Raw genomic sequence first — 48,501 nt, forward strand, 5'->3', positions numbered from 1 at the left:
TTTTATTAAGTTCCCGTTTAAGGGGGTCAGTACCATAATCATCTGTGTTTTTATTTAAAATTGATTTTGAATGTTGTGAATTTATTAAGTTCACTATCTACAGAAATGTAACCTCCATATTGACTCACAATCTTTTCGGCAATTGAAAGCCCTAAGCCATTACCACCTTGGCTTCTTGCTCTAGATTTATCTACTCTATAGAAACGATCGAAAATAAATTCTTGATCTTCTTTTGGTATGCCTAAGCCATGATCGGTAATTTCAATACTTATTTGTTTATTACGCAATTGTGTTTTAATACATATATGCTTTCTCTCTTTATCATATTTCATAGCATTGTCTATAAAAATTAAGATTAATTGTTCAAATTGATGACGATTAATTTGTAAAACTAAAGGTTTTTGTTCTAATTCAATCTCAAATAGATAATCTGGATGCAATTGTTGAAGTGCCTTAATTCGTGATTGAATTTCTTCATTGATATCAACGTCCTCTTTTTCTAAGGATTGCATATTTACTTTATCTTTGGTTAATAATAATAATTCTTCTACTAGCTTTGTAATTCGATTCATTTCTTCTAGTGAAATATTTAAAGACTCTTCTAAAATAGCAGGATCTTTCTTACCCCAGCGTTTAATTAAATTTAAATGGCCTTGAATGATTTGAAGTGGTGTTCTTAACTCATGAGAAGCATCTTCAACAAATTGTCTTTGTTGATTAAAAGAGGCTTCAATTTGATACATCATTTCGTTGAAAGTTTCTATTAAATTGTCTGTTTCTTCATAACTTGTATCAAGTTCTAATTTATTTTGAAAACCATCGCGTCGTATTTGATTCATTTTATTAGACATTGTTACTAGCGGTTTTGTAATATTTTTAGAAATGAAATAGCTAATACATGCAGTAATCACTGTAGCAAGTAGACCAAAAACAACAGCAATAATATAAAGTGATTTTACTAAGTTGTTATAATGCTCAAGAGAATGAATGAGTACGCTATAACCTTTAAAGTTTGGACTATGAAGTGGTTCAGTAATAACTAAATACTCTTTTCCATTATTTCGCATTACTTGAATTCGATCGGTCTTTTGTAAATTATTATTAGGTATAAACTGAATCGTACTTTCATTAGATGATTTCATTATTCTTTGACCTGTATGATTGTAAATAATGACTTCTTCATAATTTTCTAATGAAGCACTTAAATCTAATATCGATATATTATTAATCGGACGCGTTTGAATTAAATTGACAATATCACTTAAACTATGTTCTGCTTCATCCACTTCTCCTTCTCTTAAAGTATCTTTTAAGAAGAATATAATAATAAGACAAAATAAAATAATTGTCGTAAACATAATCAATGTAGTGATAGTCATCCATTTATATTGTAATGTATGATTTTTCATTATCGAATCACGTATCCTACACCACGAACAGTTTCAATGACTTTTTCTTTATTGAAAGGTTTCAATTTATTTCTTAAATATCTGATGTATACATCAACCACATTCGTTTCTACTTCACTATTATATCCCCATACATGATTTAAAATTTGTTCACGTTGTAGTACGTGATTGCGATTCGTTGCTAATAGATACAATAAATCATATTCAGTTTTAGTAAAATCTAATTGCTTACCATCAACAGTTACTTTAAATGCATCAATATCTATTCTGATACCATTAATATCGATAATATCCTTATGAGGCTGACGACGTAATACAGCACGAATTCTTGCAAAAAGCTCCTCAATTTCAAAGGGCTTTACTATATAGTCATCTGCACCATAATCTAATCCAGTCACTTTATCGTAAGTATCACTTTTAGCAGTGATGATAATAATTGGTGTTGATTGCACTTGGCGTACACGTCTACAAATTTCTAGGCCATTTATATTTGGTAACATTAAATCTAAAATAATCAAATCAAAATCGTTATTTAATGCTTTTTCTAAACCAGGTTCCCCATCATATTCGATGTCCACCTTATAACCCTCATGTGTTAATTCTAATTCAAGAAATCTGGCTAAATTTTGTTCATCTTCGACGATTAAAATATTAGTCATTTTTTCAGACACCTCTTTTTTAATAAACGTATGACTTCTCATAACATAACCAATATTCTATCACAAAAATTATTTGTTAATAGAATGAATAAAATAAAAGTAAGATTTTAATTGACAATCGTTATCAATAAGTTATAATATTAATTGAAAATGATTATCAATTAAATCTAAGTTTCCCCCATAATTTAAAATACTTAGAATTATAATCATTTTCAAGCCATTCCCCCTTTAATTTATATGTCCGTAAATACTAATAAACGTTCGTTTTAAAACGAGACGTAAATAATAAATAAGTGCGCCAAATAAGGCGCACTTATTTATTATTTATAAGGTTGTAGGCTCATGTAATCCTTTTAATACTAAAGTTGAAAGAACGATACAGAAAGCACCTCCAATGATTCCTGCAATAATATCAGTTGGATAATGCACGCCTAAATAAACTCTTGAAATAGAAATGAGTAAAATAAGTGCCGCACATAGTCCAATAATGACGCCTTTTGTACTTCCTGATGCTCTACGCTGAGCAATATACATTGCACTTCCAAAAAATGAAGTCGAACCCATTGCATGTCCACTAGGAAAACTAAATCCAGAAATATCAATTAAACGTAGTAATGTTGGACGTTCACGATCAAAAATATTTTTTAGTAAGGGATTTAATATACTTGATAGTGACATTGTGATAACAAAAAATAAAGCTTCAATTTTGTAACGTTTAAGCATTAAATAAGCAACAAGCATTAATGACAAACAAACCATTGCCCATACTTCTCCAATTTTTGTTGCACCTAATAAAATAGATGTAGTAATAAAACTCTCCGATGCATAAATAAATTCATATACTTCATTATCAATCCATTTGCCTAAACGTGATTCATGGAAAAATGCAATGATGCCAAAGATTAATGTAAAAACAATGAGCAATGTAATGCGTTTCGTTCTATTCATCAATTGGTCCTCCTATATTAAAGCGCGTCGTTCAAGATTTTATTAAATAAGTCTTCTTTAGTATAACTTTCTTTATAAGATTCCATTTGATGAGTAATATCAGTACGGTGAGATTCAATTTGTTTTAATTGTTCGAGTAATTTGAATTGTGTAAGTTGATCTTCTGGAATCATTTTTCCATATCCTTTGGATTCAAAATATTTAGCATTGTCAATTTGATCCCCTCTAGATTGATCAAGTCCTAGTGGTATGAGCAACATTGGGATTCTTAAAGTCAAGAATTCATAGATAGCATTAGAACCTGCACGACTTACGACTGTGTCTGTAATAGATAATAAATGCGTTAATTCTTCTTTAACAAATTCATATTGAATATATCCTTTTTGTTTATAAGACTCATCTACTAATCCATGCCCTGTTAAATGAATGATTTGATAATCATGTAGTAAAGCTTCAAGATTTTCTCTAATAATATCATTTAATTTTTTACTACCTAGGCTACCACCCATAACAAGTAATACTTTTTTATCTGAATCAAACCCTGTTATTTCATAACCTTTTTGTTGATTACCTTCTTTTAAATCTTCTCTAATGGTTGCCCCTACAAAATCAGCTTTATCTTTAGGTAGATATTTAAGTGTATCTTCAAATGTTGTATATATTTTTTTTGAAAATTTTAAAGATATTTTGTTTGCTAAACCAGGAGTTAAATCTGATTCATGAATAATAGTAGGAATATTCAATGAACGTGCTGCTATAACAACAGGAACAGAAACAAATCCCCCCTTAGAAAATAATAAATCAGGCTTTTCTTTTTTTAGAACGCGACGGGCATCTAAGATACCTTTTAATACTTTAAAAACATCTTTTGCATTTTCAAATGATAAATAACGACGTAATTTACCACTTGAAATTGGGTAATATTTAATATTCGAAAGTTGTGATTCAATCATTTCTCGTTCAATTCCGTTTTTAGAACCAATATAAAAAACTTGATGTCCTTTTTCTAATGCAGTTGGAATTAAACTTAAGTTCACAGACACATGGCCTACTGTGCCGCCTCCGGTAAACGCAATTTTAGACATGATTATTAACCTCTATTCTTATATGTTTTTATAATATGCATAGAATGGTGCGCCTCTATCGAATGGATGATAGTCAATTTCTGTTTCTCCTACTTTTTGGAAACCAAATTTCTCGAATAAACCTTGAGCGGGTTTATTTAATGCAAAAGTATCTGTCAGAATCACATGGATATGATGTTCTTCTGCTAATTTAACTGCAAAATCAAATAATTGAGTTGCTGCACCTTTATAATCTTTAGAACCAGCTAATCTATGAATAACATAAGCGTTATTTCTATCAACTGGCCATTCTAAATCATCATACCACTCTGATTGTTGTTGGTCGACAACAATAAATCCATAAATAGTGTTATTTTCTTCTAAAACATATAACGTCTCTGTATCAATATCTTCCTTAAAATGTTCAGTAGCTGGGTATTTATCGTCCCACTGATTATTCCCAAATGATTTCATTAAATCTTTTGCTTCTGACACTAATGTTTCGATTTGATTAATATCTTCATGTTTACCTAGTCTAATCATATAATAGTTATTCCTTTCTATTTTATTAATTTTAATAATTTGTCTAAGACTGTGTCTTCTTTATTTGATTTTTCAACTAATAATTGAGTGAATTTTTCATTTGTTTTGGTGTCAAATTTTCCCGTTTCAGATAGTTGATTATCTGATTGGAATAGTTTAATAGCATTAGCTAATTGATTATCAAATTGGTTTGATTCATCTCCGTTATAATAACCTAAAGCATCTAAACCAATTTTTATCGATTTAACGTTTTTATTATTATCGCCAACAGAATATGTTTTATCAGACGGAATAACACTTAATGATTGATACTTAGGAGAATCAATTGTAACATCTGGTCTAATACCTTTTCCATGAATATAATGATCATCAGGTGTTAACCATTTCATTTGTGTATATTTTAATAATGACCCATCTTTAAGTTCTCGTGTGGTTTGAACGATTCCTTTACCAAATGTTTTTGAACCATACACTTTAGCTTTATGGTGATCTTTCATTGCCCCTGTAAAGACCTCTGACGCACTTGCGGAACCTTCATTTACTAAAATACTCACTTTCATATCTTTAACATCTTTTAAAGCATCATTTGAAGTTTTAATTGCTTCTTTATCATTGCCTTTTTCAAGTTGAACAACAGTTTGACCTTTATCAATAAAAATATTAGCCATTTTAACTGCTTCATCTAATAATCCCCCTGGATTATTACGCAAGTCTAAGATGATATTTCGAACACCAGCATCATGAGCTTTTATAATTGCAGATTTTAATTCACCCGCAGTATTTTGTTGGAATTTAGTAATCGTAAATACAGCTATGTTACCTTTTTTCTTATACTCCACACTTTTGACATGAATTTTACCACGTTTAATATTAATATCTTTTTCTTCAGAACCGCGTTTAATAGTTAACCTAACATTTGTGCCTTCTTTACCTCTTACCACTTTAACAACTTGATCTAAAGGTTTACCTACTACAGACTTACCATTAACTTTTGTGACAACATCTTTAGGTTGAAGGCCAGCTTTTTCAGCAGGAGAATCTTTCATAGGACTTGTAATCATAATATCTTTATTTTTCTTTTGCATTTCTGCACCAATACCTACAAAATCTCCAGATACATCTTCATTAAAGCTCTTTGTTTCAGACTTTGTCATGTATTCAGAATATGGGTCTTTTAATTCTTTTACCATACCATTAATTGCAGCTTCAGAAAGTTTACTTGAGTTTTGTTTTTTGTAATAGTCTGTATCTAACGTTTTATATGCAAATTCTATTTTTTTCATTTCTTGACGCTCTTCTTTAGTTAAACCACTTAACTTATGACTGATTCCTATCGTTGCAAATACAGCTATAATTGTTGTAATGATAATAACACTTAATAAAATTAAGATAAACTGCCATATTTTCAAATGCATCTTTTTTTTAGGAGATGCATGTCTTTTTTCATCTGATTGTCCGTCATGGTGCTCCTCAGAATGATTATTCATAAAATCACTTCCTCTAATTACATCTTGTCTCTTATCATTTTATATAAAGACATACCTAGTATGTCTTTATTTTTAAGCAAACGCAAATTATAAGAAATTGTATTCTTAATTAGATAAAAATAAAAAGAGTGGCATATAAATCTAAAATTAAGATTTTATAACACCACTCCATATCATATTTAGACATAAAATGAATTTAAATTAGAATTTTAACCATTCTGTATATTCTTCATATAAATCATCAAATACGGACATAGGTAACGTAATGTCACTTTGCATTTCGATATAGTCTGATAATACGTTGAAGTCACTTTCATGTTTTGGAAACGATAAGTCATTGAAAATGTCTTCGGCTAATTCACCTTTATCATCTTTACGTCCTCTAGCCGTTAAGGCAAATTGATAAAATGAATGATCTTTCATTAGCTCATTGTCACATCGACAACTTTAGTTTCGCCTTTAATAACAGCTTTAACATCATCGAGTGAAATAGATTCTGTTTGATCAGAATTTGTAATAATAATAGGTGAAATAACTGATTTGGCATTATTTCTAATAAATTCTAAATCGAATTTGAGTAAAGGGTCGCCTACTTGTACTGTGTCACCACTGCTAACCAGTACATTAAATCCTTCTCCGTCTAACTGAACAGTATCTAATCCAATGTGTACTAAAATTTCAAGACCATTTTTAGTTTTTAAACCAATTGCATGTTTTGTTGGAAAAACATTATCAACTTTTCCAGCAACTGGGGAAACTACCTCACCTTCAGTAGGATTAATACCGAAACCTTCACCCATCATTTTTTGGGCAAATACAGGATCTGGTATATCTTCAATTTTGACATATTCACCTGTTAATGGTGCATATAGTTGAGTTTCCTTATTGACTTCTTTATCTTTACCAAATAATTTTTTAAACATTATTCATCGCTCCTATTTATTAAAATGTTGTATCAAATCGCCATATCCTAATTCTTCTAATTTTTCGTATGGAATAAATTGAATAGCTGCAGAATTAATACAATAACGCAATCCGCCACTTTCTTTTGGGCCATCATTGAATACGTGACCTAAATGACTGTTAGCATCTTCTGATCTAACTTCAGTTCGAATCATACCAAATGATTTATCTACGAGTTCAACAATTTCATCATCGTCTAATGCTTTTGAGAAACTTGGCCAACCACAATCAGATTCAAATTTCTCTTCAGAAGTAAATAAAGGCTTACCAGAAATTTTATCTATGTATATTCCTTTGTCAAAATGATTCCAATATTCATTTTGAAAAGGAGGTTCTGTACCATTTTCTTGAGTAACGAGATACTCCATATCATTTAATTCGCTTTTATCTTTTTTAATCATTTTGAGACCCCCAATGTGATTCTATAAATGCTTTTCTACCAGAACCGCGTTGATATTGCTCATAATGCATAGGATTTTTTTTATAATAGTCTTGATGGTAATCTTCCGCTGGATAAAAGTTTTTGTAAGGAAGAACTGGTGTGATGATTGGTTTTTTAAAAATACCTTCTTCATTTAGTTGTTGGATTTTTAATTCAGCAGCTTTTTTTTGTTGTTCATCATGATAAAATATTGCTGGTTCATAGCTTTCGCCTCTATCAAAAAATTGCCCTTTATTATCTGTCGGGTCAAATAGTTTAAAGTAAACATCCAAAATATTTTCAAATGACGTAATATCTGGATTATAAGTAATTTGAACTGCTTCTCTATGACCAGTTTGATTTGAACATACTTGTTCATACGTTGGATTTTCTATATTTCCGCCACTATAACCTGATACGACATCTTCAATACCTGGGTAAGATGTAAAAGGTTTAACCATACACCAGAAACATCCTCCTGCTAAAGTTGCATATGCCATTATATTACCTCCTCTATCTTTCTTTAAATTTACGATATAATGATATGAAATTAAAGTAATTAACTCAGAGATCAATAACTTAAGTCACCTATTATTATCTATTATCCTCTAACTACGACAAGACCGATAGCGCCTTGACCAGTGTGTGTAGAAATGACTGGTGTCGTTACATTAACATCATAATTTTGTTGTCCAAATGCTTCATTAAATTGATGTTTTACTTTTTCAATGAATTCAATCGTATTTGCATGTGCAATACCAATCGATTGAATAGTATGATTTTCAATAAATTTAGCAATTTCTTTTTTTAGATATTGAATACTAGAGTTTTGTGTACGAGAATTATGTACGATTTCTAAATATCCCTCTCTAAGTGTTCCTATCGGTTTTATTTTCATAATATTTCCGATTAAACCTTTTGTTTTACTGATGCGTCCACCTTTAATTAATTGATTGAGTTGGCCAATAACAACAAATAGTTTAATATTTTTCTGCAATTCTGAAATATGTTTAATAATTTCTGCACTTGAAAGATTAGTGTTTACAAGTTCTACTAAACGTTGAATTTGGTATGCTAATCCAAAAGAAATTGATTTTGAATCAATCACATTTACTTTTGCTTCAATCATATTGCTCGCTTGTAAAGCAGTCTGATATGTTCCACTTAATCCTGAAGACATATGAATGCTAAAGATTTCTACATCGTCATTGTCTTTATCAAGTTGTTCATATAATTCAATAAATTTACCAATTGATGGCTGACTCGTTTTAACGTCAGCGTCTTCTTCAATACGTTTAATGTACTCCTCGGATGAGATATCTACTTGATCTACAAATGATTCTTTATCAATGGTTAAATTTAATGGAACAACATGGATGTTATGTTGATTTAAATATTCAGCTGATAAATCTGAGGTAGAGTCTGTAACGATTACTTGTTTAGTCATAATTTCTCCTGTTAATTTATTTTATTTTCGTACTAAATGTAAAAAGGTATGTGGAATAGTATTTTTTCCATCAAGTTGACCCTCTTCAGAAGATACAACCGTCCAATCTTCAAATGTATAGGGAGGGAAAAATGTATCACCTTGATGTTTTCCATCTACTACAGTGATATACATATCGTCAACTTTATCAATCATTACTTCAAATAATGTTTGGCCACCAAAAATAAATACATGACCCTCTAAGTTGTAGATATCATCAATTGTGTGAATCACTTCAACGCCATCAGGTTTAAAATTGTTATCACGAGTTAAAACTACATTTTTTCTATTTGGTAATGGTTTGCCAATGGACTCAAATGTTTTTCTACCCATTACAAGTGTATGGCCAGTTGAGAGTTGTTTTACATGTTTTAAATCATTTGGAATATGCCATGGTAGAGCATTTTTATAACCAATGACACGTTGTTGATCATGTGCCACTAAAATTGATAAGGTCATTTATCATATCCCCTTTTAGTTTATTTTTAATTAAAGATAGATTACACAGCAATGGGCGCTTTAATTGCTGGATGAGATTGATAGTCTACAAGTTCTAAATCTTCATAATTAATATCAAAGATTGAGTGTTCAGAATTTATTTTTAATGTAGGAGGTGCAAAACCTTCTCTAGAAAGTTGAGTCTTAATTGCCTCTATGTGATTAGAATAAATATGTGCATCTCCAAAAGTATGAATGAATTCTCCAACTTCTAAGTTACATTCTTTAGCAATTAAATGCGTAAGTAATGCATAACTTGCAATATTAAAAGGCACACCTAGGAAAATATCTGCACTACGTTGATAAAGTTGACAACTTAATTTGCCATCTTGTACGTAGAACTGAAACATTGTATGACATGGTGGTAATGCCATAGTATCAATTTCAGTGGGATTCCATGCTGAAACTATGTGTCTTCTCGAATTAGGGTTTGTCTTAATTTGCTGAATAACTGTTTTAAGCTGATCGAAATGATTACCATATTGATCTACCCAATCACGCCATTGCTTTCCATAGACATTTCCTAAATCACCATATTTTTTAGCAAAAGTATCATCATTCAACACTTTCTCTTTAAATTTTTTCATTTCCTGTTGATACATTTTATTGAAATTTTCATCTTCTTGAGAACGATGTCCAAAATTTGTCATATCTGGACCATGATAATCTTCAGATTGAATATATTTTTCAAAAGCCCATTCATTCCAAATATTATTATTATATTTTAATAAATACTGAATATTAGTATCTCCTTTTATAAACCACAATAACTCAGTAGCAATAAGTTTGAAAGATATTTTTTTTGTAGTGAGTAAAGGGAATCCCTTCGTTAAATCGAAGCGGATTTGATGTCCAAATTTAGAAATGGTACCTGTATGTGTTCTATCATCACGTTGATTACCAATTTCTAAAATGTCATTACATAAATCGTGATACGCCGAATCAAAAGGATTGAGCATATGTACATCTCTCCTAAATTTTATATTAATTATCATTATACTAGAAAATAGAAAGATATTGAATGAATTATATTATTTCAAAACATTTTTATATTTAAAAATCTCCAATAATAAATTATCAAACTGAGATAATTTATTATTGGAGATGCATATTAAGATAGATTAATTTAATATAATCATATTAACAATTTTCGTCGAAAGCATCTTTAATATCCATACAAATATCTTGAATATCTCTACCTTCAATATGTTCACGCGGAATAAAATGCTTTAATTCTGTACCTTTAAATAAAGCATACGAAGGGCTTGAAGGTACTTGTTGGATATAATCGCGCATTGTTTGCGTTGCTTCTTTATCTTGTCCAGCGAATACTGTGACTTTATGTGTTGGCTTTTTATCATTTTGATCAGCAACTGCTACAGCAGCAGGTCTCGCTAAACCAGCAGCACAACCACATGTAGAATTAATAACAACAAATGTTGTTTCGTCATCTTTAACATTGTTCATATAGTTTGATACATCTTCACTTGATTCTAAACTTGTAAAACCATTATCAGTTAATTCAGAACGCATTTGTTGTGCTAGTTCATGCATATATTGTTCATACGGATTCATATAAAAAACTCCTTTAATGTTTATTACGATTAGCAATTTGTTTCCATACGGAACCTAATGCTTCATCGCCATTTTCAATTCTAGAAATTGCCATTTTCACTTGAAGTTTTACTTCGTAAGCATTGTCGTTTGCATGCGCTCTTAGAGATGCTAGTTGCGCTTCGCCACCTTCTTCAAATAAAAACATTGCAGCTCTCCAACGAACAATTTTTTGTGGATCATCAAGTGCTTTTTCCATTTCTGGCAAAGCTTCTTTATAACCTAAATCACTGATACAGTCTCCAGCTGTACGTCGAATAGCTGGATGCTGATCATTTAATCCTTTATACAAATATGGCAATATTTCTTTACTTTCAATCATACCAAATAAAACAATCGCTTGACGTCTTAATGGTAACTTATTTTCATTTAGGGCTTGCTCTAAGAGTGGAATATCCTCAAGTGTTGGTGTTGGGAATTCTGTTAACATTCTGAGACGTACTTTCCAGTCTGATTCATTCAAGTACTCCTCGTATGAAACATGTTGATAAAAATGAGATGTACTTTTCGTTTGTGTAGATAAAGCTTGAACGACTAATTGTTCCAATCGACTTTTTGGATATAATGCAATGATTTCTTCATAAACTTCTTCCATAACTAGAGAAAGTTCTCCATAACGTAAACCAAGCTCTTTCCATTTTCTAAGAAAAATAACATTATCATCATCTTCTTGTGCTTTAAGCATACTATTAATAAAGATATCAGGTAGTTGTTTACGTACTTCTTCATGAGCATTTGTTAATTTAATTTGATATGGGATATTTTTAAAAGTGAGTATCTCTGCTTTCACTTCTCCATAGTGTTCATCAAACTGAGATGATTGACTAATAGTTTCCTCTTTTTGAAGTGACGCAGTAATTTGAGGTAATACCTCTTCCCAATTTGCTTTCGGATACTTATCAATAGCTAAAAAGTCAATTACATGAAATATAGATTTAACATCTTTAATTTGTAATAAGTCATTAATAAAATCAGGTTGAGATGTTTTGACTTCTGTATATGTGTTCGACTGATTATCAGCACGCTTTTCACTTAAAACGATTTTCATTGTATTTGGGCTTGGTGTTGGTTCAATTTTTAATATTTCCACTACTGTTCCTCCTAAAATTAAAATGTGTCTTCAATTTTAGGTACAAGATCATCCCAATTGGCATATTCCTCTTTATCTACTGAAATAAAATCCATGACATAAAAAACTGACTTTACTCCTTCGATATCAAATAATCGATTAATAAAATCAGGTTGCCCATCTTGAGCAGATGTATACGTATTTGATTGATTATCTTTACGTTTTTCACTTAAATTAATTTTAATCGTATTATAATTTGGTGTGTCTTCAATTGACTTTATATGCATAAAATTCCCTCCTATTGAAGTTCATTGCCTAATTGCTTAATTTGCTTACCTATTGAACATTCAGAAATACAAAAATGATGTGCTTGTGTTTTTCCTTCTGTTTTTCTAATGTGTGTTTTCAGTAAACATTTATCACAATAAGTATTCATTAATTCATCAATTTTTTCTATTGCATTTTGTTCGGAATGTGTAAGTATAACTTTCACTCCTTATACTTAATTTTATAAATATGGAGTTATTATAACTTATATGATGATCATTTTAAAATAATCGATTTTATTTTTTATTATTTATAATATGAATTGATTAATGAGTATTGAATTTGAATTACTTTTACTATAAAATATTAAAGTTGCTTAGCGGTTTCTAAACACCCGCATTATCAAAATTTAGGAGGAATAAATGATGTATAATGAATTTTTTGGTATTGCTACTTTTTTTATAACATTTATTGTAATGGTTTTAATGTATCGTTGTTTTGGTAAACAAGGTCTTATCGCTTGGGTAGCTATCGGTACAATTATTGCTAATATCCAAGTCATCAAAACGGTTGATATTTTTGGTATCTCAGCAACTTTAGGTAATGTAATGTTTGCCTCTATCTACCTAGCTACAGATATTTTAAATGATATTTATGGACGAAAAGTTGCTAAACGTGCTGTATGGTTAGGCTTCTCATCAACTCTTGTTATGATAATTGTAATGCAAATGTCATTACATTTTATACCCGCACCAGAAGATATATCTCAAAAAGCATTATCTACGATTTTTGATTTAGTGCCGAGAATTGCTTTAGGTTCAATTATTGCTTATATTATAGGGCAACATGTAGATGTGTTCATCTTTTCAATGATAAAAAAAGTTTTCCAATCAGATAAAACATTTATTATTAGAGCTTATGGAAGTACGGTATTAAGTTCAATTATTGATACTGCATTATTTGTAACTATCGCATTTATCGGTACATTGCCTGCAAGTGTTGTATTTGAAATCTTTATTACTACGTATGTTTTAAAATTAGTCTCAACGATTTTCAATGTTCCATTTGGTTATATTGCGAAGTCTTTCTATCGAAAAGGAAAAATTCAAAAATTAGACGAAGGTTATTAAAACAATCATACATGCATATTGTTTAGGTTTACTAAGCAATATGCTATTTTTAAATAGACAAATAGTGTTTAATTAATGCTTAAACTAGAGGTGTTTTTAATGGCTAAAATATTTTTTGATGCTGCGACGAGTGGCAATCCGGGACGTAGTACGTGTGGGATAGTAATTAAAGAAAATGATATTAAATATACGTATACACATGATTTAGGAGAATTGGACAACCATAGTGCTGAATGGTCTGCATTCATTCATGCATTAGAACATGCTCGTGAATTAAATGTTTCAAATGCTTTATTGCATACAGATTCTAAATTGATAGAAGATAGCGTGAATCAAGGTTATGTAAAAAATGCGCGTTTCAAACCATTTTTTGAAAATATGGAGATTTTAGAAGCAAGTTTTGATTTGCTATTTGTAAAATGGGTTCCAAGAGATAAAAATAAAGAAGCAAATCAATTAGCACAACAAGCTCTATACAAATTAATTAAGAATAAACAATAATAATGTAAAAAAGAAGATAAAAGAATTTATGTTGAATTCTTTTATCTTCTTTTTTTATCTGTTTTACATTAAAATTTTTGAAGCAAGATATTTACCAGAGACATAAAGTTCGTGTTCATTACAAATTGAAAGAATATGATTCAATGAATGTGTATATTCCATTTCTTTATATAATACAGTTGTATCGATAGGCACATCCGTATAGATTTCCGCTAATTGTTTGGATAAAATCAAATTTTCTTTATCAGTTGCAATTTTTTTCTGTTGACCAGGTGTAAGTGATTCGATATGGTCTAGTACGTTTTCAACGCTACCATAAGATTGTATTAATTTAATGGCGGTTTTTTCCCCAATACCTTTAACACCAGGATACCCATCTGCTGAATCTCCCATAAATGCTTTAATATCAATAAGTTGAAGTGGATGTAATGCATACTCTTCATTAAAACGATTAAGAGTATAATGATGATAAATATTAAAACCTTTTCTGATTAACCAGACTTCTACTTGTTCATTGATACATTGTAAAATATCTCTATCTCCAGTTACAATATGTACTTCATTATCTTTTGAATATATTTTAGCGAGTGTTCCTATGACATCGTCTGCCTCATAATTTGCAACACCGATATTCACAAAACCAAATTGTTCTGAAATGTCTTTTACGTAATCGAATTGAGGTATCAATTCTTCTGGTGGCGCAGGTCTATTTTGTTTATAAGAAGTATACATAGCATTTCTAAAGGTCGCTTTCCCCATATCCCAACATATCGCAACATGGCTTGGTTTAATATCCTTAATTGCCGTAAAGATATGTCTAACAAAACCTTGAATCCCATTGGTTGGCATACCTTTAGAATTATACATAAATTGATTGTGTAGACTTGTAGCATAAAAATGTCTAAATAAGAGTGCCATTCCATCTACAAGTAAGACACGTTGAGTCATATTAATCCTTCTTTCTAATTTAAAAGTGGTTCCAATTGTTGATTTACTGTTTCTAATTGTTCAATGAGTGAATTATCGATACGTTTAGATAATAAGTCATTGATTTGCTCTAAAACATTATTATTTAACTGATTAAGTTCGATGTTCGCGTCGTGAGTTAAGTTAGATACATAATAATTTAATTGTTGTTTTAATACGTTTAGTGATGGTTGTAGCAGTTCTAGTGTATTTGTACAAATCATTTCTTGCAGTTCTCTTTGCGCATTTGCATTTAAAATTTTACGTTTAGACAACTGTTTAGGTAAAACTGAAAGCATCTCTTCTAAACTAATACGTAATAGTGCATCATCAGTAAACGGCGCTGTTATTTTAAAATGAGGTTGGATAAGTACATGAACTGAGTTTAATTTTTGAATTGTTGGTGCTATTTGTTGATCTAATTGAGAAGTAAAGTATGTTTTTATTCTTTCGACTAATAAAGTTTGTTCTAAATATAATCGTTGATGAACTTGATCTAAGTACATTTTCGTAGCACGTTTCTTTTCATCATTAAAATCATTATTTTGTGTCATTTGACTATTATATACTTTTTTAACCTCATCTAATAATTGAAGCTGTAATCGTTTATTTAAATGATAGATTTGTTCTTCAACCTCATTTTTAGTATGCTGCTCACTTGTATGAATAATTTGGTTAGTTAATGGTGTTTTATTTTTATAAGTTTCAAGTTGTTGTTGTTGTTCTAACATACGTGTTTGATTTGTTTTAAATTCATAGATGATTTGATTAAAGTTATCGCGCATTTGCTCGATTTGATGAATCATTTGCTTCTCTAAAATCGTTTTCGATTCAGTTTCGACAAAATGATTAATACTTTCTTTTAATTTAAGAATGCCTTCATCTTTAGTCTCCAATGCACGTTTACTTGATACACCGAATAATTCAGATGGCAGATTCACTTGAGATAGAGCATCTTTTACATACTGCTCCACTGCTATTAAATCTTCATTAGTTTCAGCTAAATCTATCGCATTAATAATCATTTTAAATGTCTGTGCTTCATTTAATTGGTTAATATCTTTCATATGTTCAATAAATGCTTTGTCATTATCAGTAAATGAGTGATTAAAATAGCTCACATATAAAATTAGGTCTGAAGAAGTTAAGATGCGTTCAGTTTCATTTGTATGTCGTTGATTATTAGAATGTAACCCTAATGAATCAACGATAATTTTGTCTTTTAACCAATCCAGTGGAAGTTGTATATGAACGGTTTTAACAAATGTAGCGTATTCGTCTTCAGCACTCCATTGCTTAATTTCATTTTGTGAAATAGTATGTGTTATACCTTCTGTTAGCATATCTTGGTACATTGAAAAGTGCTTCTCTACTGATGTTATAAAAGCCAATTGATTTTTTTCTAATTGTTGTTTTAAAGACTCAATATTACTATTCATAAATTTTTCTAACGAGTTAAAAGAAACGTTTTGATATTCAAGTAATTGGTTTAATTCATTTAACAATTGCGTATTTGTTTTCAAAGTAATTTGACTATCATGACCATATGAGATTTCAGTCGTAGCTGCTGTTGTTGGATTAGGTGAGCTTACAAGATAATGATCTCCAAGTAAAGCATTAATCAAGCTACTTTTTCCTGCACTAAATGTACCAAAGACGCCTATTTTTACAATTTTATTATCTATGCGTTGCAATGTTGCTTTGATGTCTTGCTTAGTTTTATTGAATAAAGGAACAGGCTCAATGATAGCCAGAGCTTTCTGAATATCAAAGTGATGAGTTGTCGTATCCTTAGTTGATGTAATATCTTCGTCTAAATCATTTGTTGAAGATATGGTTGATTGATTAAGTTTATAATGTGTTTCTGTTCGATCAATTAATTTATCGAGTGAGTCATTTATATGAATATAATAATGTTTATAATTTTCAGTTGTTAATGACTGTTTTAAATTCTTGAACTCAAGATACTGTTCATATAAATGTGCATCATTATCTTCTATGTTAGATAATTCCGTTGCTTCAGTATGTTCAATAATGTCTTTAAATAATGAATCTGATTGTTTTTCGATAGCACGTGCAATTGCTTTTAAAACGTCATCACTAAATGTGAGCACATAGGTATTATTAATGCTTGTTTGTACTTGATATAAATTAGAAATTAAAGTAGGTTCAATTTCATAATGTTGATTTAAAATTCGTTGATTTACTTCAGAATGATGAATAAAGCGAGTTACAAAAGATAAATCTTCACGCATTGGTTGACGAATGTGTCGATTCACTTTTTCTTGTAAACGGTCTACAACAATTTGTAAACGTTTTGCTCTCTCTTCTTCCGTTTTCTTTTTTTTATTTAGAAGACCGCCCACTTTGAAGTCTAAAGCCATGCTTTCAAGATAATAACGAATATCTTCTCGCATATCATGAGTCATAATATAAGCATTATCTAATATATTTTTCCGTTTTTCTTTTAAGTACGTTAATAATTGAGAAGAATGATTTAATAATTGTGCTTCTTCACTTATAGCTTGATTCTGTTGAAATTGTTTATAGGATTCTTCAAATTCGGATTCATTGATATTTAAAGCGTCAAGTATATTTTGCATATGCTCTTGAATATATGAAAGCTGAGTACGATGTATAAATTCAATGATACGTGTTACAAAATCTTCAATAGGTTCACGTAGTTTATCTTGTTCTACTAAAAACTCTGAGAATAAATGAAGTTGATTGTTTGGATGATCAAATTTACTAACATAAAATAGTTGAGCGACTTTAATATCCCAATCTTGTATAGATTGTTCTACTTTTTGTTTAAATGTATCAAAAGAAATTTCATTCTCATTATGCTTATCAATTTGATTGATAACAAAAATAATAGGTATGCCTACTTGATTCATGCGTTTCATAAATTGGAAATTGAGCGCAGACTGAACATGATTATAATCAACTATATACACAATCATATTGCTTGTATATAAAAATTGTTCAGTAGTGGATTGGTGTGTAGAAACATTTGAATCTACTCCTGGAGTGTCTTGTAATGTAAAACCAAGATTAAACTTATTTGAAGGAAACTTTATTTCAATAGATTCCACATCAATATTTAATCGGTTCATTATTTTTACATCATCATACGTTTTTAACTTAGCATATTTTTGATATTCTAAATTAGCAATAATTTCTTCTTCTTTTGAAACAGAAACTATAGCCGTATTACTCGTTGTTGGTACAGGTGAGCTAGGCAATATATCTTGTTCTAATAATAAATTGATTAATGTTGACTTACCAGCTGAAAAATGTCCAACAAATGATAAAGTATATTGATTTAAATATACTTTTTTAATCACTTGATTTATTGTATGTACTAATGCTTCGTTATTCGATTTTTCTATTTCTTTTTTTAATTTGTATAATACATCTAATTGTTCATTATTTTGCATAATGCTATCCCCTTTATTTCACTCACTCTAAAATATAAAAAAATTAAGGTTATAAAACTAAAAAGAATTATAACCTCACTTTTAGGGTGATAAAACTAAAATATCTTTAGCTATGTTTATTAAATTTTATCATAAGAAATAATAAAAACCTATATAGAATGAATTAGTTAAACCAAGCTGGTTTATCGCCATCAGTATTTGGTTTATTTACTCCAATATTTTGTCTAGAATAAAGTTCAGGTTGTTTCGCTATACGCACTGCTAAATTGGCTACACTTCTTCTAGAAACTTCTGTTCCTTTAAAGGTATCACCTTTTTGAGTAATTTCATAATCTGATTCATTTTTAAATGTTAACCAAGCAGGACGAATAATTGTATAATCTAAGTCAGACGCTTCAATTAAATCAGCTGCTTTACGATATTTAGTTAATTTTTCACCAAATTGTTCTTTGTTAAATGTATTGAATTTATCTGGTAATTCGTCATAAATACCAGGAGCTGCCACAAATATTAAACGTTTAACATTCTTTTTGTTCATGGCATCTATAATGGCTTGTGCTTCTCTATCTAGTGATCCTGATAAACTTGCAAAAACAATATCTACTTGATCTAATGCTTTTTCTAAATCTTCAACATTTTTAGCATCACCTTCAAAGACAGTGATACGATTAGATGCGTAATCAGGAATACGGTGGGCATTTCTTAAAAATAAATCAACGTTAAAACTAGAATTCTCTAAGAAAATTTTAGTTGCTTCAATTGATACTTTTCCGTTAGCCCCTACAATTAAAACTGTTTGCATAACTTATTCTCCTTACTATACTGTTTAAATGTGCTATGTTTTTAACACGCTTACTAATAACTTTACAATAGTCACTATTATAGTGCTAATAAATACATAAATTTTAAATAAATATTATCCAATTTATTAAGAAAAATTTACAAAATTAATTATTTTCAAATAAATCTTCAAGTCAAATTTATTTATCAATATTAGGCTTTTTTCCCCAGTATTGATAATACGTACATTCGATATAACCGTTAAAAAGTTTTCGACGTTTAGTTGCTTTACGATCTACTAAATACTCAAATTCTTTATTACTTGTAAGGATATATGTTGATAAATAAGGATGTTGTTTCATTAGTTTACCTACATATCGATACATTTCTTCAACTTCAGCTCTACCTCCAATACGCTCGCCGTATGGCGGGTTACCAACTAACGCTACAGGTCCTTCTTGGTCGATAGTTAATGTATTAACATCCTTAACACTAAATTGAATAATATCACCTAGGCCTACTTCTTCAGCATTACGTTTAGCAATTTCAACCATTTCTGGATCGATATCAGACGCATACACTTGAATGTCTTTATCATAGTCAGCTTGTTGATCAGCTTCGTCACGCATGACGTCATAAATATTAGGAGGCATAATATTCCATTCCTCTGATACAAATTCTCTATTAAAACCTGGCGCAATATTTTGAGCAATTAAACATGCTTCAATAGCAATGGTTCCAGAACCACAAAATGGATCAATAAAGGGTGTATCACCCTTCCAATTTGCTAAACGTACTAAGCTAGCTGCTAATGTTTCTTTAATAGGTGCTTCACCTTGTGCAATACGATACCCTCTACGATTTAGTCCTGAACCTGACGTATCAATGGTAAGTAGGACATTATCTTTAAGAATAGCTACTTCAACAGGATATTTCGCACCACTTTCGTTTAACCATCCTTTTTCATTATAAGCTTTTTTAAGACGTTCAACGATAGCTTTTTTAGTAATGGCTTGACAGTCAGGAACGCTATGAAGTGTAGATTTTACACTACGACCTTGGACAGGAAATTGTCCTTCTTTATCGATAATTGTTTCCCAAGGTAATGCTTTTGTCTTTTCAAAAAGTTCATCGAATGTTTTAGCATTGAAGCGTCCTACTACTATTTTTAATCGGTCAGCTGTACGTAGCCATAAATTACATTTTACAATGGCATTAGCATCACCTTCAAAGAAAATGCGTCCATTTTCAACTTGAGTATTATAACCAAGTTCTTGTATTTCTTTAGCAACTACGGCTTCAAGACCCATTGGACACACGGCTAATAATTGATACATTATTTCATCTCCTTTGTCTCATATCATATTAGTATATTAACAAATATTAAAATAATTATGTATACAAAATAAAAAAAGCTCTCCATAAAAAGGGAGAGCTAAACTAGTCTGTGATATCTCTATAAGCCATGTTCTGTACCATTGTACTCATAACGTACACTAGTTGTACTGGTACTTTGGTGGTAATCATCTGTCTACAAATCTTTACTATGCGAGTAAAGATGTCTCGTTTATACGTTGAATTCCGCTAAACAAGTGCTCCTACCAAATTTGGATTGCTCACTCGAGGGGTTTACCGCGTTCCACCTTTTATATTTCTATAAAAGCTACGTCACTGTGGCACTTTCAAACTATTTTAACCATATCAATGAATGACTTAGGTTATTTCATTGCCGTCAAATTAATGCCTTGACTTATTGTTTCATCAAGCACGAACACTACAATCATCTCAGATTGTGTGAGCATGGACTTTCCTCTATATTTCTATAGCGATTACCCAAAATATCACTTTTATGAGTATAACATAATTTTAAAATATTTAATAGAATTTTAAATAGATAAATAATTAGCTATCAAAATCAAACATAATAGCAATCAAACATGCTTCGTAACAAGCTTATATCTTTAAGATATCAATGTATTATTTGCCAAAAACAGCTTTTTCAAGATTAGAAATTCTTTTTAAAATGTCTACGTTGTTATTCGCTGATTTCGAATTGCTTGAAGCAAATGACTTATTATCAGAAGGACGTGAAGTTGCAACTCTGATTCTCAATTCTTCAACTTCTTTTTTAAGTTTATTATTTTCTTCAGATAGTCTGACTACTTCATTATTCATATCAGCCATTTTCTGATAATCAGTAATGATATCATCTAAAAAAGCATCAACTTCTTCACGACGATAACCGCGAGCCATCGTTTTTTCAAAGTCTTTTTCATAGATATCTTTTGCTGAAAGCTTTAAAGAAACATCTGCCATTAATTTCCACCTCATTCAAAACTTTGGTCTTGTTGCCATTGTAAATCGTTAATAAAGTCAGTAAGTTCATCAAATGTCACAATATCACAATTATAAGTCGTTTTTTCCATAAAATCAACTAACATCCTCTTAAAATATTTTGGACTTCCTTCTTGTTCATCATCATAAATTAATAACGTCATATCTGTATGATCTAATATAAACTGGTCTGTTTGTTTAAATTGAAAAGGTCCTTGATATTCAGAATGAAATACACTTTCTAGAAATTGTGCATTACTAGCAATAGATTCATACTTTGCTATATTGTGTTCATTCCATTTGGAGGTATGACCATAAAATGGTGTGATAATACCTAATTTTAACTCAGGATATGTGTCTTGTAATTTTAATACTACTTCAGCTGCCAATAATTCAATACCAATTTGTCCTTGAATGAGTACCCATTCTAGCCCTTCGTCAATATACTGTAATAATTTATGTTCTATAAATTGTTTAAGATAATCCACTTCTTTCATATCATCTTTAAATATATTTAACTCAAATGATTTATATCCAGTCACATATACTGTTTTCAATGTATTGATTCCTCTTTATCTTTTATATGTTTAAGCAAATTGGTAAGATCATAATTAGCAGATTTCAATTTTTCATTAAATAACTTCTTACTTGTTTTATTGTAGTGACACTCTACAGATAATTCCTTAATATGTTTAACTAAAATTTCTAATTTTTCCTTATTCATATAAGGAAATTGAATTAGTTCATCATGATAATGAGATAATTCTTCAGTTAAACCATCAATTTTTTTTACATAAGGAACAACATCTCGATGAAATTGCTTCTCTGACTGTGTCAATTTTATTTCATTATAGCTTGACGCCATGTACTGTAGTTCTTTAAGTATTTCATTAATTAATGTGTACATAACGAGGCCTCCTATATTCTTACAATTTATTACAATTATTTTATAGTATTGTTTAGATATAAATTTTACATTATTACAAATTTTTAAACATATTGTTTTCACTGTTAAAGCACGTTAAAATAGAATAGATAATTAATGAATATATTTAATTATGTGTAGTATAATATAAATATTATGCTCATTTCATTATTATCGTATTATAGTTTAATATTATTCTCTGAGAAATTGAAAGTGTAATATTAAATTTGTGTGGTGAGTATGATAAATTATCCAAATGGAAAACCATTCAAACTAAATCCTACTAAGGTTGGAAGTAATCAAAGTGATGCTTCTAGTAACATTAAATATGGTGGACGAGGTATGACTCTCGAAAAAGATATTGAACAATCTAACAATTACTATTTTAAGCATGGTGTGGCTGTTATACATAAGAAACCTACTCCTATTCAAATTGTAAATGTTCATTATCCTAAAAGAAGTAAAGCTGTAATTAATGAAGCATACTTTCGAACACCTTCTACAACTGATTATAATGGCGTTTATCGAGGCTATTACATTGATTTTGAAGCGAAAGAAACGAAAAATAAAACGTCTTTCCCTTTAAATAATATCCATGATCATCAAGTAGAACATATGAAAAGTTGTTTTCTACAAAAAGGACTCGTCTTTTTACTGATTAGATTTAAAGTGCTTGATGAGGTATATCTATTACCTTTTTCGAAGTTTGAACCTTTTTGGGAAAGATATAAAAAGGAAATAAAAAAATCAATAACAGTTGAAGAAATCAAAAAAAATAGTTACTATATTCCTTATCAGTATCAACCTAGATTGAATTATCTTAAGGCTGTTGATAAGTTGATATTAGATGAAAGTGAGGACCGCGTATGACGGAAAATAAAGGATCTTCCCAACCAAATAAAGGCAAAAATGGGAAATCCAAATCAAAAAAGAATAAGAATGTAAAAAGAACGATTATTAAGATTATAGGCTTTTTATTCATTGCCTTTATCGTGTTACTTCTACTTGGTATACTTCTATTTGCATACTATGCTTGGAAAGCTCCAGCATTTAATGAGTCTAAATTACAAGATCCAAAGCCTGCTGAAATTTATGATAAAAACGGGGACTTGGTTAAGAAATTAGACAATGGCGCACGTAGAGAACATGTTGATTTGAAAGATGTTCCTAAAAATATGAAAAATGCCGTGTTAGCAACTGAGGATAATCGCTTCTATGAACATGGTGCGTTAGACTATAAACGTTTATTTGGTGCTATTGGTAAGAACGTAACTGGTGGTTTTGGTTCCCAAGGGGCGTCTACTTTAACACAACAAGTGGTTAAGCGTTCATTCCTTTCAGAAAAGAAATCGATTGGACGTAAAGCGCAAGAAGCTTATCTATCTTACCGTTTAGAGCAAGAGTACAGTAAAGATGATATTTTCCAAATGTACTTAAATAAAATTTATTACTCAGATGGTGTATATGGCGTTAGGGCTGCAGCTAAATATTACTTTAATAAAAATTTAAATGAACTTAATTTAGCTGAAGAGGCCTATCTAGCTGGTTTACCACAAGTTCCTAACCTGTATAACATTTATGATAACCCAAAAGAAGCTGAAAATCGTAAAGAAACTGTTTTATACTTAATGCACTACCATAATAGAATCTCTGATAAACAGTGGAAAGAAGCTAAAGCTACTTCATTAGAAGATAATTTAGTAAAACGTACAACAAAAGAACGTCAAATATCTAATGATGATTCTAATAGTGAGTATGATTCTTACGTTAATTTTGTTAAAGCTGAATTAATAGGTAATAAACACTTTAAAAATAAAAATTATAGTGATTTAATGCAAAGTGGTATTAAGATTTATACGAATATGGATAAAGACGTTCAAAAAACGCTTCAAGATCGCATTGATAATGGTAATTACTATAAAAATGATGACCAACAAGTAGGCTCAACCATTCTTGATAGTAAAACTGGAGGCATTGTAGCCATTTCCGGTGGACGAAATTATAGAGATGTCGTTGATCGTAATGCTGCTACAGATACACACTTGACTGGTTCATCACTGAAACCATTCTTATCATATGGTCCAGCAATTGAAAATATGCAATGGGCTACAAACCACGCAATGCAAGATGAATCAAGTTATTCCATTGATGGTGGTACATTCCGTAACTATGATGGGCAAGGTCATGGTACAGTATCGGCATATGATGCATTAAGACAAAGTTTTAATATTCCTGCTTTAAAAGCTTGGCAGCAAGTATCATCAAGTGCAGGTAAAGATGCTCCAAAAGATTTTGCGTCTAAAGTTGGTTTAGATTATGAAATTGATTTAGGACCATCTGAAATTTTAGGTGGTGGTGCTTCTGAATTCTCACCTACTCAATTAGCATCAGCATTTGCATCAATAGCTAATGGTGGTACTTACAATAATGCGCATTCAATTCGCAAAGTTGTAACATCTGATGATGAAACTATCGAATTTGATCATACAAGTCATAAAGCCATGGAAGATTATACTGCTTATATGCTTGCAGAAATGTTAACTGGTACATTTAAACCATATGGGTCTGCTTACGGTCATGGTGTTGCTGGCGTTAATATGGGTGCTAAAACAGGTACAAGTACTTATGGCACAGAAGTTAATAATCAATATAACTTACCTGACAATGCAGCTAAAGATATTTGGATGAATGGTTTCACACCTAAATATACAATGTCAATTTGGATGGGCTTCAGCCAAATTAAACCAGGCGGTGAAGATTCATTCTTAGGACATTCTGAACAAGAATATGCACAATATCTATATAAAGATGTGATGTCAGATATTACTTCAAGTAATGACGGAGACTTCAAAAAACCTGATTCAGTTACTGGTTCAGGTGCAAGTACATTATCAGTTAAAGATCATCCAGATAATAATACAACTTCAGGAAGTAAATATGATAATATGTCTACTAACAATTCAGATAGTAGCTCATCAAGTAATTCTAGTAGTACAGGAAATAGTTCAAGCAATTCTAATTCTACCAGTGATAACAACTCAAATACTACATCAACAACGAACACAGGTAATACAACTGATAACTCAGCAAATAATTCAACTACGAACAACAGTGCTAACAATAGTACCACATCAACTCAACAAAATAATAATAATGATAATACAAATAACAATAATAGTTTATCTAACATATTTAAAGCAAACACGATTTTTAATTTTAGAAAAGCGTCGTAATAGCTTTAAAAACGACATAGTCTTTTATAAGGCTATGTCGTTTTTTTAATTAAAAAAAGTCTAGAACAACTTTGCTCTAGACTATCTTTCATATTAATTATTATTTTGATTTTTTCTTCTAATTTGATATGAAGCATTCATTTTAATAAGCTCATTTTTTAATGTTTTCATTTGACTATACCCCATAAAGTGGTATTTTCTTTTTAACATATATTGATATCGTTCTAAAAAATTCATAGGAACAACTGGATATTGGTCTAAATGATTTAAATCAATAGACTCTATTTCATTAATTTGTTTAAAGAACAAAAGAAGCAGTTCAAAATAATCATCGATATATTGTTTTGCTAAATCAGAATTTAGTTGTCTTTTCTTAGCATAGACATCAAGTTCATTTTCTAGCGATTCAAATTGTGATTTATTAATCATTTGTTCCGACTTCCTTTTTCATTGCTTTCATGCGTTTTTGCCCTTCTCTACAATCCTCAAGTAATGGACAAATATCACATTTTGGTTTTCGAGCAATACAATGATAACGTCCAAAAAAGATAAGTTGATGATGACTTTTACTCCATCTTTCTTTTGGAATAATATCACACAAACGTTCTTCTACTTGTTTAACATTATCTTTCCACTTATTAATACCTAGACGCTTTGAAACACGTTCAACGTGTGTGTCTACTGCCAAAGAAGGCTCATCAAAAGCTACACTCATGACAACGTTCGCTGTTTTTCGTCCGACTCCAGCTAAGCTTTCTAAATCTTTATGTGTATGAGGAACTTGTCCACCGTACTGGTCGAGTAAAGATTGGCATAATTTTTTAATATTTTTTGCTTTATTACGATATAAACCTATTGATTTTATATCATTCTGCAATTCTTCTATATCTACTTTTAAATAATCTTCAGGAGTTTTATATTTTTTAAAAAGTGAACGTGTCACTTTATTAACTAAATTATCTGTACATTGCGCAGATAATAATACAGCTATTGTTAATTCAAAGGGATTATCATGTTTTAATTCACATTCTGCATCAGGAAACATATCTGCAATAACGTCAATCATTTCTAATGCTTTTTTCTTACTTACCATCTAGATTCTCTCCATTTAACCAGTCAAATTTAGGTATATGTTTTACAGTATGAGTTAATTTAGGTTTATTGAATTTTTCTCTCACTTTGTTAGATTCTTCTAAAGTTGTTACATTGTTTTTCTTCCAATTTAATAAGATACGATCAACATATTTAAAGCTTAATTTATCATGACTATATGCTTCATCTAATGCAGCACGTATTAAAGTGTAATCATGTTGGTCTACATCAATCCATTGGTTGAGCGTTTCGATTTCATATGGTGATAATGGTCTCGAAAACAACTGTTCAATATATTGAAATAATTCCTTAAAGTTTTGTTGCGTTTGATGATGTGTAGTTTCATTTTTTTCTTGAGTTAAAATATCACTTAACTTTTCGTAAAAACGATTTAAATTCATATATTCAGTAAATTTTCCTTCCTCATCTTTACTTACATGTAGTGCAAGTAAATCACGCTGAATTAAATTTTGAATAATTGATGTTATTTCTCTCGGCTCCATATTTGAACCTTTTTGCAAAAATTCTATTGAGGGTTGTTTATTAGAAACTTCAGCGGCATAAATCAACTTAATCAAAATGACTAAATCTTTTTCATTTAAACCTAATTCATTGTAATGATCGAAAAGTTCCCTTCTAACTACAACAGGACGAGTTTTAAGTTGATGTGTGTCCATGATACCCCTCTCTTTCTTATTTTAAAAAGTGGGAGTGAGACATGAATAACATCATTTAGTCTCACTCCCCATGTATGATTTATAAAACGTGATATTTTATGGATATAAACGATTTAATAAACGTGGGAATGGTGATGTTTCTCTCACGTGTTCAACGCCTGAAATCCATGCAACTGTGCGTTCTAAACCTAAACCAAAACCACTGTGTGGCACACTACCATAACGACGTAAGTCTAAATAGTAGTTATAACTTTCTGTATCAAGTTGATGTTCATCGATACGTTGTTCTAATAATTCTAAATCATTAATACGTTCAGAACCACCAATAATTTCACCATAACCTTCTGGTGCAATTAAATCTGCACATAAAACTGTGTCTTCGTTGTTAGGGTTTGGCTGCATATAGAATGGTTTAATTTTAGTTGGATAATTTGTAATAAATACTGGTAAATCATAATGATTGGCTATAGCTGTTTCATGTGGCGCACCAAAGTCTTCACCCCATTCAATGTCATCAAATCCTTCTTCTTTTAAGAACTTGATAGCATCATCATAAGAGATGCGTGGGAATGGCGCAGATACTTTTTCTAATTTACTCGTATCTCTATCTAGCGCTTTTAATTCTAATTTACAATGTTCTAATACAGATTTTACGATATGAGATACATATTGTTCTTGAACTTGTAAACTTTCTTCGTGATTTGTGAATGCCATTTCAGGTTCAATCATCCAGAACTCAATTAAATGACGTCTTGTTTTAGATTTTTCAGCTCTAAATGTTGGTCCAAATGAGAAGACACGTCCATGTGCCATAGCTGCAGCTTCCATATATAATTGACCACTTTGAGATAAAAATGCATCTTGATCAAAGTATTTAGTATGGAATAATTCACTAGTACCTTCTGGTGCACTTGCAGTTAAGATAGGCGGATCAATTTTAGTAAAGCCATTTTCATTAAAAAATTCATATGTTGCTCTAATGATTTCATTTCTAATTTTCATTACTGCATGTTGCTTTTTAGATCTTAACCATAAGTGACGATGATCCATTAAGAATTCTGTACCATGGTTTTTAGGTGTGATTGGATAATCGTGAGCTTCATGAATGACATCAATTGATTTTACTTGCATTTCATAGCCTAAATCAGAACGATTATCTTCTGTAATCGTACCTGTGACATAAAGTGATGATTCTTGTGTAATGTCTTTAGCAAGTTTAAATGTTTCTTCATCGACTTCTGATTTAACGACAACACCTTGCATAAATCCACTACCATCACGTAATTGTAAAAATGCGATTTTACCGCTTGAACGTTTATTTGTTAACCAAGCGCCAATTGTGACTTCTTGATTAATGTATTGTTTTGCTTGTTTAATTGTTGTTTTCATAATCAAACTCCTACTTTATTTTCTTTTTATACAATACTTATTTATTCTATCAAAATAGAAAGTGAACTTCTAGCACCTGAATAGTGTTCTCATTATTTAAAATAAACTATTTTTTTCTGTTTTTCAGTTTACTTGCCTGCATGCGGTAAAGTAATTTACTAAATTGTTGAATATCCCCTTTTTTTTGAGAATAAGATTCTAACGATTGTTCGAAAAAACGCTTATAGTTACTATTTGTTAAACGATCATCAAAGGAAACAATGAGTCCCTTATCGTCTTCGTTACGAATCAATCTACCTAGACCTTGTCTGAAACGCGTTACAGCATCAGGTAAGACATAATCTTTAAATGTAGATTCAAATTCTGAATCCATTAACCAATGCTTTGTATTATATTTATTCATGAATGGTAATTTAGCAATCATCACACATTTAATACCGTTAGATTGATAGTCAAATCCTTCAAAAAATGTTGATGTACCTAACAAAATAGCTTTATCAAAGTGATTAAATTGTTGAACGATTTTATAGTTTTGATTTTGTTGTTGGGTCAAAATAACATAATCATCAAATATCGGTAATTCATTTAATAGCTCTTGTACCATATGCATCATTCGATAACTGGTGAAAAGTACGAGACATTTAGATTGTGTTATAGTGACGTACTCTTGAATATAGTCTACAATAGACGCTACATAATCCTCTGTATTTTTAAAATCATAAGAAACAACATCACTTGGAATATAAATATTTGTTGATTTATGGTTTTGAAATGATGACTGTACTTCATAAGTATTAAATTCTACATCTTCTTTAAACCAGTTTTTAAATGCCTCAAACGAATGGTTAAATGTAAGTGTGCCTGAAATAAATGTTAATGATTTAAATTTCTCGAGCACTTGCTTTGTTAAAATATCCCGTACTTCATAATCTTTTACAATTAGACGTATGGTCGATTTTTGATTCAAATTTTTGATAGATATGAAGGCAGTATGATTTTGTTTTAAACTTTGTTCTATATGTCTGTAATTATCGTTAATGTAAAGTAATTGCTTACGTATAGATTTGATTGTTTTATGGTTAATACCATTAAAAAATTCTAAAGTTTTATTGATTTTGTCTACAATTGTATGTAAATCTTTTAGAATACGTGTAGAATCAAAGTCGAATACATAATGATATCGATGTACATCATCATCATGTACATCTGAGTGTTGAACAATATCGAAAATATGATTAAATAGGGTTTCATTTAGTTCGTGTAAATCAGAAATATTAGATTTTAAACCAAACACGTCAATAGGTGGAATATCTAATCGTTCCAAAATACGTTGTTGCTCTAAATGATCTACTAATTTAAGAAGCTTTTCATTTTCATTTTTCCCTATTAAACCTAACTGATATTTGATATCAGAATAGTTTAATTCATTGGTCACTTGATTAAGAGCATAATCAGGTAAACGATGTGCTTCATCAATGATACAATCATCAAATAACTGATAGATTGAATTCTCTTGATCTGAATGAATAAGATGCGCATGATTAGTAATACCAATTTGAATATTTTGAGCATTACGTTTTATATAATTATAGTAATGAATATCGTGTCTTACTGGAACATAAGTTTCTAATTTTTGGTCAAAATACATTTTCTGACCACCTTTTAAATTTAACTCTTGTATATCTCCAGTATTTGTTTCTAATATCCATATAAGTAATTGCATTTTTAAAATATTCACTTCATAGTTAGCTGTATCATCTTTTAAAATTTGACTTATCAATCCTAGTGAAATATAGTCTGTTTTACTTTTAATAAGTGCAGCATTAATTTTGAAATCTAGCGCGCGATTAATACTAGGAATATCTTTTTGAAGTAATTGATGTTGAAGTAATTTCGTGTTTGTTGAAATCATTACATGTCTGCCTGTTTCAATGTTATACATCAATGCAGCTAATAAGTATGCTAATGATTTACCACTTCCTAAAGGTGCTTCAATAAGTGCCTTATCATTATGCATTAACTGCTCTAAAATAATTTCTGACAAATAGAGTTGTTGTGGGCGATAAGTAAGTTCAAGTGCTGTTGTAACTTCTAGATATAAATCTTTTAATGAACCTTTAAATTCAATTTGTGGCACTTTTAAGTCTTGTTGTTTTTTATAGATAATCTGTTCAAATTGAGCATACTGATAATCTATATCATGATTATGATGTTGTCTGACCATTTCAAATAAAATGTTAAATAAATCATATTTTAAATGCTTACTTAAATAATATAATTGTTTTAAGGTATCTATAGGTAATGACTCAAACTTTTTAAAAGCTTTAATCATTAAATAGGCCGTTGTTGTTGCATCCTCATCTGCTCGATGTGCATTTGTCAGAGGTATATTATGAGCATTTGCTAATTCACTTAATTGGTAACTTTTTTCAGTAGGAAATGTAATTTTAAATAATTCTAGGGTATCAAGCACCTTTTTAGGTTTAAAATGAATATTACTTTTTTCAAATGCTTTTTTAATGAAATTCAAATCAAAGTCAACATTGTGGGCTACAAATATACAATCTTTGAGTTGTTCATATATATCATCAGCAATTTCATGAAAATACGGTGCTTGTTCTAGCATAGTTTCTTCGATAGAAGTCAAAGCTTGGATAAATGGTGGGATTTCCAAATCAGTACGAATCATTGAATGATAAGTTCCTGATATTTTATTATCACGTACAAATGTAATACCAATTTGTATAATTTCATCATGTTCAAGTTGGTTTCCGGTTGTTTCTAAATCTACTACCGCAAAACTTGTATATGCCATATCTATCTCTCCTAATTCTATCCGTATGCTTATATATCTATATCTGCGCTTATAAGTCGTCTCGTCTGATTATCTTCATCTTTGACAATTAAAAAGCCGTCATTATTAATATCAATAGCTTCACCTATAAATTGTTCTCCATTTTCAGTAAATGTTAACTTACGATGCCAAATATTAGATGTACGAATGTATTCATCTCTAATCGTTTCAAATGAAGAGTTAAGAAATTGATGGTAACGCTTTTCAATTTCCTCAATTAAACGTTTCAAAAATTGATATCGATTGATTTCTTCTGAATGGTGCAAGCGAATGCTTGTAGCACGATGACGTATCATATCAGAAAAATCTTCTTCTTGATGGTTTAAATTAATACCAATACCACATATGATGGCCTCAACTGCATCAGCATTTGCTACCATTTCTGTTAAAAATCCACATACTTTTTTATCATTAATATAAATATCATTTGGCCATTTAATCTCTACTTTGTCTCTAGAAAATGCTTGGATAGCATCTCTAATTCCTAAAGCTATAAAAAGATTAAATTTTGGAATCATTGCAAATGAGACATTAGGTCTTAAAACAACAGACATCCATAACCCTTTTCCTTTTGAAGAAGACCAATTACGATTGAAACGACCACGACCTTTTGTTTGTTCATCACTTAAAATTAACATGGTATGCTGATTATCAACAAGACCTTGTTTAGCAATAGTTTGAGTAGATTCAACACTATCATATACTTCAATTTTGGATACTAAATGATTAGACTCTAGTGCTTTATTGATAATGCCTCTATACCAACGATTTGGCGATGCATTAAGCTTATGTCCTTTATGATTAATTGAGTCAATATCACATCCATCTGCTTTTAATTGATCAATTACTTTTTTCACAGCAGTTCTCGATATATTAAGCTGATTTGCAATGTATTGACCAGAAATATATTCTGATTGATGCTCATATAACATTTTAACGACATCTTGACTATATTTTGACATTTTCATTCACCCATTTCAAAATTTCTTCTTTGTTATTTTTGATTTTATCAGTAACTATCGCACATTCTATTTCTCTCAATACATTTTTTAACCAAGGGCCACCATTTTTATTAAAATGTGCAAGTAAATCTTTTCCATTCACATCCATTTCTTTACGTTCATGTAATTGAAGGTGTTGAACGACTTGTTTAATAGAAAGAGAATTGATAATAAGTTCTGAAGCGGTAGGAATTTGATTATTTTGAAGTACAGAATAAATATTTAAAACCTTTAAGATATAATAGTCACTATAATCATAAACAAATAATTTCAAAGCATCTTTAGTAGTAATTTGAGGTAATGTTTCAATGATAGCAATATATGTATGTATATCTGATTTTTCTTTATTACTAATTTTTAATTGCTTTAAAGAAGGAAGATTATTATTTTTTATAAGTAAGATGGCTAACCATTGTTCAAATTCAAGAGGTTCATTGATGTAAACACATGTCATATCTAATTCATTAAAAAATGGAATATAATTAAAAATTTTTAAAGATAATAAATTATGATAACTCTGTTTAACATTACTTCCTAAGATTAATTTTTTAAATTCTACAACAATTCGCTCGATTGATAAATATTTAACGTCCGAACAAGTTAATTGCATTGCTTCAAAGGTTTCAGTATGAATATCAAATGTAAGTTGTGACTGAAATCTAAGGCCACGAATAATTCTTAATGCATCTTCTTTAAATCGTTCACTTGGATTCCCTACCGTACGTATCAATTTTGATTGTATATCCTTTTGACCACCAAAGTAATCAAATATTTTATAATTTTTATCCATAGCAATAGCATTGATAGTGAAATCTCTACGTTGTACATCTTCATAGAGATTTCTCACAAAATTAACTTCACTTGGACGACGGTGATCTAAATAATCACCTTCTGATCTAAATGTTGTCACTTCGTAATTTTCATTGTTGAAAACAACATTGATTGTGCCATGCTCTTTTCCAATTGGAATAGTGTGTTCAAATATATCTTCAATTTCGTCTGGCATCGCACTTGTAGTGATATCAATATCATGAATTGTACGATGCATAATGTAATCTCTGACTGCCCCGCCTACAAAATAAGCTTCGAAATGATGTTTTTCTATTTGATTTAGAATTGGCAAAGCTGTTTCAAATAATTCATTACCCATATTAATCCTCTTTTTTAATTCAACATTTTTTTATAGTAATATTCATATTGATCGACGATAAGTTCAGAACTAAATCGTTGTTTAATATCTTTAAGCATATTACTTTGTAATTTTTGATAAAGTTGCTCATCTGTTAATAATTTTAGTGCATAATGACTTGCTTGTTCACTATCTCCTACATCTACAATATAACCTGTTTCACCATGTTTGATGACTTCTTTAATACCTCCAGCATTTGAACCTATAGGTACGACTCCTGTAGTCATTGCCTCTAATAGTGTAAGGCCAAAACTTTCTTTTTCACTTAACAGCAAAACTAAATCAGCCATTTGATAGAATTTACTAACTTGATCTTGTTTACCTAAAAATAATACATCATCTTCGATATGTAATGACCTTGCTATTTTACGCATATCTAAAAGTTCTGGACCATCACCTAATAAGATCAACTTGCTTGGTATATGTTTATGAACTTTAGAGAAAGTTTCTAAAATAGTGTCAATACGTTTGACTTTTCTAAAGTTTGATACATGTATAAGAACTTTTTCCTCAGGCTTTATATCGTAAAGCGCTTTATATTGATTTTCATGTTGTGTAGGAAATTCTTTTTCTCGAACAAAATTATAAATAGGAATAATCTCTTTATCTGTTTCAATAATTGACTGTGTTTGTTTAGCTAATGAATGACTGACACTAGTCACGAGGTCACTTTGTTCAATGCCAAATTTAATAGCGCCTTTAAGTGAATGATCATAGCCTAACACTGTGATATCAGTACCATGTAATGTTGTCATAATTTTTATATCTTTTCCAGACATTTGACGTGCTAAAATACCACATACAGCGTGTGGTACAGCATAATGCATATGCAAGATATCTAAATCATATTCTTTAATAACTTCAGATATTTTTGTGCTCAATGTAATATCATATGGTGGATATTGAAATACTGCATATTGATTTACTTCGACTTGATGGATAGTAATGTTAGGCAAAGGCTTACGAATTCTAAAAGGAATATTTGACGTAATAAAGTGAACTTCATGTCCCCTTTCTGCCATTTTTATACCTAATTCAGTTGCTATGATACCTGAGCCACCCATTGACGGATAACATGTAATACCTATTTTCATAAAATAACCCCCTTTCTATCCATTATTTACGTTCAAATCGATTTTTATCTCTAGTATTAAATTTATCCATTGTATCATTAAAACTTTCTGTCATATCAATACCAAGTGAATTAGCAATGCAAAGTAAAACAAATAAATTATCTCCTAATTCAGCTTTAACAGAGTTTTCTTCTTCCGTTGGTTTCTTTTGCTTTTCACCGTAATAATGATTGATTTCTCTTGCAAGTTCGCCCACTTCTTCTGTTAGACGGGCTAAATTAGCTAATGGAGAAAAATAACCCGCTTTAAATTGACTAATATAGTCATCTACTTCTTTTTGTATTTGATTTAAAGATTTCATCATCATTCTCCTTTTTTCCGTTTCTTTCTAAGTATATCTCAAATTAGTTGTTAATGCATTTTATCAATTCTATTCTATGAGATATAAAAAAAGAGCGAAACAGAATTCATTTTTGAATTCATATTTCGCTCGATATAACTCCTTGAAAATCTTAAATGTTGTTACACAAGATTTAAGATTAAGTTAGTTTATAAAGGTAGTTTAGTTATCACTTGCACGTGCCAGTAAAATAATTCTAACAAGTTCGGCTACAGCTGTAGCTGTTGCTGCTACATAAGTCATAGCTGCTGCTGATAATACCTTTCTCGCATGTTTATATTCTTTTTCATTCACAATATTAAGTGCAGTAATTTGTTTCATCGCTCTTGAGCTTGCATCAAATTCAACTGGTAATGTCACGATTGAGAATAAAACTGCTAATGACATTAACCCAGCACCAATCCATAATGCAGTTGAGCCAAAAGCACTACCTAATGCTGTTAAAAAGATACCAGCCATAATAATGATATAGCTTAATGAACTACCAATATTTGCTAAAGGTACTAAAGCAGTTCTAAAACGTAAAAACGCATAACCTTGTTGGTGTTGAATAGCGTGTCCAACTTCGTGTGCCGCAATAGCTGTACCAGCTACTGAAGGACGATCAAAGTTTGCAGGAGATAAACAAACTACTTTCTTATTTGGATCATAATGGTCTGTTAAAAAGCCTTCGCCCTTAACTACATCTACATCGTAAATTCCATTAGCATGAAGAATTTCTTCTGCTACTTCACGACCCGTCTTACCACTTGTTGATCTTACCTGTGAATATTTTTCATAATTTGATTTTACTTTGTGTTGAGCCCACATTGGAATGAGCATAATAATGACGATATATATAATATAAGACACTATAGACAATCAATTTCACTCTCCTTTAATCATATTCTACTGACTATCGAATTTTTTATCAAATAATTTAACCTTTATTAATTTATTAAAACTATAATAAAGGATAAGTGACATAATACTTAGCCATAGCGCGATAAAAGCAACTAAATGAACGTGTTGCTGTATAAAATCATAATAAGGATATTTCTTTAATATATAATCTACATAATCATTGTTAAATATCCATATCATAGAAATAAACAAACTGAGTATAGAAATTTTGAATCGTGGATAAAAATAGATACTTTCAAGTACCATAATTCCATGACTAATAATTAAAAATACATTCATAATAGTTATATCATCATTATTAATTATCATTATAAAATTCATAATGACAGCCCATAAACCATATTTAAATAAAGTTACAAATGCTAGTCCTTCAATAATACTATTTTGTTTATTTAAAATTATTAAACAAATTGATATACATAAAAATAGCGATGCAATAGGACTATCTGGTACAAAAATTAGATAATGCCATTGTGTCTTAAGTAATTGATCACCATACCATATAAAACCATAAATGGTACCTAAAACATTACATATAAGCAATATTACGAGTATGGAACGTTGATATAATGATAATTCCCATAGTTGTCTTAAAGTAGGCATAAGTTATAATTCCTTTAATTTTGATCTATGAGTGATGAGTTAATACACTCAAAATTTGTGATAATTGATAAAAGCGTTGTTGATCTTTCATTTGTAAACTTACATCGATATGATGTTCTAATTGTTCGATTAATGAATACTTTTTATTTAGATCAAGATTTAAGTGATATATATTATTAAGATATGCAAGATATTGATCAGAATATATTAATTGTTGAATTATGAGCTCATTTAATCGCCAATCTTGCTCATCGTTGTATTCAAAGTGAATGAATATATCAATACAAATATCTTTAGAAGCTATATAATTGAATATTTCATTTGTATTAATTAATGTTTGATCGTCTTTTGTTAATTTAATTGCAGAAAAATTGGAGTGTTTTAGGCCAATTTCAAGGGTTATATGACTTTTAATTTTCTTATTTACAAAATGACTACAATTTAATTTTAGCGGTGAAGCTTTTAAATAATTTAATAGCCACACACTAATTCTGGACTTAAAATGATAATGAAACAAAGCATATTCAATATAGCTTTGTTTCATTTTAACTAATGTGTCATTCAATTTTAACACCCACTCTAGTCATTCAATCTACTCAATTCTTCATTCCAAGTTTCATTAGTTGGATCAATGATTAATAACTCGTTAAGCAATACTTTAGCTTTATCTTTTTGGCCAATTTCAATTAAATAAAAATAATAATCGCTTAAGAATAAACTCTGAGATTTCAATGTCGGATAAGCCAATTCATAGAAATGTTGGGCTTCAGTATCTCTTTCTTCTTCCCCATATGCATGTGCTAAGTGCCACATAAAAACAGGGTCAAGATCTTCTTCATCTACATAAGATAGGAGTGAAATGATGGCTTCATAATCTTCTTCTTGGCGGAATAAATCACTTAAGATAAGTAAAGGTTCATGGTAAGCATTATCTACTTCAAGTGCTTTTTTAAGAAGTTCTACCCCCTCATTCGCATCTCCATGTTCAATTTCTAAACTACCGGTAGAAACCATGAGCTCTTTATAAAATTGATTAAGACGTAACCCTTCTTTACCTGTTTCAATCGCATCTGGATAATTTTTTTCATTTTCATATAAAGATTGTAAATAAAAGTAACCTTGAATAAAGTCTGGATCTTTAGAAAGAAGTGTAGTCATAATTTTTATAGCTTCTTGAGTTAAATCATTTTTTTCATATGCGATAGCTTTTTTGAAAAAGTCATCAGAGATCATTTCATCTTCACTAATCTCATCAAATAACTGTATAGCATCACTATAATTTCCACTTTGTAATGCACAATCAGCCATTCTTGAAAATAAATTAATTCCATTTATTTCATATTCGCCTGTATCTAAAACAACTTCATATTCTCGTGTAGCACGAAGGTATTGTCCATCAAAATAAAGTAATTCTGCTAAAGCAAAATGAATAATTGGGTCATTAGGTTCTAATTCACGCGCTTCAGTTAATTTATCAATAGCAACTTCAGTCATATTGATTTGTTGATATAAGTCGGCTTCTAACATTAATTTTTCAGGTGACAATTCAACTTGATTTAAATATTCTAATGCTTCGTCTGTCTGATTTTCAGACATAAGCCCTTCGATAAAATAAATTAATAGTTCACTTTCATCTGGATACTTATGATATAACGTTCTAAACACTTCAAGACCTTGAGGTGTTAATCCAAAGTTATATAATGTTTCTCCTAAAATAAATAAAGCATCATCATTATTGGAAGTTAATGCTTCATTTACACGTGTATCTAAATGATCTAATTTTTGAAGATTGATATCGTCTATTAATTTATAGATATCTTCCATAATATTTTATCCCTCATTTTCTAAAAGCTTTAATTTCGGCAAGAAACCAGGGAATGATACATTTACTGCATCAAACTGACGTATCGTTAATGGTGAATCACTTAAAATAGATGCGACTGCAAGCATCATGCCAATTCTGTGGTCAGTTAAGCTATCTACTATAGCATTTCTAGTTAATTTAGAGGGATGAATAATTAATCCATCCTCAGTAGCTTGTAATTTAAAACCTAGTAAATTAAGCATATCTGCAGTTGTATCAATACGATTAGTTTCTTTTACCTTTAATTCCTCTGCGTCCTTAATCATACTTGTACCAGAAGCTTGAGTGCATAACAAAGCAATAATTGGCAATTCATCAATTGCTTTAGGAATTAAATCTCCTTCAATTGTGATGGGTTTCAAGTTGTTCGTATACTGAACTCTAATCGACGCAGTTGGTTCTGAAGACTCTGTAACATTAAATAACTCAATGTTACCATTCATTTGTTCAACGATATCTATAATACCTGAACGTGTAGGATTGATGCCAACATTATGAATTGTAATATCACTTCCCGGAGAAATCAAAGCAGCTACAATAAAGAAAGCAGCTGAAGAAATATCTCCTGGTACTACAAAATCTTTAGGTTGAATATTGCTTATAGCATAAGGAGATGTTGTAATCACTTTTTGATTTACTTGTATTGGAATTTGATAATGTTTAAACATCGTTTCAGTATGATTTCTACTTATGTCTAATTCTGTAATTTGTGATGCATCTTTTGAAAATAGACTTGCAAACAAAATTGCACTTTTAACTTGAGCACTTGCGACTTCCATTTGATAATTGATGCCATTAATGGCTGAAGGCTTAATAATAAGTGGTGTATAGTTATTTTCAATACCGTTAATATTTGCATTCATTAATTTTAAAGGTCTTAAAACACGATTCATAGGTCGTTTTCCTATCGATGCATCTCCAGATAAGACACACTCTATGCCCAATCCACTTAAAAGACCAGCAAGTAAGCGCGTTGTTGTACCAGAATTTCCAGTATATAACGTTTGATGTGGTATATTGAAATGTTGATATCCTGGAGAATTAACAATAAGACGATGTTCTTCAATTTCAATCTCCACACCTAAGAGTTTAAAAATTTCAATCGTACGTAAACAATCTTCACCTAGAAGCGGTTGTTCAATAATTGATTTACCTTTAGCGAGTGACGATAGCATAATTGCTCTATGCGTCATAGATTTATCTCCGGGCACTTCTATCTCACCCTTTAATGGACCATGAATATCTATTATTTGACTTGTTGTCACAGTATTTCACCTACTCTACTAATAATTGTAGTTGTTTAAATGATTGCTTCAATATATTTTTTTCTACATGATATACATTAGGTTTGCCTAATTTCTCGAGTAGAACCATTTGAATACCTTCACCATTATTCTTTTTATCTGATAACATATATTGATACATTTCTTCAAAATCAATCTGCTGGATTAAATTCAGCGGATAATTTAATTGATTCATATAATTAATGTAATGTTGAATATCAAATTGTGTGCCAAGAAGATGATTTGCCACAATAAATTGATAAATCATCCCAATCATAATGGCATGACCATGAGGTATTTTATACTTATATTCTACTGCATGTCCAAAGGTATGACCTAAATTTAAATATTTTCTAACATTACTTTCTTTTTCATCTTTTATAATAATGTTTAGTTTTGTTTTTATGCCCTTAAAAATAAATTGATCCATATCTTTAAGTGATTCAAGTGTTTTTCTATCTGAAAAGTGTTTTTCAATATCTTCTGTAGCAACTGTGCCAGTCAATAAAGCATGCTTATACACCTCAGCGTATCCACTTAAAATTTCATGATAAGGTAAAGTTTTTAAAAAATCCAAATCATATATGACTGCTTTAGGTCTATAAAATGCGCCTATAAGATTTTTACCATGGGAAGAATTTATTCCAACCTTACCTCCTACACTTGAGTCATGCGCTAATATTGTTGTAGGTACTTGTATAAAATCAACACCTCGTAATAAAGTAGAAGCTAAGAATCCTGTAAAATCTCCTGTGGCTCCACCACCTATAGCAACTAAACAAGTATTACGAGTAAGATTCATTCCTAGTAGTTGTTCCATGATAGCTTGATAATGATTAAACGTTTTCATTTTTTCGCCGGCAGGAACGATAACTTTTTGAATGTTTGAATTGTGACATATTGTTTCAAATTTATCTCTAAAATTAAAATCAACAAATTCATCTATAATTAAGAATACTTTATCGTAATCTTGAATATATTCGGATAAATATTTAAATGCATGATGTTCTACAATAATTGGATAATTATTACTGTGATATGTGGTTTGTAATTGCATGATATACCTCATTTCTAAAGGTTAATTAAAAAGATGTTTAAAATTCTATATTTAACTTTCTACGTTCTTCAATTTGTTCTTTAAGTTGATCGATATGATTAGATTGGAATTCTTCTAAAAGAGCTTTAGCAACTTCAAAAGCAACGACATGCTCGCAAACAACACTTGCTGCTGGAACTGCACAACTATCTGAACGTTCTATAGTTGCTTTAAAATCTTCTTTAGTATTAATATCTACAGAATTTAAAGGTTTATATAAAGTTGGAATAGGTTTCATAACGCCATTTACAATGATAGGCATACCATTAGTCATTCCACCTTCAAAGCCACCTAAATGATTAGATCCTCTATAATAACCTCTTTCAGAATGATATAAAATTTCATCTTGAATTTCGCTTCCAGGTTTTTCAGCAGCTTTAAACCCTTCACCAAAGCTGACACCTTTGAAGGCATTAATACTTACAACACCTTGCGCAATACGTCCATCGAGTTTACGATCATAATGCACGTAGCTACCTACTGCAACTGGCATATTTTCAACCATAACTTGAACTACGCCACCTATAGAGTCGCCTTCCTTTTTAGCTTCATCAATTTTATCTCTCATTTTTTGAGCAATCGATTCATCAATCACACGTACATCATTTTTATCGATATTTTGTTTAAATGTTTCTGTATCGTATAACCCTTCATCTTTAATTCCACCAATTTCTACAACACGACTATACATATGAATGTCTAGTTGAGAAAGTAAAATTTTGGACACTGCTCCTACAGCTACGCGTGCAGCTGTTTCTCTTGCAGAAGAACGTTCAAGTACATTTCTCAAATCACGATGATTATATTTCATACCGCCAATTAAGTCTGCATGACCAGGTCTTGGCTTTGTAATTGTACGTTTCATATTTTCTCGTGCTTCGTCACTAATTGGTTCAATACCCATAATATTTCTCCAATGAGTAAAATCATCATTTTTAACTACAATTGTAATTGGACTACCTAAAGTAAAGCCATTTCTTACACCAGAAACAATTTCTACTGCATCTTTTTCAATTTGCATTCGACGTCCTCTACCGTAGCCACCTTGACGCTTAAACATTTCTTTATTTATCTCCTCAGCTCTCATTTCTAAGTTAGCTGGAACACCTTCAATAATTACTGTTAGTTGTGGACCATGGGATTCTCCTGAAGTTAAATATCTCATGAATAATAGCTCCTTTCCTTTACCACTTTAAATAGTATTATGTATTATTTGTTATCATATCATATTCAACGAAATTACATAACTAGTGTAGAATAATTGGTGTTTGAAAATTCAAATAATTTCATATAAAAAAGTACCTAAGACAACTGTTGTCTTAGGTACTTTCTAACATGTTGGCAGTCAATGGTTGAATGGAAAATAAATTCCAGTTTATTCCAATTTTAAAAAATTATTCTTCATAAAGCCAATTTTCCCTAATAGCTTCGTAGCTATATATTTCATCATCATTAAACCATAAATTGATTTCTCTTTCAGCAGATTCTACAGAGTCTGATCCGTGAATAATATTTCTCCCTACTGTTAAACCATAATCGCCTCTTATAGTACCGGGATCGGCTTCAGTGGGATTTGTTTTTCCGATAATATGTCTAGATACCGCAACTGCGTCTTCTCCTTCAACAACCATGGCAAACACAGGTCCAGAAGTTAAAAATGAAACAAGTTTATGAAAAAACGGCTTCTCTGTATGTTCAGCATAATGTACGTTAACAGTATCTTTAGTTGGAATTATAAATTTACCGCCAACTATTTTTAAACCTTTTCTTTCAATTCTAGAAATAATTTCTCCTATTAAATTACGTTGTACTGCATCTGGCTTAATCATTAAAAAAGTGCGTTCCATTATACAAATCCCCCTAATTAAAAAAATTGATTTAATATGTATAAATACATTTAATAGAAAACAACCTACTACTACTAAATACTAACAGGTTGTTAAAGCGCTTTCAACTTTTTTCTATTTTTAAGTATTTCTAGATCGCATTCTTTTAATAAGCTTTCTAAATAAATTTTGAGCATTTGGTTCCTCTAATTGATCAATTAAGTCGAGTGCTTTATTTAAATAGTGATCGCTCACTTCTTGAGATTGTGTGATACTATTTGAATTCTTGATTTGATCAATAAGTGGGCCAAATTGATTTTTATTTGTCAGGTGTGATAACTCAGCAATTTGTTTTTTGAAAACCGGGTCTTTTTTCATCTCTAATAAAACTGGTAATGTAATATGGCCATTCATTAGATCACTACCCACAGGTTTACCTAATTTTTTCTCAGTACTTGTAAAATCTAAAATATCATCTACAATTTGAAAACTCATTCCAATATAATGACCAATCATTTTTAATTTTCGAATCGTCTCATTATCAGCTTGTGATGTTATTGCACCAACTTCCGTTGAAAGTTGAATAAGCAACGCCGTTTTTCTATTAATACGTCTCAAATAGTTCGTAATATTTTGATGACTATTAAATTGGTCTTGGAATTGGAAGAGCTCGCCTCTACAAACATCAACAATTGCGTTAGAAATAATAGTATGAACACGATGATCTTCAATTTTAGAAAGTTGTTTTAAACCTAAAGCTAGTAAGAAATTGCCAGTTAGGATAGCGGTAGTAACATCCCATTTTTTTTCAATCGTCAATTTACCACGACGTTTATCACTTTTATCAATCACATCATCGTGCACAAGTGTTGCCATATGAATTAATTCTAAAGCTACTGCAACATGATACGTATCTTCAGTAATTTTTTTTGGTCCAAACTGACTACTAAGAAGAACAAATGCTGGACGCACTCGTTTGCCACCCGAAGATAATAAATGAAATGCTGCTTCTTGTAATACAGAATCATTACTTTTAATAGCATTTTTTAAACGCTTTTCAACATTTTTAATTTCACTATTCATACTTAACTTTGCCACATTAATCACCTTTTATTTAGTAGAACTTTCTATTTATAGCCAAGGTGCATTGCAGCAACGCCACCTGTAAAGCTACGAACTTTTACATGACTGAAACCAGCCTGTTCAAATAAACGCTTTAATTTAGTTTTATCTGGAAAATTGAATGTAGATTGTTGTAACCATTCATATTCTTCCTTAGATTTAGCAAACAACTTCCCGAAAATAGGCATCACAAATTTAAAGTAAAGTTTATAAACTTGTTTAAATACGGGTAATGTTGGTTGACTTGTTTCTAAACATACAATCATACCGCCTGGTTTCAATACGCGATTTAATTCTTTTAATGTTGCTAAATAATCAGGCACATTTCTTAAACCGAAACCAATGGTTACATAATCGAATGTGTTATCTTCAAATGGTAAATTCATAGCATCGCCGTGCACTAAGTGAATATTAGGCATTGATTTAGTTTTTTCTTTACCAACTTCAAGCATATTTTCACTGAAATCTAAACCTGTAACTTCTCCATTAGGTCCTACTGCTCTACTTAAAGCAATGGTCCAATCTGCTGTACCACAACATACATCAAGTGCTTTACTTCCAGGTAACACATTCATATCTTTCATTACATGTTTACGCCATATTTTATGTTGTTCGAAGCTTATTATATTGTTCAATCGATCATATTTTTTAGAAATATTTTGAAAAACCGTATGAACTTGTTCTTTTTTTGCATTATTTTCAGTCATTAATTATTACCTCTACTTTTCTCTTTATCGCTTTGCTTTATATGTTTAATAATTTGGTTGATTTCATCTTCATCATATTCACTTAAATAAGAGGGATAATATTGATGTACCCCATTAAATAATTTTTCAAATATTTCATATTGAGAGATCTCAATATCTGTAAAATGAGAAATAGTTATAAAAGGGAAAAGTGTTTCTATATCTAACACAGCCTTATATATATCATGACGCTCGAGTGAATGATGATGCAATGAAGTTTTAAGCTCATTAGATTTGATAATCGCTTCACTCATTAGTCTTTGATATGATACATCACCAATTTCAGATATTAAAGTATAAAAATGAGCACTTAATAAGTCACCAATTAGAATTGATTTCTTAGATAATTTATTTTTAGAAATATCATCTAGATGCTTCATTGAAGTATCAATAGTGAGGCAGGCAAGTTTAGCATTTTCTGGAATATTAAAATGATCTAAAACATCACTTAATCCTTTATTAATGTGAATTGCTTCATATTCATTAATTCCTTTAAGCCTTTGAGTAATTTGTCTATTTAATTTGCTTAATGTTCTTTCCATGTTCACACCTCACGTTAGTATCAATATACATATTAACATTATATTCATAAAAATAAAATATAGTGCTTATGACGAAAATAACTTCATAGTCGCTTCACAGTGAATTGTACAATTATAAATAAAACATATGTATTTAGAATTAAACAATATATAAAATAAAAAGCCCTTATAGGGCTTTTTTAAGTAAATTATTTTACAGCATCTTTTAATGCTTTACCAGCTTTGAATGCTGGAACTTTACTTGCAGGAATTTCGATTTCTTTACCTGTTTGAGGGTTACGTCCTTTACGTGCAGCACGTTCACGTACCTCGAAGTTTCCGAAACCAATTAATTGAACTTTTTCACCTTTAGAAAGTGAGTTTTGAATTGATTCGAAAACAGCATCTACTGCTGAACCAGCTTCTTTTTTAGTTAAATCAGCTTGTTCTGCAACCGCATTGATTAAGTCAGTTTTATTCATTATGAGTTCACCTCCGGATGAATGATAATGATAAATTTATATCATTATGGTATGACTTTAACACAATAATTCCCTTTACCGCAACGATTTATATACTTAAAACGTTGAATTGTCAGTATTTCGTGAATAATTTTATAAAATATTTGTGTTAAATAGCAAAATTACACTTTATTCAGCTTTTTTATCTCGCCCCATTAAATCTTTCACGCTATCTTTCACTGGTTTATCTTCAAATAATACTTTGTATAAAGCATTGGTTATTGGCATATCAACATTTTGAGACTTCGCTAAATGATATACTGAATTTGTTGTGTAAATTCCCTCAACAACCATATTCATTTCGTTAAGTGCTTCTTCAGTCGTTTTACCTTTTCCTAATTTATATCCCAAAGTATAATTTCTTGAATGAGTAGACGTACACGTTACAATTAAATCACCAATGCCACCAAGACCTAGAAAAGTCATAGGATCAGCCCCTAGCTTTTCACCTAGTCGACTAATCTCAGCTAAACCTCTTGTCATTAAAGCCGCTTTAGCATTATCACCATAACCCATTCCAGCAACAATACCACTTGCTATAGCAATAATGTTTTTAAGTGCACCACCTAGTTCTACTCCTATCAAATCATTATTAGTATATACTCTTAAGTAATCATTCATGAATAAATCTTGAATAAGTTTACTTATGTGTTCATCTTTTGACGAAGCTGCAACAGTTGTGGGTTGTTTAATTACAACTTCTTCAGCATGACTTGGTCCAGATAGTACCCCTACGCCATTTTTATGGTTCTTAGATACTGAATCTTCAATCATTTCTGATACACGTTTAAATGTTTCATTTTCAATACCTTTTGCAACGTGAATAAACGTTTTTTTAGTTTTAATATGTTGATCAATTTCAGTCACAACATTCCTAATTGCTTTTGTAGGTAAAGCAATTAAAAATATATCTGAAAAATTAACTGCTTGTTCTAATTGACTTGTTGCTTTAATCGTTTCATTTAATGTTACGTCTTTCAAGTACCGTTTATTTTGATGAGATTGATTGATTTCATCTACAGTATTTTCATTTTTCCCCCACATTAAAACTGAATGGCCATTCTCTGCTAAAACATTTGCTAATGCAGTACCAAAACTTCCTGTACCAAAAACCGTAATCTTAGTCATCTTAATCTCTCCTCTTAGTTTCTTCTTCTAGGGATGATATGAATAGGCGTTCCTTCAAAACCAAATGCATCTCTAATTTGATTTTCGAGATAGCGTTTATAAGAAAAATGCATTAACTCAACATCATTTACAAATACAACAAATGTTGGTGGTTCAATAGCCACTTGAGTAGTATAGAAGACATTTAAACGTCTACCTTTATCTGTAGGTGTAGGATTCATTGAAATAGCATCTGTTACTACTTCGTTAAGTGTTGAGCTTTGAACACGTTTTTTGTGATTTTCACTTGCTTCTCTAATATAAGGGAAAAGTGTTTTTAATCGTAGTCGCTCTTTTGCCGATACGAAAGCGATAGGTGCATAATCTAAAAATTGAAATTGATTACGTACATCGTCAGCAAATTTTTTCATGGTATTAGTATCTTTTTCTACAGCATCCCATTTATTTACGACAATCACCATTGCTTTTCCTTCTTCATGAGCATATCCAGCAACACGCTTATCTTGTTCAATAATTCCTTCTTCGGCATCAATAACTAATAACACCACATTTGAACGCTCAATTGCTTTTAAAGCTCTTAATACAGAGTATTTCTCAGTTGATTCATATACTTTACCTTTTTTTCTCATACCTGCTGTATCTATTAACACATAATCTTGTCCATCATAGCTATACTCAGTATCTACAGCATCTCGAGTTGTACCTGCTACATTTGATACAATAACACGTTCTTCACCTAAAATGGCATTTACTAAACTAGATTTGCCCACATTTGGACGACCAATAATAGATAAACGAATAGTGTCATCATCATATGGATCACTATCTTCTTCTTTAAAATGTTTAACGACTTCATCTAATAAATCACCTAGACCTAAACCATGTGAACCAGAAATTGGATAAGGATCGCCAAAACCTAAAGAGTAAAAATCAAAAATATCACTTCTCATTTCAGGATTATCTACTTTGTTTACTGCTAAAACAACAGGTTTTTTTGATTTATAAAGTAATTGAGCTACCATTTCATCACTTTGAGTGAGACCTTCCCTTACATTTACCATAAAGATAATTACGTCTGCTTCATCAATAGCGATTTCTGCTTGAGCTCTTATTTGTGTTTGGAAAGGTGCATTTCCGATTTCGATGCCTCCAGTATCAATGATATTAAATTCATGTGTTAACCATTCGCCTGAAGAATAAATACGATCACGCGTAACACCTGGAGTATCTTCAACAATTGATACACGTTCACCTACTACTCTATTAAAAATTGTAGACTTACCCACATTAGGTCTACCTACAATTGCTACAATAGGTTTAGTCATAAGCTAACTTCCTCTCTTTCTAAAATCTCTATAATTTTATCATATGCAATGATGATTTAAAAACAAGTATATATTGTCATACGATAGATAGTGAGTAAAGATAAATAAAAAAGGTTTTACGTCAAATCGGACTGATGAGTCCAAATATTGA

Annotated in this window: 51 protein-coding genes and 1 other RNA gene; 4 read left to right on the top strand and 48 right to left on the bottom strand. The window is 30.4% G+C overall.

Features of this window, described 5'->3' with window-relative positions; translation table 11 throughout:
* Positions 1–50: 50 nt before the first annotated feature.
* From HMPREF2629_RS02340 to HMPREF2629_RS02420, 17 genes are all read right to left on the bottom strand, one after another.
* Positions 51–1,409, bottom strand: a complete 1,359-nt coding sequence (locus tag HMPREF2629_RS02340; protein WP_017176328.1) for a HAMP domain-containing sensor histidine kinase — start codon at positions 1,407–1,409, stop codon at positions 51–53.
* Positions 1,409–2,068 carry a response regulator transcription factor gene (locus HMPREF2629_RS02345; protein WP_019835254.1) on the bottom strand — a complete coding sequence of 220 codons (660 nt, stop codon included), beginning with the start codon at positions 2,066–2,068 and terminating at the stop codon, positions 1,409–1,411. Before HMPREF2629_RS02345 ends, HMPREF2629_RS02340 begins: the two co-directional genes overlap by 1 nt.
* Positions 2,069–2,392: 324 nt before the next feature.
* Positions 2,393–3,016: a phosphatase PAP2 family protein gene (locus HMPREF2629_RS02350; RefSeq protein ID WP_017176326.1), complete on the bottom strand. Its 624-nt coding sequence runs from the start codon at positions 3,014–3,016 to the stop codon at positions 2,393–2,395.
* Between the two features lie 17 nt (positions 3,017–3,033).
* Positions 3,034–4,101 (bottom strand): undecaprenyldiphospho-muramoylpentapeptide beta-N-acetylglucosaminyltransferase, encoded by a 1,068-nt coding sequence (locus tag HMPREF2629_RS02355; protein WP_017176325.1) that lies wholly within the window; start codon positions 4,099–4,101, stop codon positions 3,034–3,036.
* Positions 4,102–4,119: 18 nt separating this feature from the next.
* Positions 4,120–4,623, bottom strand: a complete 504-nt coding sequence (locus HMPREF2629_RS02360; protein ID WP_019835253.1) for a GNAT family N-acetyltransferase — start codon at positions 4,621–4,623, stop codon at positions 4,120–4,122.
* Positions 4,624–4,640: 17 nt separating this feature from the next.
* On the bottom strand, positions 4,641–6,110 hold the full coding sequence (locus HMPREF2629_RS02365) for a S41 family peptidase (RefSeq protein ID WP_017176323.1): 1,470 nt from the start codon (positions 6,108–6,110) through the stop codon (positions 4,641–4,643).
* 201 nt (positions 6,111–6,311) lie between these two features.
* A complete protein-coding gene (locus HMPREF2629_RS02370) occupies positions 6,312–6,533 on the bottom strand; it encodes a YozE family protein (protein ID WP_017176322.1) in 222 nt (73 codons plus the stop codon).
* Positions 6,533–7,033, bottom strand: a complete 501-nt coding sequence (locus HMPREF2629_RS02375) for a PTS sugar transporter subunit IIA (protein WP_002449797.1) — start codon at positions 7,031–7,033, stop codon at positions 6,533–6,535. The genes HMPREF2629_RS02370 and HMPREF2629_RS02375 overlap by 1 nt, the downstream gene beginning before the upstream one ends.
* A gap of 12 nt (positions 7,034–7,045) precedes the next feature.
* The gene (gene msrB / locus HMPREF2629_RS02380) at positions 7,046–7,474 is read right to left on the bottom strand and encodes a peptide-methionine (R)-S-oxide reductase MsrB (RefSeq protein ID WP_070813132.1); all 429 of its coding nucleotides are present in this window, start codon (positions 7,472–7,474) and stop codon (positions 7,046–7,048) included.
* On the bottom strand, positions 7,467–7,994 hold the full coding sequence (gene msrA, locus HMPREF2629_RS02385; RefSeq protein WP_017176321.1) for a peptide-methionine (S)-S-oxide reductase MsrA: 528 nt from the start codon (positions 7,992–7,994) through the stop codon (positions 7,467–7,469). The genes msrB and msrA overlap by 8 nt, the downstream gene beginning before the upstream one ends.
* A 101-nt stretch (positions 7,995–8,095) precedes the next feature.
* Positions 8,096–8,941 (bottom strand): DegV family protein, encoded by an 846-nt coding sequence (locus HMPREF2629_RS02390; protein WP_017176320.1) that lies wholly within the window; start codon positions 8,939–8,941, stop codon positions 8,096–8,098.
* A gap of 21 nt (positions 8,942–8,962) precedes the next feature.
* A complete protein-coding gene (locus tag HMPREF2629_RS02395; protein WP_048679885.1) occupies positions 8,963–9,439 on the bottom strand; it encodes a dihydrofolate reductase in 477 nt (158 codons plus the stop codon).
* Positions 9,440–9,480: 41 nt separating this feature from the next.
* Positions 9,481–10,437, bottom strand: coding sequence for a thymidylate synthase (locus HMPREF2629_RS02400; protein WP_017176318.1), 957 nt, complete (start codon positions 10,435–10,437; stop codon positions 9,481–9,483).
* Between the two features lie 181 nt (positions 10,438–10,618).
* Positions 10,619–11,053, bottom strand: a complete 435-nt coding sequence (gene brxA / locus HMPREF2629_RS02405; protein ID WP_017176317.1) for a bacilliredoxin BrxA — start codon at positions 11,051–11,053, stop codon at positions 10,619–10,621.
* A 13-nt stretch (positions 11,054–11,066) separates the two neighbouring features.
* Positions 11,067–12,182 carry a conserved virulence factor C family protein gene (locus HMPREF2629_RS02410; protein WP_017176316.1) on the bottom strand — a complete coding sequence of 372 codons (1,116 nt, stop codon included), beginning with the start codon at positions 12,180–12,182 and terminating at the stop codon, positions 11,067–11,069.
* Positions 12,183–12,199: 17 nt separating this feature from the next.
* Positions 12,200–12,448: a NifU N-terminal domain-containing protein gene (locus tag HMPREF2629_RS02415; RefSeq protein WP_002449746.1), complete on the bottom strand. Its 249-nt coding sequence runs from the start codon at positions 12,446–12,448 to the stop codon at positions 12,200–12,202.
* An 11-nt stretch (positions 12,449–12,459) separates the two neighbouring features.
* Entirely contained in the window at positions 12,460–12,654 is a 195-nt protein-coding gene (locus HMPREF2629_RS02420; protein WP_002449911.1) for a zinc-finger domain-containing protein, read from the bottom strand.
* 199 nt (positions 12,655–12,853) lie between these two features.
* Between HMPREF2629_RS02420 and HMPREF2629_RS02425 the strand changes: the two genes are divergently transcribed.
* Complete coding sequence (locus HMPREF2629_RS02425; protein WP_017176315.1) at positions 12,854–13,558, top strand: queuosine precursor transporter; 705 nt, start codon at positions 12,854–12,856, stop codon at positions 13,556–13,558.
* 99 nt (positions 13,559–13,657) lie between these two features.
* Positions 13,658–14,059, top strand: a complete 402-nt coding sequence (locus HMPREF2629_RS02430) for a ribonuclease HI family protein (protein WP_002449811.1) — start codon at positions 13,658–13,660, stop codon at positions 14,057–14,059.
* A gap of 63 nt (positions 14,060–14,122) precedes the next feature.
* Here HMPREF2629_RS02430 and HMPREF2629_RS02435 read toward each other — a convergent pair whose 3' ends face one another.
* The 8 genes from HMPREF2629_RS02435 to HMPREF2629_RS02470 all read right to left on the bottom strand — a co-directional run bounded on the left by HMPREF2629_RS02435 (position 14,123) and on the right by HMPREF2629_RS02470 (position 22,486).
* Positions 14,123–15,007 carry a 5'-3' exonuclease gene (locus HMPREF2629_RS02435; RefSeq protein WP_017176314.1) on the bottom strand — a complete coding sequence of 295 codons (885 nt, stop codon included), beginning with the start codon at positions 15,005–15,007 and terminating at the stop codon, positions 14,123–14,125.
* Between the two features lie 14 nt (positions 15,008–15,021).
* Entirely contained in the window at positions 15,022–18,465 is a 3,444-nt protein-coding gene (locus tag HMPREF2629_RS02440; RefSeq protein WP_049415971.1) for a dynamin family protein, read from the bottom strand.
* 163 nt (positions 18,466–18,628) lie between these two features.
* On the bottom strand, positions 18,629–19,267 hold the full coding sequence (locus HMPREF2629_RS02445; RefSeq protein WP_002455331.1) for an SDR family oxidoreductase: 639 nt from the start codon (positions 19,265–19,267) through the stop codon (positions 18,629–18,631).
* Between the two features lie 178 nt (positions 19,268–19,445).
* Complete coding sequence (locus tag HMPREF2629_RS02450; RefSeq protein WP_017176312.1) at positions 19,446–20,582, bottom strand: THUMP domain-containing class I SAM-dependent RNA methyltransferase; 1,137 nt, start codon at positions 20,580–20,582, stop codon at positions 19,446–19,448.
* 117 nt (positions 20,583–20,699) lie between these two features.
* An RNA gene (rnpB, locus tag HMPREF2629_RS02455) (RNase P RNA component class B) lies at positions 20,700–21,086 on the bottom strand.
* Positions 21,087–21,222: 136 nt separating this feature from the next.
* The gene (gpsB, locus tag HMPREF2629_RS02460) at positions 21,223–21,561 is read right to left on the bottom strand and encodes a cell division regulator GpsB (protein WP_002449866.1); all 339 of its coding nucleotides are present in this window, start codon (positions 21,559–21,561) and stop codon (positions 21,223–21,225) included.
* An 11-nt stretch (positions 21,562–21,572) separates the two neighbouring features.
* Positions 21,573–22,136, bottom strand: coding sequence for an SLOG family protein (locus HMPREF2629_RS02465; RefSeq protein ID WP_070813133.1), 564 nt, complete (start codon positions 22,134–22,136; stop codon positions 21,573–21,575).
* On the bottom strand, positions 22,133–22,486 hold the full coding sequence (locus tag HMPREF2629_RS02470) for a DUF1798 family protein (RefSeq protein ID WP_017176309.1): 354 nt from the start codon (positions 22,484–22,486) through the stop codon (positions 22,133–22,135). Before HMPREF2629_RS02470 ends, HMPREF2629_RS02465 begins: the two co-directional genes overlap by 4 nt.
* Before the next feature lie 261 nt (positions 22,487–22,747).
* Here HMPREF2629_RS02470 and recU point away from each other — a divergent pair, with 261 nt between their 5' ends.
* Both recU and HMPREF2629_RS02480 read left to right on the top strand, forming a co-directional pair.
* Positions 22,748–23,374: a Holliday junction resolvase RecU gene (gene recU, locus HMPREF2629_RS02475; RefSeq protein WP_029376824.1), complete on the top strand. Its 627-nt coding sequence runs from the start codon at positions 22,748–22,750 to the stop codon at positions 23,372–23,374.
* The gene (locus HMPREF2629_RS02480) at positions 23,371–25,737 is read left to right on the top strand and encodes a transglycosylase domain-containing protein (RefSeq protein ID WP_049419910.1); all 2,367 of its coding nucleotides are present in this window, start codon (positions 23,371–23,373) and stop codon (positions 25,735–25,737) included. Before recU ends, HMPREF2629_RS02480 begins: the two co-directional genes overlap by 4 nt.
* 93 nt (positions 25,738–25,830) lie before the next feature.
* Here the strand turns inward: HMPREF2629_RS02480 and HMPREF2629_RS02485 are convergent, their stop codons facing one another.
* The 23 genes from HMPREF2629_RS02485 to der all read right to left on the bottom strand — a co-directional run bounded on the left by HMPREF2629_RS02485 (position 25,831) and on the right by der (position 48,350).
* Complete coding sequence (locus HMPREF2629_RS02485; protein ID WP_002455327.1) at positions 25,831–26,166, bottom strand: YpoC family protein; 336 nt, start codon at positions 26,164–26,166, stop codon at positions 25,831–25,833.
* Positions 26,159–26,830 carry an endonuclease III gene (nth, locus tag HMPREF2629_RS02490; RefSeq protein ID WP_002455326.1) on the bottom strand — a complete coding sequence of 224 codons (672 nt, stop codon included), beginning with the start codon at positions 26,828–26,830 and terminating at the stop codon, positions 26,159–26,161. Before nth ends, HMPREF2629_RS02485 begins: the two co-directional genes overlap by 8 nt.
* On the bottom strand, positions 26,820–27,506 hold the full coding sequence (locus HMPREF2629_RS02495; protein ID WP_002449719.1) for a DnaD domain-containing protein: 687 nt from the start codon (positions 27,504–27,506) through the stop codon (positions 26,820–26,822). The genes nth and HMPREF2629_RS02495 overlap by 11 nt, the downstream gene beginning before the upstream one ends.
* 96 nt (positions 27,507–27,602) lie before the next feature.
* On the bottom strand, positions 27,603–28,895 hold the full coding sequence (gene asnS, locus HMPREF2629_RS02500; RefSeq protein ID WP_017176306.1) for an asparagine--tRNA ligase: 1,293 nt from the start codon (positions 28,893–28,895) through the stop codon (positions 27,603–27,605).
* A 106-nt stretch (positions 28,896–29,001) separates the two neighbouring features.
* Positions 29,002–31,710 carry a helicase C-terminal domain-containing protein gene (locus HMPREF2629_RS02505; protein ID WP_049419912.1) on the bottom strand — a complete coding sequence of 903 codons (2,709 nt, stop codon included), beginning with the start codon at positions 31,708–31,710 and terminating at the stop codon, positions 29,002–29,004.
* Between the two features lie 29 nt (positions 31,711–31,739).
* Positions 31,740–32,711 carry a biotin--[acetyl-CoA-carboxylase] ligase gene (locus HMPREF2629_RS02510; RefSeq protein WP_061544417.1) on the bottom strand — a complete coding sequence of 324 codons (972 nt, stop codon included), beginning with the start codon at positions 32,709–32,711 and terminating at the stop codon, positions 31,740–31,742.
* Positions 32,698–33,900 carry a CCA tRNA nucleotidyltransferase gene (locus HMPREF2629_RS02515; RefSeq protein WP_002449841.1) on the bottom strand — a complete coding sequence of 401 codons (1,203 nt, stop codon included), beginning with the start codon at positions 33,898–33,900 and terminating at the stop codon, positions 32,698–32,700. Before HMPREF2629_RS02515 ends, HMPREF2629_RS02510 begins: the two co-directional genes overlap by 14 nt.
* A gap of 14 nt (positions 33,901–33,914) precedes the next feature.
* Entirely contained in the window at positions 33,915–35,033 is a 1,119-nt protein-coding gene (gene bshA / locus HMPREF2629_RS02520; protein WP_049419914.1) for an N-acetyl-alpha-D-glucosaminyl L-malate synthase BshA, read from the bottom strand.
* Positions 35,034–35,055: 22 nt separating this feature from the next.
* Positions 35,056–35,373: a nucleotide pyrophosphohydrolase gene (locus tag HMPREF2629_RS02525; protein ID WP_061544419.1), complete on the bottom strand. Its 318-nt coding sequence runs from the start codon at positions 35,371–35,373 to the stop codon at positions 35,056–35,058.
* Between the two features lie 201 nt (positions 35,374–35,574).
* Positions 35,575–36,273 (bottom strand): zinc metallopeptidase, encoded by a 699-nt coding sequence (locus HMPREF2629_RS02530; protein WP_002449792.1) that lies wholly within the window; start codon positions 36,271–36,273, stop codon positions 35,575–35,577.
* Between the two features lie 27 nt (positions 36,274–36,300).
* Positions 36,301–36,918, bottom strand: coding sequence for a DUF1405 domain-containing protein (locus HMPREF2629_RS02535; RefSeq protein ID WP_061544421.1), 618 nt, complete (start codon positions 36,916–36,918; stop codon positions 36,301–36,303).
* Positions 36,919–36,943: 25 nt separating this feature from the next.
* Positions 36,944–37,483, bottom strand: coding sequence for a YpiB family protein (locus HMPREF2629_RS02540; protein WP_017176298.1), 540 nt, complete (start codon positions 37,481–37,483; stop codon positions 36,944–36,946).
* Between the two features lie 14 nt (positions 37,484–37,497).
* Entirely contained in the window at positions 37,498–38,742 is a 1,245-nt protein-coding gene (locus HMPREF2629_RS02545) for a tetratricopeptide repeat protein (protein WP_017176297.1), read from the bottom strand.
* A gap of 6 nt (positions 38,743–38,748) precedes the next feature.
* On the bottom strand, positions 38,749–40,047 hold the full coding sequence (aroA, locus tag HMPREF2629_RS02550; protein ID WP_017176296.1) for a 3-phosphoshikimate 1-carboxyvinyltransferase: 1,299 nt from the start codon (positions 40,045–40,047) through the stop codon (positions 38,749–38,751).
* A 10-nt stretch (positions 40,048–40,057) separates the two neighbouring features.
* Positions 40,058–41,122, bottom strand: coding sequence for a 3-dehydroquinate synthase (aroB, locus tag HMPREF2629_RS02555; protein WP_017176295.1), 1,065 nt, complete (start codon positions 41,120–41,122; stop codon positions 40,058–40,060).
* Positions 41,123–41,159: 37 nt separating this feature from the next.
* Entirely contained in the window at positions 41,160–42,326 is a 1,167-nt protein-coding gene (aroC, locus tag HMPREF2629_RS02560; RefSeq protein WP_017176294.1) for a chorismate synthase, read from the bottom strand.
* A 229-nt stretch (positions 42,327–42,555) separates the two neighbouring features.
* Positions 42,556–43,008, bottom strand: a complete 453-nt coding sequence (gene ndk, locus HMPREF2629_RS02565; RefSeq protein WP_017176293.1) for a nucleoside-diphosphate kinase — start codon at positions 43,006–43,008, stop codon at positions 42,556–42,558.
* Between the two features lie 120 nt (positions 43,009–43,128).
* The gene (locus HMPREF2629_RS02570) at positions 43,129–44,085 is read right to left on the bottom strand and encodes a polyprenyl synthetase family protein (RefSeq protein WP_017176292.1); all 957 of its coding nucleotides are present in this window, start codon (positions 44,083–44,085) and stop codon (positions 43,129–43,131) included.
* 29 nt (positions 44,086–44,114) lie between these two features.
* Positions 44,115–44,816 carry a demethylmenaquinone methyltransferase gene (locus HMPREF2629_RS02575; protein WP_017176291.1) on the bottom strand — a complete coding sequence of 234 codons (702 nt, stop codon included), beginning with the start codon at positions 44,814–44,816 and terminating at the stop codon, positions 44,115–44,117.
* Positions 44,816–45,397, bottom strand: a complete 582-nt coding sequence (locus HMPREF2629_RS02580) for a heptaprenyl pyrophosphate synthase subunit A (RefSeq protein ID WP_017176290.1) — start codon at positions 45,395–45,397, stop codon at positions 44,816–44,818. Before HMPREF2629_RS02580 ends, HMPREF2629_RS02575 begins: the two co-directional genes overlap by 1 nt.
* Positions 45,398–45,585: 188 nt before the next feature.
* The gene (locus HMPREF2629_RS02585) at positions 45,586–45,858 is read right to left on the bottom strand and encodes an HU family DNA-binding protein (protein WP_002449794.1); all 273 of its coding nucleotides are present in this window, start codon (positions 45,856–45,858) and stop codon (positions 45,586–45,588) included.
* 168 nt (positions 45,859–46,026) lie between these two features.
* A complete protein-coding gene (locus HMPREF2629_RS02590) occupies positions 46,027–47,025 on the bottom strand; it encodes an NAD(P)H-dependent glycerol-3-phosphate dehydrogenase (protein ID WP_061544422.1) in 999 nt (332 codons plus the stop codon).
* 14 nt (positions 47,026–47,039) lie between these two features.
* Complete coding sequence (gene der, locus HMPREF2629_RS02595; RefSeq protein WP_017176288.1) at positions 47,040–48,350, bottom strand: ribosome biogenesis GTPase Der; 1,311 nt, start codon at positions 48,348–48,350, stop codon at positions 47,040–47,042.
* Between the last annotated feature and the right edge of the window lie 151 nt (positions 48,351–48,501).

It is taken from the genome of Staphylococcus sp. HMSC034C12, assembly GCF_001835895.1.
GTDB classification, from domain to species: Bacteria; Bacillota; Bacilli; order Staphylococcales; family Staphylococcaceae; genus Staphylococcus; species Staphylococcus hominis.

Bases quoted from the DNA above. Each gene is read 5' to 3' on its own strand.
- HMPREF2629_RS02340 (WP_017176328.1), bottom strand. From the start codon at position 1,409: ATGAAAAATCATACATTACAATATAAATGGATGACTATCACTACATTG.
- HMPREF2629_RS02345 (WP_019835254.1), bottom strand. From the start codon at position 2,068: ATGACTAATATTTTAATCGTCGAAGATGAACAAAATTTAGCCAGATTT.
- HMPREF2629_RS02350 (WP_017176326.1), bottom strand. From the start codon at position 3,016: ATGAATAGAACGAAACGCATTACATTGCTCATTGTTTTTACATTAATC.
- HMPREF2629_RS02355 (WP_017176325.1), bottom strand. From the start codon at position 4,101: ATGTCTAAAATTGCGTTTACCGGAGGCGGCACAGTAGGCCATGTGTCT.
- HMPREF2629_RS02360 (WP_019835253.1), bottom strand. From the start codon at position 4,623: ATGATTAGACTAGGTAAACATGAAGATATTAATCAAATCGAAACATTA.
- HMPREF2629_RS02365 (WP_017176323.1), bottom strand. From the start codon at position 6,110: ATGAATAATCATTCTGAGGAGCACCATGACGGACAATCAGATGAAAAA.
- HMPREF2629_RS02370 (WP_017176322.1), bottom strand. From the start codon at position 6,533: ATGAAAGATCATTCATTTTATCAATTTGCCTTAACGGCTAGAGGACGT.
- HMPREF2629_RS02375 (WP_002449797.1), bottom strand. From the start codon at position 7,033: ATGTTTAAAAAATTATTTGGTAAAGATAAAGAAGTCAATAAGGAAACT.
- msrB (WP_070813132.1), bottom strand. From the start codon at position 7,474: ATGATTAAAAAAGATAAAAGCGAATTAAATGATATGGAGTATCTCGTT.
- msrA (WP_017176321.1), bottom strand. From the start codon at position 7,994: ATGGCATATGCAACTTTAGCAGGAGGATGTTTCTGGTGTATGGTTAAA.
- HMPREF2629_RS02390 (WP_017176320.1), bottom strand. From the start codon at position 8,941: ATGACTAAACAAGTAATCGTTACAGACTCTACCTCAGATTTATCAGCT.
- HMPREF2629_RS02395 (WP_048679885.1), bottom strand. From the start codon at position 9,439: ATGACCTTATCAATTTTAGTGGCACATGATCAACAACGTGTCATTGGT.
- HMPREF2629_RS02400 (WP_017176318.1), bottom strand. From the start codon at position 10,437: ATGCTCAATCCTTTTGATTCGGCGTATCACGATTTATGTAATGACATT.
- brxA (WP_017176317.1), bottom strand. From the start codon at position 11,053: ATGAATCCGTATGAACAATATATGCATGAACTAGCACAACAAATGCGT.
- HMPREF2629_RS02415 (WP_002449746.1), bottom strand. From the start codon at position 12,448: ATGCATATAAAGTCAATTGAAGACACACCAAATTATAATACGATTAAA.
- HMPREF2629_RS02425 (WP_017176315.1), top strand. From the start codon at position 12,854: ATGTATAATGAATTTTTTGGTATTGCTACTTTTTTTATAACATTTATT.
- HMPREF2629_RS02430 (WP_002449811.1), top strand. From the start codon at position 13,658: ATGGCTAAAATATTTTTTGATGCTGCGACGAGTGGCAATCCGGGACGT.
- HMPREF2629_RS02435 (WP_017176314.1), bottom strand. From the start codon at position 15,007: ATGACTCAACGTGTCTTACTTGTAGATGGAATGGCACTCTTATTTAGA.
- HMPREF2629_RS02440 (WP_049415971.1), bottom strand. From the start codon at position 18,465: ATGCAAAATAATGAACAATTAGATGTATTATACAAATTAAAAAAAGAA.
- HMPREF2629_RS02445 (WP_002455331.1), bottom strand. From the start codon at position 19,267: ATGCAAACAGTTTTAATTGTAGGGGCTAACGGAAAAGTATCAATTGAA.
- HMPREF2629_RS02450 (WP_017176312.1), bottom strand. From the start codon at position 20,582: ATGTATCAATTATTAGCCGTGTGTCCAATGGGTCTTGAAGCCGTAGTT.
- gpsB (WP_002449866.1), bottom strand. From the start codon at position 21,561: ATGGCAGATGTTTCTTTAAAGCTTTCAGCAAAAGATATCTATGAAAAA.
- HMPREF2629_RS02470 (WP_017176309.1), bottom strand. From the start codon at position 22,486: ATGTACACATTAATTAATGAAATACTTAAAGAACTACAGTACATGGCG.
- HMPREF2629_RS02480 (WP_049419910.1), top strand. From the start codon at position 23,371: ATGACGGAAAATAAAGGATCTTCCCAACCAAATAAAGGCAAAAATGGG.
- HMPREF2629_RS02485 (WP_002455327.1), bottom strand. From the start codon at position 26,166: ATGATTAATAAATCACAATTTGAATCGCTAGAAAATGAACTTGATGTC.
- nth (WP_002455326.1), bottom strand. From the start codon at position 26,830: ATGGTAAGTAAGAAAAAAGCATTAGAAATGATTGACGTTATTGCAGAT.
- HMPREF2629_RS02495 (WP_002449719.1), bottom strand. From the start codon at position 27,506: ATGGACACACATCAACTTAAAACTCGTCCTGTTGTAGTTAGAAGGGAA.
- asnS (WP_017176306.1), bottom strand. From the start codon at position 28,895: ATGAAAACAACAATTAAACAAGCAAAACAATACATTAATCAAGAAGTC.
- HMPREF2629_RS02505 (WP_049419912.1), bottom strand. From the start codon at position 31,710: ATGGCATATACAAGTTTTGCGGTAGTAGATTTAGAAACAACCGGAAAC.
- HMPREF2629_RS02510 (WP_061544417.1), bottom strand. From the start codon at position 32,711: ATGTCAAAATATAGTCAAGATGTCGTTAAAATGTTATATGAGCATCAA.
- HMPREF2629_RS02515 (WP_002449841.1), bottom strand. From the start codon at position 33,900: ATGGGTAATGAATTATTTGAAACAGCTTTGCCAATTCTAAATCAAATA.
- bshA (WP_049419914.1), bottom strand. From the start codon at position 35,033: ATGAAAATAGGTATTACATGTTATCCGTCAATGGGTGGCTCAGGTATC.
- HMPREF2629_RS02525 (WP_061544419.1), bottom strand. From the start codon at position 35,373: ATGAAATCTTTAAATCAAATACAAAAAGAAGTAGATGACTATATTAGT.
- HMPREF2629_RS02535 (WP_061544421.1), bottom strand. From the start codon at position 36,918: ATGCCTACTTTAAGACAACTATGGGAATTATCATTATATCAACGTTCC.
- HMPREF2629_RS02545 (WP_017176297.1), bottom strand. From the start codon at position 38,742: ATGGAAGATATCTATAAATTAATAGACGATATCAATCTTCAAAAATTA.
- aroB (WP_017176295.1), bottom strand. From the start codon at position 41,122: ATGCAATTACAAACCACATATCACAGTAATAATTATCCAATTATTGTA.
- aroC (WP_017176294.1), bottom strand. From the start codon at position 42,326: ATGAGATATTTAACTTCAGGAGAATCCCATGGTCCACAACTAACAGTA.
- ndk (WP_017176293.1), bottom strand. From the start codon at position 43,008: ATGGAACGCACTTTTTTAATGATTAAGCCAGATGCAGTACAACGTAAT.
- HMPREF2629_RS02575 (WP_017176291.1), bottom strand. From the start codon at position 44,816: ATGACTGAAAATAATGCAAAAAAAGAACAAGTTCATACGGTTTTTCAA.
- HMPREF2629_RS02580 (WP_017176290.1), bottom strand. From the start codon at position 45,397: ATGGAAAGAACATTAAGCAAATTAAATAGACAAATTACTCAAAGGCTT.
- HMPREF2629_RS02585 (WP_002449794.1), bottom strand. From the start codon at position 45,858: ATGAATAAAACTGACTTAATCAATGCGGTTGCAGAACAAGCTGATTTA.
- HMPREF2629_RS02590 (WP_061544422.1), bottom strand. From the start codon at position 47,025: ATGACTAAGATTACGGTTTTTGGTACAGGAAGTTTTGGTACTGCATTA.
- der (WP_017176288.1), bottom strand. From the start codon at position 48,350: ATGACTAAACCTATTGTAGCAATTGTAGGTAGACCTAATGTGGGTAAG.